The following is a 55,642-nucleotide window of genomic DNA, read 5'->3' as shown; positions in this document are numbered from 1 at the left end:
TGCGCCCAGTGCCAACAGCCGCTCGGCGACGGCCGCGTGGCCGTACTCCGCCGCCACATGCAGCAGCGTGGCGCCGTCAAGCGGCGTGAAGGTGCAGGGCATCTGCGTGCGGTGCCGCAGCAACGCTGGATTGGTCGCCACGGCGGTGGCCAGCGCGTCGGCGTCGTTGAGCAGCACGGGCGCCAGGTGCGGGTCGTCCAGCACGGCGCCACGTTCCAGCAGCAACCGAAGGCAGGTGGCAAACCGGTCCGAACGAAAGTACATCTCGATCAGATGGTTGACCACCGTCTTGCCGCCGATGCTTGAACTCGCATCGAAGCCGGCATCGAGGACGGCCCGGATGTCTTCAACGTCGTGCGTTTCAAAGGCGGTGAGCAGACGCTCGGAGATGCCGGTCATGACTTGCTTTCGGTAAGCAACCGGTGCGCCTTCACGGCGCGGCCTGGGGACTGGGGACTGGGTGTTGGGAAGCGATGCTACGACCGCCGGCCTGCCGGGCCCGCCTTCCTTTGCCAGGGCGAGCTCGCCATACTCCGGCCGGTGCAGGAACTCGAACAAATCCTGGTCCTCTTCGTCGCCGCCGTGGCACTGGCTGCCGCCGCGCGGCGTGCGGGCGCGCCCTACCCGGTGTTCCTGGCCATTGGCGGCGCGCTGCTGGCCCTGGTGCCGGGTGCACCCAGCCCCAGCCTGCCGCCCGAACTGGTGCTGGCCCTGTTCGTCGCGCCGGTTCTCGTCGACGCTGGTTACGACGCCTCATTGCGGGACCTCAGAGACAACTGGGCGCCGCTGGTCAGCCTGGTGATCTTCGCGGTCGGCCTCACGACGGCCGCAGTGGCCATGGTGGCTCACGCCCTCGTGCCGGGCCTGCCATGGGCCGCGGCCGTGGCACTGGGCGCCATCGTCGCGCCGCCCGATGCGGTGGCGGCCACTGCGGTGCTGCGGCCGCTGCGCCCGCCGCAGCGCATCCTGGGCATCCTCGAAGGTGAAAGCCTGCTCAACGATGCCAGCGCCCTGCTGATCTACCGCCTGGCCGTCGGTGCAGTGGCGGCCGGCGGCTTCTCGGTGCAGGCGGTGGCGCCGACCTTCCTGCTGGCCGTGCTGGGCAGCCTGATCGCGGGGCCTGCGCTGGGCTGGCTGGTGCAGCGCATGTTCGAGCATGTGCAGCACATTCCCACGGCCATCATCCTGCAGTTCATTGGCACCATCAGCGTGTGGCAGCTGGCGGAGCATGTCGGGCTGTCGGGCGTGCTGACCACGGTCTGCTTCGCCATGACGCTGGCGCGCATGGCACCGGCGCGCATCCCTGCCCGTGTTCGCATCCCCACCAACGCGGTCTGGGCCACGGTGGTGTTCGCGCTGAACATTTTTGCGTTCATCTTCATCGGGCTGCAGATCCGCCCCATCCTGATGGCGCTGGAGCCGTCGGCGCGAACGCAATACCTGCTGGTGGCCGCCGCGGTGCTGGTCACCGTCATCGTCGTGCGCGTCGCCTGGCACATGTCCTTCAACGCCGCGATCCGCTGGCGCGACCACCGCCACGGCTTCAATCCGCCGCGGCCGATGCTGCGGCCCAGCGTGGGCAGCGGGCTGGTGATCTCCTGGGCGGGCATGCGCGGCATCGTCACGCTGGCGGCGGCACTGGCGCTGCCCGAACGCTTTCCGGCCCGCGACCTGATCGTGCTGACGGCCTTTCTCGTGGTGCTGGGCACGCTGCTGATCCAGGGGCTGACACTGAAGCCTTTGCTGCGCGCGCTCAATCTGAAGGACGGCGACCCGGTGGCGCATGAAGAGCATGCCGCGCGCCAGCGCATGCTGGAGGCCGCCTTTGAGCAACTGCCCGCAGACGGCTCCCCCGCCGTGAGCCTGGTGCGCAAGAACCTGAAGATGCACCTGGGCCGGCCGCTGCATGAAAGCGGCAGCCCGTTCGCTTCATTCGGTGCCGAGTACGACAACAGCTACCGCGCCGCGCTGCAGGCGGCCCGGCAGGTGCTGCTGGCCATGCGCGACGCCGGCGACATCGGCGACGACGCCTTCCACACGCTGGAGAACGATCTGGATTGGCTGGAGGTGTCGGATCCGCTGCGGGCGGCGAATGCCGATGCGACGGAGTAGATGCGACGAAGTAGGGGTGATCGATTGAGGATGCCGTCTTCAACGAACCTGGACTCGACCCGGCACCGCGGCGTAGGATGATTTTTGCCTTGCCGGCCGAGCCACGGCGACAAGTTCATTGTGTTTGGCTTTGACGGAGAGTCATATGGGCTATCACTTGGAAGGTCGTCTGCTCGAGGTTTGCAACTGCAATGTGCTGTGCCCGTGCTGGATCGGCGAGGACCCAGACAACGGCACCTGCGACACCATCGTCGCCTGGCGCATCGACAAGGGCGTGATCGACGGCGTGGACGTCGGCGGCAACACCATCGCAGCCGTGGCCCACGTCCCCGGCAATATCCTCAAAGGCAACTGGACCGCCGCGATCTTTGTCGACGACAAGGCATCGGCGGCGCAGGAGGCAGCCCTGCTCAAGGTCTACACGGGCCAGGCCGGCGGGCCGGTCGCCGATCTCGCTGCCCTCATTGGCACGGTGGTGTCGGTCGAGCGGGCGCCCATCAAGTTCACCGTGCAAGACGGCAAGGGCATCCTCGAGATCGGCAGCAACTACTACGCCGAACTCGAGCCCTACCGCGGCGCGATGGGCGGGCTGACGACCTTGTCCGACACCGTGTTCTCGACGGTGCCGGGCGCGCCGGTGTTTGTCGGCAAGGCCCCGACTTACCGTTCCAAGAACCCGGCACTGGGCATCGACCTCGATCTCAAGAACCACAACGCGCTGCAGAGCACCTTCGTCTTCGACGCATGAGCGCCGCGCAGGGCCGCCCCAAGCAAGCTCGCTCCCGCTTGGCGGGAGTGAGCCCGGACATGGGATGCCCTGTGGGCATCCCATGCCTGGCGAACGCCTGGCCGCGCTGTCGGCCAGGCAAGGCCGCAGGCCGAAGGGTGCACCATTGAGCGCCGCTGGCGGCGCCGTAGCGGCGGGTCCGCCAGCCGGCGATTCCCGTCATCGCCGCGTGTTCCTCGTCGTGCTGAGCGCGTTGGCCGGGCTCGCCTGGCTGGCGCTGTGGGCCTGGGCGGGCAGCCCTTATGGCCGCTACCTCGACCACGGCGACTGGACGGCCTCGGGCCCGGCCGCCTCCGTCTGCCGGGCGATCCCCGGTGGCAACGTCATCGTGCCCGCCCTGCTCTACAGCGCCGCCTGGATCCTGATGACCACGGCCATGATGCTGCCGACCACCCTGCCCCTGTTCAATGCCTTCGACCGGTTGACGGCGCGGCGGGCGGACCACCGCCGGCTGCTCCTGCTGCTGGGCCTGGGCTATATGGCGGTGTGGGGCGGCTTCGGGCTCGTGGCCCATGTGCTGCACGCGGGGCTGCTGGCGCTCGTCAACGGCGTGCCCCTGCTGGCCTGGCATGGCTGGCTGATCGGCACGACCATCATCGCCTTGGCCGGGGTCTTCCAGTTCAGCAGCCTCAAGCACCGCTGCCTGGAGAAGTGCCGCACCCCCTTGAGCTTCGTCATGCAGCATTGGCGCGGCCACGCCGAGGCGCGGCACGCGTTCATGCTGGGCGCCCACCACGGCCTGTTCTGTGTCGGCTGCTGCTGGGCATTGATGCTGCTGATGTTTGCGCTCGGCACCGGCAGCCTCGGCTGGATGCTGTTGCTGGCCGCGGTCATGGCGGTTGAGAAGAATGTCCGTTGGGGCCACCGGCTGAGCACGCCGCTGGGCGTCGCGCTGCTGGGCTGGGCCGCGGTCCTGGTGGGGGTCCATGTCTGAGTCGCGCGCCGGCCTGCCCCTGCTGAAGACCTTGGCCCTGACCACGACGGCGATGCTGGCCTTCGCGGCGAATTCGCTGCTTTGCCGGCTCGCCCTGCGGCAGGATCTCATCGATGCGGCCAGCTTCGGCAGCATCAGGCTGGCCGCCGGGGCGGTCACGCTCGCGGCCATCGTGCGGCTCAGGCCCGGCCAGGCCGCCGCCACGCATTCCGACTGGCTCGCCGCGGCCATGCTGTTCGCCTACGTCGCCTTCTTCTCCTTCGCCTACCTCAGCCTGTCAGCGGGCACGGGCGCCCTGATCCTGTTCGGCGCGGTCCAGGTGACGATGTTCAGCGCCGGGCTGCGCTCGGGCGAGAGGTTCCGGCCCCTGGCCTGGTTCGGCCTCGCTCTGGCCGTGGCGGGGCTGGTCTATCTGGTGTCACCCGGCGTGGCGGCGCCACCGGTCCTCGGCGCGGCCATGATGGCGGCAGCGGGCCTGGCCTGGGGCCTGTACTCGCTGCGCGGCCGCGGCGTGAGCGACCCGTTGGCGGCAACAGCGGGCAACTTCCTGCGCGCCACGCCACTCGCTCTGCTGGTGAGCCTGCTGTTCGCAGCCCAGGCGCGCGCCAGCACCACCGGTATCGCCCTGGCCGTCGCCTCGGGCGCCGTCACGTCCGGCATCGGCTATGTCATCTGGTACGCCGCGCTGCGCGGGCTGTCCGCGCTGCGGGCCGCGACCGTGCAGCTGTCGGTGCCGCTGATTGCCGCATTCGGCGGCGTGGCGCTGCTGTCGGAGGCCGTCACCCCGCGCCTGCTGCTGGCCTCGGCGGCCATCCTCGGCGGCATTGCGCTGGTGCTGGCCAGCAAGTCGCGGCGCTGATCACGGGCAGCGCAGGAAGACGCCCTGCACGGTGCATGAACCGCGCGGTCCGACAAGGGTGGGGCCGACCCGCGTCAGCGTCGAGCCATCGCTGGCCAGGCAGGTGGCGGCATTGCACTGGGTCACGGTGACCGGCGCTTGCGGACGCGGCAAGGCCACGGGCGGCACGGTTGGCATGGGCACCCGGGGCGCCACCACGCCAGGCCGTGCGGGCGCGGTCGGCACCACCCAGCTGTGCTGCGAGGGCGGCGGCGAGGTGGTGAGCCCGCCAAGGCAGGCATCCGCCACGCGCTTGCGCAGCGGCTGCAGACGCACGGCCACCGAGTGCTGGCGCTGCTGATCGGACAAGCTGGTCGATGAAGCGGCAGCGGCCGCCGCGATGGCCTCCTCCGCTTCGTCCAGCGCATTCAGCGCGATGCGGCAGGCCGCTGATCTGGGCAGCTCCTCGGCCTGAGCAGCGCCGACCATCCCGCAAAAGGTGGCGGCGAGCAGAAGGACGGCGAAGCGTGCAGTCATGGCCTGGCAATCTTGCGCCATTCTTCGCAGGGGCGCTGTAGGCCAGTACCGGCGGCTCAGGTCCGACGCAGCCGCGGCCAGGCCAGCAGTGCTACCAGCCCCAGCCCGCCCGCCAGCGCATAGCCGGCCACGCTGGCTGCGTTGGCCGCGCCGTCCACACCCAACAGGTCCAGCGCCGCCACGCCGGTCTTTTGCAGGTTGAGGTAGAGCGCGAACAGAAACAACGCGAGGAAGGTGCGCGAGCCCTGGGTCAGCCGGCCCAGCAGCGTGGCGGCTGCGCTCAAGAAGAGCAGGCCGGCCACGCAGGCCAAGGCTTGCACCGTTGAGATCCGCAGCAAGGCCGGCAAGGCCAGCAGCAGCCCCAGCCCCAAGGCCGCCAGCACCTGGCGCCAGCCGCGCTCCCATGCGCCGCCGGGTACTGCGCTGGCCAGAGCCCATGTGCCGCTCTGCAGATCACGCGAACTCACGTCCGCCACCGCCATGCCCCAGGCGCACAACGTTGCGGCCAGCAGCGCGGGAACGAGGTCCGTCGACACCACCGCGCAGGCCACCGTGCCGGCCCCCATCGCCAGGGCCAACAGCGGCTGGCTGAGCAACACCAGGCTCACGTCCGCCAGCCAGCGGCCGGGCAGGCCTGGCAGGCGGGCGCTGGCGCGCAGCAACAGGCCAAGGGCGGCGGTGAAAGGCCGCAGCAGCGGGCGCAGCAGCCATTGCAGCAACTGCACGATGCGCCAGCGACCGGCGGGGTTGCGCAGCTTCACGCGGTCTGGTGCATAGCGATGGAAGAACATCACGGCGGGCAGCAGCGGCAGCAGGGCCAGCGCCATCGAGCCCAGGCGCAAAGCGATCAACTCAGCGCTCCACAGGCCAGCGGGCATGTGCAGGCGGGGCAGCGTCGCGTCGAAGGGGCTGCCACCGACGCTGATGTGGGTCACGTCCATCAACTGGCTCACGCCGACCAGCAACGGCGACATGCCATTGATGTCGAACACCTGCCAGCCGGTCAGCCGCACGGCGCCCTGCCCCAGCGTGGCCGGGATGAAGGCGAACTGCACCATCCAGAAGACCCAGTAGAGCGCGTCGCCACGCTTGCCCATCAGCGGCGCCCAGGCGTCGGCCAGCACGGCCAGGCTGGCGCACAGCATCAGGCCGGGCGCCAGCCCGAACACCAGCATCTGCAGATAGGGCAAGGGCTGCAACGGGCCTTCGCCGCGCACGAGTTGCAACACCCAGACCGTCAGCATCACGACGGTGCCCAGCGAGAGCAGGAAGCCGAAGGCGCCCAGCCAGCGCGCGCCCAGCAGCTGCGCGTTGCTGACGGGTGTGGCGGCCAGCACGGCAGCCGTGCCGCAGCGCACGTCTTCCTGCGTGCGGCCACGCGCCAGGTAGAAGCCAGCCAGGCCGAACAGCAGCGACGCGATCAGGTTGCTCGCAAAGGCGAGTGCCTGGCTCTCGTAGGCGATGCGCTGCTTGTTCACGACCATCATGGCCATGCCACTTTTCGGGTCCAGCACCATCAACCAGCTCACGGCCACCACGGCCAGCAGGATGACGAGGCTGCTGAGCCGGCGGCTGCGCAAGCGCCATTCGTTCAGCACCAGGGTCTTGTAGAGACTGGTGTTCATGCGGCCTCCCGCGCATCGGCATAACGCTGGACCATCAGCGCCTCTTCCAGGCTGGCGTTCGCCGGCTCGGCCTCGGCAAAGGGGCGCGACGGATGCGCCATGCGCACCTGAATGCGGCTGCCCTGAGGCTGGGCCTGCAGCACCTGCACATGGCCCTTCAGCGCTTCGTAATCGGCTGGCGCGAGCTGGGCCATCCAGACCTTGCCCACGGCGCGAGCGATCACGGCTTCAGGGGTTTCGAAGGCGACAAGGCGGCCCTGACGCATGACGGCCAGGTGCGAGGCCATGTTCTCGACGTCCGACACGATGTGGGTCGACACGATGACCAGGCGCTTGCGCCCGAGGTCGCCCAGCAGGTGACGAAAGCGCAGGCGCTCCTCGGGGTCGAGACCAGCCGTGGGTTCGTCGACGATGAGCACGTCGGGGTCGTTCAGCAGGGCCTGCGCGATGCCCAGGCGCTGGCGCATGCCGCCCGAGAAGCCGATGGCCGGGCGGTGGGCCTGCTCGTGCAGGTTCACCAGCTCCAGCAGGTCGTTCAGCCGCTGCCGGTCGCGCACGCCCTTCAGCGCCGCGAAGTACTGCAGGAACTCGAGTGCCGTCAGATGCGGGTAGACGCCGAAGTCCTGCGGCAGATAGCCCAGGCGCCGGCGCATCAGTTCGGGCTTGGCGACGATGTCCTCACCGTCCAGCAGGATGCGCCCGCTGGTGGGCCGCGTGAGCGTGGCCAGCATCTGCATCAGCGTGCTCTTGCCCGCGCCGTTGTGGCCGATCAGGCCGACGACACCGGGCTTCAATTCCAGTGACACGCCGTCGACGGCATTGAGTTTTCCGAAGCTCTTGGAGACGTTCTGGATCTGCAGCATGGCCACTCCTCATCTTGTGAATGAGCGCAGCCTAGGGATCCAGAGGCCAGCCTCCAACGCGCTTGCGACAGACCGCTCACCGCGCGGTTCAGGCCGGCGAAAGCGCGGCCTGGGCCGGCGTCAATCGACGACGCCAAACAGCGGCCCGAGCTCGCTCCAATGGTCGTTGCGTCCGAGCCTGGGCGCGTAGAGGCTGGACACGGCGCCGTCAAGATACAGCGCCTCCCTGCAGTGCAAATCGTCGCGAAAGAAGCTGGCGAACTCGTGCAGCGTGACGGGCTGCTCGGTGATGACGAACAGGGCTTGTGAACCCAGCACACAGACGCCGTTGCGGATATAGCGCGACGCCGAATTGGCGCTGAAGGCCGGATGGATCTGGCCGTCCTTGAGCAGCAGCGGCCCGGACTGGGTGGCGAACAGGACACCCTCGCGCAGCGCCGGGTAGTCCACCGCGTCGACGACCTGAGCTCCGTGAGCCGTCAGCAGGAAAACACCGTTGGGCTTCAGAAAGAAGTTGCCTTCTCCACTCAATAGATTGAGCGGCGCGAGCTCGCGCCCGTCGATGACCAGCAGCCCGACGGGGCTCGCGTCCGCGTGGTACATGCCGGCGTTCATGCCGAAAGCCAGCGTCTTGCCCTGTCCTCTCAACCAGGCCGACAACTTGTCCAGCCGACGCAGCGGCCGGCCCCGGTCATCCTGCCAGAACAGACGCAGCTTCTGCGTGGCGAGGTCCACGCGCACGACAGTGAAGCGGCCATCGCCTTCAGCGCGGGCAGCCAGGCTGGCCACCACCAGCGCAGACCCCAGCACCAACGCCAGCAGCAGCCGCTTCATCGGCCACGCCCCCGCAGCGGCTTGAGCAGGCCCCGCAAGTCGTTGTGATCCATCTCGTACATCAAGGCCAGCAGCCGTCCGATCTCGCCCTTAGGAAAGCCTTCGCGCGCAAACCAGCCCAGGTAGTTGCCGGACAAGTCCGCGATCAGCGTGCCCTTGTGTTTGCCGAAGGGCATCTCGGTCGTGACGAGCTTCAGCAGGTCTTCCGGATTCATGTCTTGAGCCGGTAGCCCACGCCCGCCTCGGTCACCAGCCACTGCGGCCGGTTGGGATCGGCCTCGAGCTTCTTGCGCAGATTGGCCATGTGCACGCGCACGTAATGCACGTCCTCGGCATGGCCCGGGCCCCAGACCGCCTTGAGCAGGTGCTGGTGGGTCAACACGCGTCCCGGAGCGTTGGCAAGCTCCTGCAGCAGCCGGTATTCGATGGGCGTCAGGTGCAGCTCTTCGCCGGCTTTGGTGACCGTGCGTAACGCGCGGTCCATGGCGACGTCACCAAAGCGCAGCACCGGGTCGGCGTCGTTGCCGCCGCCGCCGTGCCTGCGCAGTTGCACGCGCACGCGGGCCAGCAGTTCGGCCACGCCAAAGGGCTTGACGAGGTAGTCGTCGGCGCCGGCGTCCAGGGCCTGCACCTTGCGGTCCTCGCCCTCACGGGCCGACAGCACCAGGACGGGCGCCTGCGACCAGCCGCGGAACTCGCGGATGAAGTCCAGGCCATCGCCATCGGGCAGGCCCAGGTCCAGCACAACCAGCTCGGGACGGCGCGTGGCCGAGTCGATCAACCCGCGTTGCAACGTCGCCGCCTCGAAGACCTCCAGGCCTTCGCTCTCCAGCGCCATGCGCACGAAGCGCCGGATCTCCGGTTCGTCCTCGATCATCAACACGCGTGCAGCGCTCACTCTGGTTTCTCCGCCGGCGGCTGGCCGAGCGGCAGTTCCACTCGCACACAGGCACCGCCGGTCGCGACATTGTGGGCGCTGATACGGCCGTCATGCGCCTCCACGATGGCCTTGCAGATGGCCAGGCCCAGGCCGACACCGGGCGTGGCGCTCTCGCGGTCGCCGCGCTCGAACTTGTCGAAGAGCTTGTCCTCGAGGCCCGCGGGAAACCCAGGGCCGGCGTCGCTGACGTCGATCTCGACATGCCGCCCCGCCGTGCGCGCCCGGATGCGGATGGCGCCGGCCGCGTACTTGGCCGCGTTCTCCAGCAGGTTGACGAGCACGCGCTCGATCAGCACGGCGTCCAGCTCGACCAGGGGCAGGTCCGCCGGCAGATCCACGACAACCTCGCGGTCGATCAAGGCTTCTTCCAGGCTCGCCAGTGCGCTGCCGACGACCTCTTGCAGCGGCAGCCAATGCCGGTTCAGCTGCACCGTGCCGGATTGAAGCCGCGCCATGTCGAGCAGGTTGCCGACCAGCGCAGTCATGCGCAGCGCCGAGCGACGCATCGCGTCGGCCACCTCGGCCTGAGGCGTGTTCAGCGGCGTGAGCTTGAGCGCATCCGCCAGCCCCACCAGCGCGGCCAGCGGCGTGCGCAGATCGTGGGACACGGCCGTCAGCAGCGAATTTCGCAGCCGCTCGGACTCGATCTGCAACGTGCTCTGCTGGGCCACCTCGATGTAGTGGATGCGCTCCAGCGAAATGGCCAGCAGCGCTGCACAGGTGTCCAGCAGCTCGCGCTCCTCGGGCGACCAGCGGCGGCCCTGCCCTTGGACGGCCAGCACGCCACGCAGCCGCATCGGCGCGGTCAGCGGCAGCATCAGGCAGGGGCTGGCCGGCAGCGTGTCGGTGCCCTGCCCTGCCGGCTGGCCATGGTCGAAGGCCCATTGGGCGACACCCAGGTCCGGCTGCACGCCTGCGCCCGGCAGCGCCACCAGCATCTCGCGGCCGGGCGTGGCCCCTGGCGGCGGCGCCAGCACGGCCGAGGCGGCGCCGAACTCGGCGCGCAGGAAGCGCGTCGCGATCTCGGCAACCTGTTCCACCACCAGCGCGGCACCGAGGTCGCGCGACATCGTGTACAGGCCGCGCACGCGCCGCTCACGCTCCTGGGCCGCGCGGGCCTGGGCCTGCAGCCCGGCCGCGAGCTGGCCGATGACGAGGCCGACGAGCAGCAGCACGGCGAAGGTGACGAGATATTGCGCATCGCCGACGGCAAACGACCCTCTCGGCTCGACGAAGGCGAAGTCGAAGGCAGCCACGCCGAGCAGCGCCGCCAGCGCCGCCGGCCCGCGGCCAAAGCGCAGCGCAACGCCAACAACGTTGAGCAGATAGAGCATGGCGATATTGGTCGGCGCCATGAAACCCAGCAACACGTGGGCCAGGGCCGTCGTCAGCGCGACGCCCGCCAGCGCCGCCGCATGGCCGCGCCAGGCCTGCAGAGGAATCAGGGCACCACGCGTCGCCGCCGCGGGCTGCTCGCGCGCACCGGTGGGCAGCGCCACCTGCAACACGTCCATCTCGTCGGCCAGGCGGCTCAACGCCTCGGCCAGGGACGGCCGGCCAGGCCAGCGCCAGGCCTGCTCGCGCCGGCCCACCACGAGGCGGGCCAGGTTGTGCTCGCGCGCATAGCCCACCAGGGCCGCGGCGACCTCGGGCGCCGACAGTTCGGCGGTGCGGGCACCGAGCGACTGCGCCAGCTCCAGCGTGCGCTGCACGCGCTGGCGGGCGGCGTCGCTCAGGCCCTGGGCCGTCTGCACGTGCACGGCATGCCAGTCCAGCCCGAGCTGCTGCGCCAGCCGGGCGGCGCTGCGCACGACCTTTTCGCTCGCCGCCGCCGGGCCGATGCAGGCCAGCAGCGACTCGCGGTTGGGCCACACCGTCCCGGCGCTGTGCTCGCGCCGGTAGGCCTGCATCTGGTCATCCACGCGGTCCGCCGTGCGGCGCAGGGCCAGCTCGCGCAGGGCCAGCAAATTGCCCTTGCGGAAGAAATTTTTGGCGGCGCGCTCGGCCTGGTTCGGCAAATAGACCTTGCCTTCCTTGAGCCGCTGCAGCAGCTCGTCGGGCGGCAGGTCGACGACGACCACCTCGTCGGCCGCATCGAAGACCTTGTCGGGCAGGGTTTCCCAGACACGGATGCCGGTGATGCCGCCAACGACGTCGTTCAGGCTCTCCAGGTGCTGCACGTTCAGCGTCGTCCAGACCTCGATGCCGGCCTCGCACAGCTCCTGCGCGTCCTGCCAGCGCTTGGCGTGGCGCGAGCCCGGCGCGTTGCTGTGGGCCAGCTCATCCAGCAGGAGCACGCCGCCCGCTTGCTCGCGGCCCCAGGCCAGCGCGGCATCGAGGTCGAACTCGCGCAGGGTCTGGCCGCGGTGGACGATGTCCTTCAGCGCCAGGCGCGGCAGATCGCGCGCGATGGCCTCGGTGTCGGCGCGGCCGTGGGTCTCGACGACGCCGATGCGCACCACCCGGCCTTGGGCGCGAGCCGCATGCGCGGCGGCCAGCATGGCGAAGGTTTTTCCAACACCCGCGTTGGCGCCGAAGAAGATCTTCAGCCGGCCGCGCTGGGCGGCGGCTTCGTCGCGCTGCAACTGGGCCAGCAGCGCGTCGGGGTCGGGGCGGGTGTCGGTCACAACCATCCGAGGCGCTTGAAGCGCCAGTACAGCGCCCCGCTGACGAGGACGATCACGCCCAGCGCCATCGGGTAGCCCAACGTCCATTTCAGCTCGGGCATGTGCTCGAAGTTCATCCCCCAGATGCCCGCCAGGGCCGTGGACGCCGCAAAGATGGCGGCCCAGGCGGCCAGGCGTTTGGTGACGAGGGACTCGTCCAGCGTGACCAGGGTGAGGTTGACCTGGGTCGCCGCGATGATGGTTTCGCGCGCGGCGTCGATGCTGGCCTGGATGCGCAGCAGGTGGTCGTAGACGTCGCGGAAGTAGTCCTGCAGGGCCTTGCAGACGACGGGCACGCGGCCACCGTGCAGCTTGGCCGTCACCTCCAGCAGCGGCGTGACGGCATGGCGCAGCGTGGCCAGGCGCTGCTTCAGCGCGAACAGGCGCTGCACGACGGACTGGCGATCCTGATGGGGCTGGAACATGGTCGCTTCCAGTTGCTCCAATTCGGCCTCGATGGCGTCGATGAGCGGGAAGTAGCGGTCCACGACGGCGTCCATCAGTGCGTAGAAGACGAAACCTGGCCCCTGGCGCAGCAGATGCGGCTCGCGCTCCGCACGCCCGCGCACGCCCAGGAAACCCTGGCTGCTGCGGTGGCGTACCGAGACGATGAAGCGCGCGCCGACGAAGACGTGCACCTCGCCCACCTCCAAGCCGTCGGTGCTGGTCTCCAGCAGATGCATCGCGGCGAACAGCATGTCGCCGTACTCTTCCACTTTGGGCCGCTGATGGCCCTTGCGGGCATCCTCGACGGCCAATGGCGGCAAGTCCAGCTCGTGCTGCAGCAGGTTGAGCTCCTCATCGCTCGGGTCGCGCAGCGCGATCCAGACAAAGCCGCTCGTTCTCTCCAGCGCCTCGGACACCCCCTCCAGGCTGGGCTCGGCCACGATGCGGCCATCCTCGTACACGGCGCTGTTGATCAGCATGGCGGTCTGCCTGGAGTCATCTTGCGGTGATCGTCGCACGCTCCAGCGCGAGGTTCAGGGCCAGCACGTTGACGCGCGGCTCGCCGAGGAAGCCGAGCCGGCGGCCCTCGGTGTGCTGCTCGACCAGCGCCCTCACCTGCTCCGGTGGCAGCCCACGTGCGCGGGCGACGCGGGCGAGCTGGTAGTCGGCGGCGGCCCGGCTGATGTGGGGGTCCAGGCCGCTGGCGGAGGCGGTGACGAGGTCGACCGGCACCGGCGCCAGGTTGCCCGGGTCGGCCGCGCGCAAGGCGTCGATGCGCGCCTTGACCGCATCGACCAGGGCCGGCGCCGTCGGCGCGAGATTGGAGCCGCCGGAGTTGGCCGCGTTGTAGGGCGAGGGCGCGGTGGCCGAGGGGCGGCTCCAGAAATGCCCGGGGTCGGTGAAGGCCTGGCCGATCAGCTCGGAGCCGATCGGCCTGCCGTCCTGGATGAAGAGGCTGCCATTGGCCGCATGGGGAAAGAGCGCCTGCGCCAGGCCGGTGACGGCCAGCGGGTAGGCCAGGCCGGTGACGAGGCTGAGCAGCACGAACAGGGTCAATGCGGGGCGGAGTTGGGTGTTCATGATTCAAGCAAGGTGAAGGGCCACGAGCAGCAGATCGATGGCCTTGATGCCGATGAAGGGGACGATGACGCCGCCCAGGCCGTAGACGAGCAGGTTGCGACGCAGCAGCGCGGCGGCGCCGATGGCGCGGTAGCGCACGCCCTTCAGCGCCAGCGGGATCAGCACGACGATGATCAACGCGTTGAAGATGACCGCCGACAGGATGGCCGAGTTGGGACTGGCCAGGCGCATGACGTTCAGCGCGCCGAGCTGCGGATAGGTCGACACGAAGGCCGCCGGCAGCACGGCGAAGTATTTGGCCAGGTCGTTGGCGATGCTGAAGGTCGTCAGCGACCCACGCGTCATCAGCATCTGCTTGCCCGTCTCGACGATCTCGATGAGCTTGGTCGGGTTGCTGTCCAGGTCGACCATGTTGCCGGCCTCTTTCGCGGCCTGGGTGCCGCTGTTCATCGCGACGGCCACGTCGGCCTGGGCCAGCGCCGGGGCGTCATTGGTGCCGTCGCCGGTCATGGCCACCAGCCTGCCCTGGGCCTGGTGCTCGCGGATCAGCGCCAGCTTGGCCTCGGGCGTGGCCTCGGCGAGGAAGTCGTCCACGCCAGCCTCGGCGGCGATGGCTGCGGCCGTCAGCCGGTTGTCGCCGGTGACCATGACCGTCTTGATGCCCATGCGGCGCATCTGCGCAAAGCGCTCCTTGATGCCGGGCTTGACGATGTCCTTGAGTTCGACGACGCCGAGCACCCGCACGTCATCGACGACAACCAGCGGCGTGCTGCCCCGGCGGGCGGCCTCGTCGACGCTGGCCTGCACGCTGGCCGGCCAGCGGCCGCCCAGGGCTTCAACGTGAGCGCGCACCGCGCTGCCAGCACCCTTGCGGATCCGGCGGGCGCCAAGATCCACGCCGCTCATGCGCGTCTGCGCCGTGAAGGGCACGAACTCGCCCCGTTCCGTGGCCGTGGCCGTGGCCGCGCCGAACTTGCGGTCGGCAAGCGCCACGATGCTGCGGCCCTCGGGCGTCTCGTCGGCCAGCGACGCCAGGCGCGCCACCTCGGCGAGCTGAGCCTCGCTGGCGCCTTCTACCGGCCAGAACGCATCGGCCTGGCGGTTGCCCAACGTGATGGTGCCGGTCTTGTCCAGCAGCAACACGTCGACGTCGCCCGCGGCTTCAACAGCGCGGCCCGAGGTGGCGATGACATTGGCCTGCAGCATGCGGCTCATGCCGGCCACACCGACGGCCGACAGCAGGCCGGCGATGGTGGTCGGAATCAGGCAGACCAACAGCGCCACCAGCACGACGAGGCTGACCGGCTCGCCCGCGCCGGCCACCGCCACGCTGAACTGCGAGAACGGCAGCAGCGTGGTGCAGACACCCAGGAAGACCAGCGTCAGCGCGACCAGCAGGATGGTCAGCGCGATCTCGTTGGGCGTCTTCTTGCGCTTGGCGTTCTCGACCATGGCGATCATGCGGTCGACAAAGGTCTCGCCGGGGTTCACGGCCACGCGGGCCACGACCCAGTCGGACAGCACGCGGGTGCCGCCAGTCAGCGCCGAGAAGTCGCCGCCGCTCTCGCGGATGACGGGTGCGGACTCGCCGGTGATGGCGCTCTCGTCCACCGAGGCGACGCCGTCGATGACCTCGGCATCGGCCGGCACGACATCGCCGGCCTCGATCAGCACGACTTCGCCCTTGCGCAGCGTGCCGGCCTCGCGGGGGTGCCACTTGATCGTGTCACGTGGCGCACCGGGCTTCCAGTCGTCGGTCAACTTGGCCCAGGTTTCCTTTTTCAACCCGCGCAGCGACGCCGCTTGCGCCTTGCTGCGGCCCTCGGCCAGAGCCTCGGCGAAGTTGGCGAACAGCACGGTGAACCACAACCAGACCGTTACCGCGACAACGAAGCCGTTCGGTTGCGCGACGGACAGCGCCGTCGTCAACAGGCTGCCGAGATAGACCACGAACATCACCGGGTTGCGCAATTGCGTGCGCGGGTCCAGCTTGCGGAAGGCGTCGACCAGGGCGGCACGAGTCAGCGCCGGGTCGAGGAGGGAAAAACCAGCGCGAGTCTCAAGAGAGCGACGGGCCGCTCCCGAGCTCTCTTGCCCCCCTCGGGGGGCCTGGCGCACAGCGACAGGTTCGGGGGCACTCATGATTTGCTCCAGAGGATGAGGTGCTCGACGACGGGGCCCAGGGCCAGCGCCGGCACATAGTTCAGAAGACCGACCAGCAGCACGGCGCCGATCAGCAGCACGACGAAGAGGGGGCCATGCGTGGGCAGGGTGCCCTCGCCCGCCGCCAGCCGCTTCTTGCCCGCCAGCGAGCCGGCCATGGCCAGCACCGGCACGATGACGCCGAAGCGGCCTATCCACATCACCAGGGCCAGCAGCCCGTTGTAGAAGGGCGTGTTGGCCGACAGGCCGGCGAAGGCGCTGCCGTTGTTGTTGCCGGCGGACGAGAGCGCGTACAGCGCCTCGCTGAAGCCATGCGCGCCAGGCGCCGCGATGCCGGCCTTGCCGGGCTCCACGATCACGGCGACGGCCGTGCCGATGAGCACCGCCAATGGCGTCAGCAGGATGGCCAGCGAGACCATCTTCATCTCGTGCGCCTCGATCTTCTTGCCGAGGTATTCAGGCGTGCGGCCAATCATCAACCCGGCGACGAAGACGGCCAGGATGGCGAACACCAGCATGCCGTACAGACCCGCGCCGACGCCGCCGAAGACGACCTCGCCGAGCTGCATCAGTACCATGGGCACGGCCCCGCCCAGCGGCGTGAAGCTGTCGTGCATGGCGTTGACGGCGCCGCAGCTGGCGGCCGTCGTGATGACGGCGAACAGCGAAGAGGCGTCGATGCCGAAGCGCACTTCCTTGCCCTCCATGTTGCCGCCCGACTGCGTGGCCGTCTGGGCCGAGTCGACACCCAGCGCTGCGAGATGCGGGTTGCCGGCCTGCTCGGCCGACGTGGCGATGACGACGGCGACAACGAACATCGCCGTCATCGCCCCCAGCAGCGCCCAACCCTGGCGCATGTCGCCAACCTGGCGGCCCAGCACGAAGCACAGCGCCGCCGGGATCAGGAAGATGGACAGCATCTGCAGCGCATTGGTCGCCGCGGTCGGGTTCTCGAAGGGGTGGGCCGAGTTGGCGTTGAAGAAGCCACCGCCGTTGGTGCCCAGCATCTTGATGGCGAGCTGCGAAGCGACCGGACCGAGAGCAATGCGCTGGCTCTGGCCGTGCTTGTCTTCCATGACGGGCTGACCGTCGGCGCCCTTCAGCGGCTGGCCGGCTTCGTCGAGCTTGGGCTCCTGCCATGTCTGAGCCTCAATGGTCGTGACGTCCTGATAAGGCTTGAGCGTCTGCACGACGCCCATGCCGGCGAGAACGATGGCGAAGACGAAGGACAGCGGCAGCAGCACCCACAGCGCGGCGCGGGTCAGGTCGGCCCAGACGTTGCCGATGGCCTGGGCGCTGTGGCGCGCGAAGCCACGCACGAAGGCGATGACGACAGCGATGCCGGTAGCGGCCGACAGGAAGTTCTGCACCGTCAGCGCGAGCATCTGCGTCAGATAGCTCATCGTCGACTCACCGCCATAGCCCTGCCAGTTCGTGTTGGTCACGAAGCTGATGGCAGTGTTGAAGGCCGAGTCTGGCGACACCGCGGCCAGGCCCTGCGGGTTCAGCGGCAGCAGATGCTGCAGGCGCTGCAGCGCATAGACGGCAGCGATGCCGAGGGCATTGAAGACGAGCAGGCCGAGGGCATAGCGCAGCCAGCCTTGCTCGGCGTCGGCATCCACGCCGGCCAGCTTGAGCAGGCCGCGCTCGACGCGGCGCAGCCACCCGACGCGGCCTTCCATGGCCGCGTGAATCCAGCGTGCCAGTGGCCAGGCCAGCACGAGCAGCACGACAAGAAAGACGATGAGCTGGACCCAGGCCGAGGTACTCATGACAAGTCCTCCGGGAACAGCAGCGCCCAGAACAGATAGCCGACAAGCCCGACGACGAGGATGGCGGCGGCGAGTTCGAAGCCACTCATGACTTCCTCCTCGCCAATTTTTCGCAGCCCCAGGCCGCGAGCCCGGTCAACAGCGCGAGAGCCGCGCCCAGAACCAGAAACATGATGTCCATGACACCTCCATAACGATGGAAGTGATTCTGGAAATTGCGCCCTCAAAGCCTCGCCAAGATCGAGGCGGGGGGTATCAAGAAAGCATCAAGATTTGCTTATCGCGAGCTGAGTGATGTCGATGCCGCGCTCCCGCGCAATCGCCTCCAGCACAGGCAGAAGCGGGCCCAGCTTCTCGTCCAGCGCGTCGCGCACCGTGTCGACGACCACCTGCGTGCTTCGCTCGATCTCGATGTGGATGGCGTCGCCCACACCCTTGTCGCCGAAGGTCGTCATGCGCAGCGTCTCGGGAATGAGCCACACCTCGAACCAGCCCGACCCGTCGCGCTCGCGCCGGGCCTCGGCCACGGTGAGGCTGCAGCCGTTGACGCCGATGTAACCCTTGGCAAAGACATAACGCATCCACGGCGCGGGCAGCGCGAAGCGGATGACGTGGTTGTTGTCGGGCTTGCGGATCTCGGCAATGCGGGCGGAGACGTCCACGTGGCCGGACAGCGGATGGCCGCCGATCTCGACGCCTTCCCGGGCCGCGCGCTCGACGTTCAGGCCAGAGCCCACCATCAGGCCGCCCAGCGTGGTGAGGCTGAGCGTCTGCGCCATCACGTCGAAGCTGGCCACGTCGGAGGCTGGGCGCTCGGTGACGGTCAGGCAGACGCCGTCGCAGGAGACGCTGGCGCCAATAGCCAGCTCTGCGTCAAAGCCCTCGGGGAACTTCAGATGCAGGGTGTGCAGGCCCTCGCGGGCTTCGATGGATTCGACGCGGGCGACGCCCTGGACAATGCCTGTGAACATGGAAAACAGGCCTCCAAGGAGGCCTTTTGAACAGCGTTCGGGCCAGCTTACCAGCTGACCTCACGGTCCGGCGTCGAGCCGATCTTGTGGATGGATTGGTCGGCGCCTTCGAACTCCTGTTCCGCATCCAAGCGCAGGCCGGTGATGCGTTTGATGGCGCCATAGACAACGAAACCACCGGCCAGCGCCCAGGCCACGCCACCCAGCGTGCCGATCAACTGAGCGCTGAAGGACACGCCGCCGATGCCGCCCAGCGCCTTCTGCCCAAAGACGCCGCAGGCGATGCCGCCCCAGGCGCCGCACAGGCCGTGCAGCGGCCAGACGCCCAGCACGTCGTCGATCTTCCAGCGGTTCTGCGTCAGGGTGAAGAACTGCACGAACACCCAGCCGGCAATGCCGCCGGTGACCAGGGCGCCGAGCGGATGCATGACGTCCGAGCCGGCGCAGACGGCCACCAGGCCGGCCAGCGGGCCGTTGTAGGCAAAGCCCGGGTCGTTGCGACCCAGCAGCACGGCCACCAACGTACCGCCGGCCATGGCCATCAACGAATTGACGGCGACGAGGCCGGAAAGCTTGTCCAGCGTCTGCGCGCTCATCACGTTGAAGCCGAACCAGCCCACCGTCAGCACCCAGGCGCCCAGGGCCAGAAAGGGAATGCTGGACGGCGGGTGGGCGCTCATCGCGCCGTCCTTGCGGTAGCGGTTCAAGCGCGGGCCGAGCAGCAGCACGGCGGCGAGACCTATCCAGCCGCCCACGGCATGCACAACGACGCTGCCGGCGAAGTCATGGAACTCGGCGCCCGTGGCGGCCTTCAGCCAGGCCTGGATGCCGAAGGCCTGGTTCCAGGCCACGCCTTCGAACACCGGGTAGATGAAGCCAACGATGACGCAGGTGGCGGCCAGTTGCGGGCCGAAGCGGGCCCGCTCGGCAATGCCGCCCGACACGATGGCGGGAATGGCCGCCGCGAAAGTCAGCAGGAAGAAGAACTTGACCAGCTCATAGCCGTTCTTCTGCGCCAACTGCTCGGCGCCGGCGAAGAAGTGGCTGCCGTAGGCGACCAGGTAGCCGACCAGGAAATAGGCCAGCGTGGACACCGCGAAGTCCACCAGGATCTTGACCAGGGCATTGACCTGGTTCTTCTTGCGCACGGTGCCCAGTTCGAGGAAGGCAAAGCCCGCATGCATGGCGAGCACCATGATGGCGCCCAGTAGGATGAAGAGCGCGTCTGCGCCCTGCTTGATCGATGACTCCAACGCTGCCTCCGGCCGGCGGCTCCAGACTTGGGCGACATGCACCAATCCGAACCAAACCGCACCGAAATTGCAAATTCAATGCCCGCTTTTAAGGCGTAAATTTGCGGCCAGAGAGCAGCGCAGGCAATCGTTCAGCTCTTCTTTGGTGCATTCAATGCACTCTTCTCGAACGATTCCGCACCAAATCCGAGCGTCCAGTGGCCGTCCGGCCAGCGCACGACGGGCCGCTTGATGACGCTGGGCTCGGTCAGCATCAGCGCCATGGCCGACGCGTCGTCAGTGACGGCGGCCTTCGCGGCGTCGTCCAGCTTGCGCCAGGTGTTACCGGCGCGGTTGACGATCCTGTCGCGGCCAAAGGCCTTGATCCAGGTCGGCAGCAGCTCGGCCGGTACGCCCTGTTTCTTGAAGTCATGAAAAGCGACTTCCAGGCCTTGTTCGGCCAGCCAGGAGCGCGCCTTCTTGACGGTGTCGCAGTTGGGAATGCCATAGACGGTGATCATGGGCGCCAACTTACCATGGCTCCATGATCGACTGGCTTGACGAAGCTTCCCTCGACTTTCCACCCAGCTCGCGGGCGCTGGGCCCTGGCACCGATGCCCCCGGCCTGCTTGCCGCCGGCGGCACCCTGGACCCCGAGCGCCTGGAAGCGGCCTACCGGCGCGGCATCTTCCCCTGGTACGGCCCCGGCCAGCCGCCGCTGTGGTGGGCGCCCGACCCGCGCATGGTGCTGAAGACGGCCGACTTCAAGCTTTCGCGCTCGCTGCGCAAGACGGTGGCACGCTTTGCCTCCACGCCCGGCTGTGAGATCCGCGTCGACTTTGATCGCGCCACCGTGCTGCGTGCCTGCGCCAGCGCGCCGCGCGAGGGTCAGTCAGGCACCTGGATCGTGCCCGAACTGCAGGCTGCCTATCTCGCCTGGCCGGCCATGCACAGCATCGAGACCTGGATGGAGGGCGAACTCGCCGGCGGCCTGTACGGCGTCAACCTGGGGCGCATGTTCTATGGCGAATCCATGTTCATGCGCCGCACCGACGCCTCCAAGATCGCCCTTTGCGCCCTGATCTGCCTGTGCCGCCAGTTCGGCATCCCCTGGATCGACTGCCAGCAGAACACCCCCCACCTGGCCTCGCTGGGTGCGGCAGAAGTCCCACGGGCAGCCTTCGAGGACCACCTCGCCACCCACGTGGGTGGACCTACGCCCGGCCCCTGGACCTATCATCCGGACTACTGGCACAGGCTTCTGACCTCGACGTGACCCATCCCAAAGAACTGCCGCTCGCGCAGATCCAGTTCTATGCCACGGCCGCCTACCCGTGCAGCTATGTGGCGGGCCGCCAGGCGCGTTCCCAGGTCGCCACGCCCAGCCACCTGATCCACGCCGACGCCTATTCCAACCTGGTTGCCGCGGGTTTTCGCCGCAGCGGGCTCTTCACCTACCGCCCCTACTGCGACCAGTGCCGCGCCTGCATCGCGCTGCGCGTGCCGGTCGCCAGCTTCGAGGCCACCCGCAGCCAGAAGCGGGCCTGGAAGGCGCATCGCCACCTGCAGGCCAAGGTCATGCGCCTGGGCTATTCGCCCGAGCACTACGCGCTGTACCTGCGCTACCAGGCCGGCCGGCACTCTGGCGGCGGCATGGACCATGACAGCGTTGACCAGTACACCCAGTTCCTGCTGCAGTCGCGCATCAACTCCCGCCTCGTAGAGTTCCGCGAAACCATGCCTGACGGCAGCACGCCGCTGCGCATGGTGTCCATCCTGGACATCCTCAACGACGGCCTGTCGGCGGTCTACACCTTCTACGACCCGGACGTGCCGGGCAGCTTCGGCACCTATGGCGTGCTGTGGCAGATCCAGCAGGCCAAGGAGCTCAAGCTCAGCCACCTCTACCTGGGCTACTGGATCGAGGAGAGCCCCAAGATGGCCTACAAGGCCGGATTCAGGCCGCACCAGATCCTCAAAAACGGCGTCTGGGAGGATGCCGTTTGCGAACCAAAACAATGACCTGCAGCGTCGGGAAGTCCTAGGCTGATTTCGCAGGTGCGGCTCCTGGCCCAGGCAGCGGCCCGAATCGCAAGCAGGTCGCTGTCCAAGTCGACGTGATTACCCACAGATTTCAGACGTGACGATGGTGGCGGCTCACTGCTTTGTCTTGCCCGCGCCATGCGGCGCCAAGCTTCAGTCGCCGCCGAACATCTCGCAGATCACGCCACGGAGCCATTGGTTGGCCGGCGCACGATGGGCTTGGGCATGCCAGAAGACGTTGATCGCAATGTCCGGCAGCTTGACTGGATGCGGCAGGTAGCTGAGGTTGAAAGGGCCGGCCAATTGCTGCGCCAACCGCTCCGGCACGGTGGCCACGAGATCGGAATCCTGCAGGATGTGCCCGACGCTGACGAAGTGCGGCACAGAGAGCCGCACCGTGCGGTTGATGCCCGCCCGGCGTATCAGTTCGTCGACCTTGCCATGGCCCGTGCCGGCCGAGACGATGACGAGGTGCTCGGCGTTGCGGAAGTCGTTGAGCGTGAGCTTGCGTTTCTCCACCGCGTGCCCACGCCGGAACAGGCAGACGTAGCGCTGGCTGAAGAGGCGCCGCTGGAAGAAGCCGGCCTTGAGCATGGGCAGCAGGCCGATGGCGAGGTCGACGCGGCCGGCCTCCATGTCGTCCCGGAGGTTCACGGCGGTGTTGCGAACCGTGTTCAAGGTGATGCCGGGGGCTTCCCGGCTGAGGCGCTCCATCAGGCGAGGCAGAAAGACGATCTCGCCGATGTCGGTCATGCCGATGGTCATGGCGCGCTGCACCTGGGCGGGGTCGAACTCCACGCGCTGGTTGATGCCGCTGTGAATCATCGAGAGCGCGTAGCCGATGGGCTCCGCCAGCTGCTCGGCAAACGGCGTGGGCATCATGCCCTTGGGCGTTCGCACGAAAAGCTCGTCACCGAACTGCTTGCGCAGCTTGGCCAGCGTGTTGCTGACGGCCGGCTGCGTGAGCTCCATCAGCTCCGCCACCCTGGACACCCGGCGTTCCGCCATCAAGTGGTGGAACAGCACGAGTTGGTTGAGATCGATGTCTCCGAGCTCCATGCGTCGTCTCCGCCGTCACATCATTCCTGGTGATGTGATCTATTCATCAGATTCTATTGGCTGAGGTCACCGAAGTGGACAACATGCCGCCAATCGCAAACGACTTGGCCGGCAAGCTGCATGGAAGTCCTCATCCAACCACTGAATCGCGTCATCCATGTCGAGCCGGGCGCGAATCTGCTGGAGGCATTGCAGGCGGCCCAGGTGCCGATGTCCTACTCCTGCATGGCCGGCCGTTGCGGCACCTGCCGCTGCAAGCTGCTCGAGGGCGAGGTGCTGGAGGGAGGCAAGGAGCAGCAGCGCCCCTTGGACGGCGCAGACAGCTACGTGCTGGCGTGCCGGACCTATCTGACCGAGCCCTGTGTGATCGAGATCCCGGAGCCGGACGAGATCGTGGTGCACCCGGCGCGCATCCTGAAAGCCACGGTCACGGCAGTCGAGGACATGACGCATGACATCAAGCGCGTGGTCCTGAAGCCGGCCAAGCCGTTGGCGTTCTCGCCAGGGCAATACGCTCAACTGCAGTTCACGCCGGAACATGCCAGGCCCTATTCAATGGCAGGCATTCCGCTCGAGGGCGGCGATCTTGAGTTCCATGTGCGCGTCGTGCCCGACGGGCGCGTCAGCGGCTACATCGCCCGTCAGTTGAAGGTTGGCGACGCCGTGCGCGTCAGCGGGCCGCTGGGGTCGGCCTACCTGCGCCGCAAGCACGACGGGCCGATGCTCTGCATCGCGGGAGGCACGGGTCTGGCACCGGTGCTGTCCATCCTGCGCGGTGCGGTTGCCGAAGGCATGCGCAACCCCATCCATTTGTACTTCGGGGTGCGCTCGCCACGGGACGTCTATGGCCTGTCCTGGCTGCAGGAACTGGCCCGCGATCACGCCGGCCTGAAGCTCAACGTCGTCGTCGCCTCGGGCGGCGATCCCAAGCTGCACCGCTGTGGCCTGGTCACCGATGTCATCGATCAAGACCTCGGCGACCTGCGCGGTTGGCGCGCTTACCTGTGCGGCTCACCACCGATGGTGGAAGCGGCCTCGCTGATGGTGCGCCGCAAGGGCATCGAGCCCGAGCGCATCCATGCCGACGCCTTCTACACCCAAGGAACCTGAGGAGACCCCTTATGCATGCTGCCGCCTTGAGCGCCGAGCAGCGGGCCGCGCGCGCGACCTTCTACGAACGAATCGGCACCCAGAACATGACGCCGCTGTGGGAGGTACTCGGCGCGCTGGTGCCGCCGCAGCCCCGCTCGCCTTTGCAGGCAGCGCTGTGGCGCTATGCGGAGCTGCGCGAGCAGGTGATGGAGGCTGGCCGGCTCATCACCGCCGAGGAAGCCGAGCGCCGCGTGCTGATCCTGGAGAACCCGGCGCTACGGGGCCATTCGTCGATCACGCAGTCGCTGTACGCGGGCCTGCAGCTGATCCTTCCTGGCGAGGTCGCACCCGCGCATCGGCACACCCAGTCGGCATTGCGCCTCGTGCTCGATGGCGAAGGCGCCTACACCGCGGTCGACGGCGAGCGCACGACGATGCGCCGCGGCGACTTCATCATCACCCCGGCCTGGACCTTCCACGACCACGGCAACCTCGGCACCGATCCGGTCGTGTGGCTGGACGGGCTGGACATCCCCATCGTCCGCTTTCTTGACGCCGGCTTCTCCGAGAAGAGCGAGAACGCGAGCCAGCAGCTGCGCCGCCCTGAAGGCGATGCCTTGGCCCGCTATGGCGCCAACATGCTGCCGGTGGACTACCAGCCGCGGCTGGCGGAGCCCACCCGTGTTTTCGTCTACCCGTTCGAGCGCACCCGCGCCGCGCTTCAAGGCGTTTCGCGCGGCGACATCGATGCGCACCTGGGCCACAAGCTGCGCTACGTGAACCCGGCGACGGGGGCCTCGCCCATGCCCACCATCGGCGCCTTTGCGCAATGGCTGCCGGCCGGCTTCGAAACCCATACCTATCGCAGCACCGACAGCACCGTCTACGTCTGCCTGGAAGGCGGCGGCGAGGCGCGCATCGGCGACCTGACGCTGCGCATGCAGGAGAACGACGTCTTCGTCGTGCCGTCCTGGCACGCATTGCAGCTTCGTGCGGACCGCGACAGCCTGCTGTTCAGCTTTTCTGACCGCCCCGTGCAACAGGCGCTAGGCCTGTTTCGCGAACAGCGCCAATGAACCCCTGACCCAAGGACTCCCACATGAAGCTCGCCCTCCAAGCCCCACCGCTGCACACCCTCGCCATCGCCAACAGCGACGAGCGCGTTGCCGTGAATCGCGTCTTCTGCGTCGGCCGCAACTACGCCGCGCATGCCCGCGAGATGGGCAAGGACCCGGACCGCGAAGCGCCGTTCTTCTTCATGAAGCCGGCAAGCGCCGTCGTCGACGCGGCCGCGCCGGTGAGCGTGCCCTATCCGCCGCAGACCAAGAACTACCACCACGAGATCGAACTCGTCGTGGTGCTGGGCAAGGGCGGGCGCAACATCCCGGCCGCACAGGCGCTCGACCATGTCTACGGCTATGCCGTCGGCCTGGACATGACGCGCCGCGACCTGCAGCTCGAAGCCCGCGACAAGGGCCGGCCCTGGGAGTTCGGCAAGTCCTTCTCCCAATCGGCGCCCATCGGTGCGGTCCATCGGGCCGCAGACATCGGGCATCCCGCCGAAGCCGCCATCAGCCTGACCGTCAACGGCCAGGCACGCCAGTCATCCGACATCGCGAAGCTGATCTGGTCCGTGGCCGAGTCGATTGCCGTGCTGTCCGAGTTCGAGGAGCTGCAGCCCGGTGACGTGCTGATGACCGGCACGCCGGAGGGCGTGAACGCCGTGGTGGCGGGTGACGTGATGCTCGGTGCGATCTCCGGCCTCGGGCAGATCGAAGTGCGCGTCACGGCCTGAAGGCTGAGCGCCCAGAACAACAAGGAGACAGGCATGGCCGACACGTCCACCATCTTCCCGACCGAGGCCCGGTGGGAAGGCGAGGGGAGCTCCCGCATCCCCTTCCTGGCCTACACCAGTGAGCAGCTCTACCAACGCGAGCTGGAGCGCTTCTTCTACAAGGGCCACTGGTGCTACGTCGGCCTGGAGGCCGAGGTGCCCAACGTGGGCGACTTCAAGCGCACCGTCATCGGTGAGCGATCGGTCATCATGGCGCGCGACAACGACGGCGCGATCAACGTGATCGAGAACGTCTGCGCGCATCGCGGCATGCGCTTTTGCCGCGAGCGGCACGGCAACCGCAAGGAGTTCGTCTGCCCCTACCACCAGTGGAGCTACACGCTCAAGGGCGACCTGCAGGGCGTGCCGTTCCGGCGCGGCATCAAGCAGGACGGCCAGGTGCACGGCGGCATGCCGGCGGACTTCAAGACCAGCGACCATGCGCTGACCAAGCTCAAGGTTGCCGTGCGCGGCGGCGTGGTGTTCGCCTCGTTCGATCCTGACGTCGAGTCCTTCGAGGACTTCATGGGCCCGACCATCCTGGGCTACTTCGACCGCATGTTCAACGGCCGCAAGCTCAAGATCCTCGGCTACAACCGCCAGCGCATCCCGGGCAACTGGAAGCTGATGCAGGAGAACATCAAGGACCCGTATCACCCGGGCCTGCTGCACACCTGGTTCGTCACCTTCGGGCTCTGGCGCGCCGACAACAAGTCGCAACTCCGCATGGACGACCACCATCGCCATGCGTCCATGATCTCGACGCGCGGCAGCGCCGGCAAGTCGGAGCAGGTGACCCAGGTCTCCAGCTTCAAGGAGACCATGCAGCTGCACGACCCGAGCTTCCTGGACATCGTCCCGGAGCCCTGGTGGGGCGGGCCGACTGCGGTGATGACGACGATCTTCCCGAGCGTCATCCTGCAGCAGCAGGTCAACAGCGTGTCGACCCGCCACATCCAGCCCAGCGGCCACGGCAGCTTCGACTTCGTCTGGACCCATTTCGGCTACGAGGACGACACCGAGGAGATGACCCAGCGGCGCCTGCGCCAATCCAACCTGTTCGGCCCGGCTGGCTTCGTCTCGGCCGATGACGGCGAGGTGATCGAGTTCTCGCAGCAGGCGTTCGAGAGCAAGCCCTTCCACCGCACGCTGGCCGAGCTGGGCGGGCGCGAGGTCGAGGACACGGAGCACATGGTCACCGAGACGCTGATACGCGGCATGTACCGCTACTGGCGCCAGGTGATGGAGGACTGAGCCATGGCCGCATCCATCAACTTCGAGGACTGGCTGGCACTCAGCCAGCTGTACGCCGACTACGCCGCCGCCGTCGACTCCGGCAACTGGGACCTCTGGCCCGAGTTCTTCGTCGACGACTGCGTCTACCGCCTGCAGCCACGCGAAAACCATGAGCGCGGCTTCCCGCTGGCCACGCTGGCCTTCACCAGCAAGGGCATGCTCAAGGACAGGGTCTACGGCATCAAGGAGACGCTGTTCCACGACCCCTACTACCAGCGCCACATCGTCGGTGCGCCCGTGGTGCGCCGCGCTGAAGCCGACTGCATCGAGTCCGAAGCGAACTACGCGGTGCTGCGCACCAAGCTGTCCGAGGCCAGCACCGTGTTCAACGTCGGGCGCTATATCGACGTGGTCGTGCGCACGCCGGGCGGCTTCAAGTTCGCGTCGCGCGAGTGCATCTACGACAGCGAAATGATCCCGAACTCCATCATCTATCCCATCTGAAAGCGACGCCCATGAGCCATGACAACTGGATCGACGCCCTGGGTCGCGATCAGCTGCCTGCCGACGACGTGATCGGCGTCGCGGTCGCGGGCCGCGACATCGCCGTCTACACCGTCGGCGACGAGGTGTACGCCACCGACAACATCTGCACGCATGGCCATGCGCGGCTGTGCGACGGCTTCCTGGACGGCCACGAGATCGAGTGCCCGCTGCACCAGGGCAAGTTCGACGTTCGCGACGGGCGCCCGATGTGCGAGCCGGTCACCGAGGCCCTGCGCAGCTACCCCGTGAAGATCGACGGCCAGCGCGTTTATCTGCAGATCGACTGACCCACTACTACAAGGAGACAAGCATGAGCACGACATCCAAGATGATCATCCTGGGCGCCACTGCGCTGGCCGTTGCTGGCGCAGCGCAAGCGGCCGTCATCGGCCTGGTGGCGCCGCTTTCCGGGCCGCAGGCCCTCGTCGGGCAGGACCAGGTCGACGGCTTCAATCTCGCTGTCGAGCAGCTCGGCGGCAAGCTCGGCGGCCAGCCGCTCACGCTGCTGAAGGAAGACGACCAGCTCAAGCCCGAGATCGGCCAGCAGGCCGTTCGCAAGCTGATCGACAAGGACAAGGTCGATGCCATCGTTGGCCTGTCCTTCTCCAACGTGTTGATGGGCAGCCTGCCCAGGCTGGTCGAGTCGGGCGTGGTGGCCATTGCCACCAACGCCGGCCCCTCGCCGCTGGCCGGCGCGCAGTGCAAGGCCAACATCTTCTCGATGGCCTGGCAGAACGACGGCTCCGCAGAGGCCATGGGCAAGTTCGCCCAGGACAAGGGCATCAAGCGGGTCTACCTGATGGCCCCCAACTACCAGGCCGGCAAGGACATGCTGGCCGGCTTCAAGCGCTACTACAAGGGCCAGGTGGTCGACGAGGTGTTCACCCAGGTCAACCAGCCCGACTACTCGGCCGAGATCGCGCAGCTGCAGGCGGCGGCGCCGGACGCGGTGTTCGTCTTCTACCCCGGCGGCATGGGCATCAACTTCGTCAAGCAGATGAGCCAGGCCGGCCTGATGGGCAAGCTGCCGCTGTACTCGGTGTTCACCGTGGACGGCACCACCCTGCCTTCGCTGCGCGACGCGGCGGTCGGCGCCATCAGCGGCGCCATGTATGACGCGTCGCTGGACAGCCCCGAGAACAAGGCCTTCGTCGCCGCCTTCCAGGCCAAGTACAAGCGCACGCCCAGCCTGTATGCCGCCACCGGCTATGACGCGGCCCAGCTGCTCGATGCAGCCCTGCGCAAGTCAGGCGGCGACCCCAAGAAGCTGGCCGCGGCGGTCAAGGCGGCGGGCAGCGAGTTCAAGTCGGTGCGCGGCCCGTTCCGCTTCGGCAAGAACAACATGCCGGTGCAGAACTACTACGCCTTCGAGACCTGGCGCGACGCGGGCAAGATCGCGACGCGCCTGGTCGGCACGCCGCTGAGCGCTCACGCCGACCCGTACGGGCAGCAATGCCCGCTGCCTTGAGGGGCCGGGCATGAATGCCACGCTGCTGCTGGCGCAGCTGCTCAACGGGCTGCAATACGGGGTGCTGCTCTTCCTGCTCGCTGCCGGCCTGACGCTGGTGTTCGGCATCATGAGCTTCGTCAACCTGGCGCATGGTTCGCTCTACATGCTCGGGGCCTATGCCGGGGCGCTGGCCTATGGCGCCACCGATTCGTTCGCGCTGGCGCTGCTGGCGGCGGCCGGTGGGGCGCTGGTGGTCGGCATTGCGCTTGAGGTGGTGATCGTCTCGCGCCTGTACCGACGCGACCACCTCGACCACGTGCTGGCGACCTTCGGCCTCGTGATGTTCTTCAACGAGCTGGTGCGCATGGTCTGGGGGCCGCAGCCGCTCTTCGTCCAGGTGCCGCAGGTGCTTGACGGCACCGTGAACCTGTTCGGCTTCACCTATCCCGCCTACCGTTTCGCGATCATCGCGGTCGGGTTGGCCGTGGCGGTGGGGTCGCACCTGGTGATCCACAAGACGCGCCTGGGCATGCTGATACGCGCCGGCGCGCAGTACCCGCAGCTGGTGTCCGCGCTCGGCGTCAACATCGGCTTGCTCAACGCGGTGCTGTTCGGGCTGGGCGCCGCGTTGGCCGGGTTAGCGGGTGCCATGGCAGGGCCGGTGCTTTCGGTGCAGTCGGGCATGGGCGAGCCCGTGCTCATCACCACCCTGGTCGTCATCGTCATCGGCGGCATCGGCTCGGTGAAGGGCGCCCTCTACGCGGCCATGATCGTCGGCGTGGTCGACACCTTTGGTCGCGTGCTGCTGCCCTTGCTGCTGCGCCAGATCGCCGAACGTTCCATCGCCGATGCGGCCGGCCCGGCGCTGGCATCGATGAGCGTTTACCTGTTGATGGCCCTGGTGCTGGCGTTGAAGCCGCAGGGGCTGTTCCCGGCTCGACGCGCCTGATCGGAGAGTGACGATGTCCACTGCCTATTCGCGGCCGGCCACGCTGGTTCCGCTGCTTCTGTTCGCGGGTCTGCTGGCCGTGCCTTTCGTTGCCCAGGCAACGGGCCAGCCGTTCTGGACCTCCTTTTTCACACGCATCCTCATCTACGCCATCGCCGCCTCGGCGCTCAACGTGGCGCTGGGTTTCGGCGGGCTGGTCAGCTTCGGCCATGCGCTATTCCTCGGCCTGGGCAGCTATGCCGTGGCGTTGCCCGCGGCGCATGGCATCGACAGCGGCTGGGTGCATCTGTTGATCAGCCTGGGCGTGTGCAGCCTCGTCGCGCTGGCGGTCGGGGCCATCAGCCTGAGGACCTCGGGCATGTCCTTCATCATGATCACGCTGGCCTTCGCGCAGATGGGCTACTTTCTGCTGGTCAGCCTGAAGCAGTACGGCGGCGACGATGGCCTGGCCATCGCGACGACCAGCCGCTTCGGCGCCGGCATCGATCTCGGTGCTTCGCCGGTGCTCTACGGCACGGCCTGGGTGCTGCTGGCGCTGTTGACCCTGTGGGTGGCCAGGCTGCGCCTGTCGCCCTTCGGCATGGCCTTGCGTGGTGCGCGCCAGAACGCACGCCGGGTGCAGGCCATCGGCCTGGCGCCGCGCCGCGTGCAGCTGGCCGCCTTCGTGCTGTCGGGCGCCATCTGCGGGCTCGCCGGCCTGCTGCTGGCGAACATGAACGCCTATGCCTCGCCGAGCACGATGGCCTGGACGGTCTCCGGCGACCTGATCGTCATGGTGGTGCTGGGCGGCATGGGCACGGTGTTCGGCCCCGTGCTGGGCGCGGTGGTCTTCCTGGGCGTGGAGGAGTTGCTCAAGGGCTATACCGAGCACTGGATGATCGTCTTCGGCCCGCTCATCGTGCTGATGGCCTTGCTGGGGCGTGGAGGGCTCACCGGCCTGCTGCAGCGCCTGCACAAGCCGGCCGCTGCCGGCCCTGTCGTTCAGGCCATTCAGAAGGGGCATGCGTGATGGCCGCCTCCGCACTCAGAACAGACCGCCTGGTGATGCGCTACGGCTCGCTGCTGGTGACGGACAGCGTGTCGCTGGACATCCGGCCCGGCGAGTTGCACGCCGTCATCGGGCCCAATGGCGCCGGCAAGACGACGCTGATCAACCAGCTCAGTGGCGAGTTGCGCCCGCTTGAAGGCCGCGTGCATTTCGACGGGCGCGACGTCACCGGGCACAGCATGGACCGCCGGGCGCGTGCCGGGCTGCTGCGCTCCTACCAGATCACGTCGATCTTCGAGGAGTTCACGGTGCTGGAGAACGCGACGCTGGCGGCAATGGCCGTTGCGCGCCAGCCCTGGCGCTTCTGGCGTCCACTGCTCGATGACGTGGCCGCGCGCACCGCTGCCGAGGAGGCCATCGGCCTGTCTGGGCTGTCGGCTCAGCACGGCTCGCCGGCCGGCGAGCTCGCCTACGGCCAGCGCCGCCAGCTGGAGCTGGCAATGGCCTTGGCGGCCCAGCCCTCCCTGCTGCTGCTGGACGAACCGATGGCCGGCATGAGCGCGCAGGAGTCCATCGCCGTCATGGCACTGCTGCAGCAGCTGAAAGGTCGCTACACCATCGTCCTGGTCGAGCACGACATGAACGCCGTGTTCTCGCTGGCGGACCGCATCACCGTGCTGGTCTACGGGCGCGTGATGTTCACCGGGACGCCGGACGAGATCCGCAATCACCCCGAGGTGCGCGCCGTGTACCTGGGCGAGGAGACGGTATGAATGAACGCAAGCCGTATCTGTCCGTTCGCGGCCTGCAGGCGGGCTACGGCCGTGCCCAGGTGCTCTTCGACATGTCCTTCGACGTCCGGCCGGGCGAGGTCGTCACCTTGCTGGGTCGCAATGGCATGGGCAGGTCCACCACCGTCAAATGCCTGTTCGGCATGCTGCCCTGCCTCGCCGGAGACATCACCGTGGCCGGCGAGCGGGCCAATGGCCGGGCGCCCCATCGCATCGCCCGGCAAGGCCTGGCACTGGTGCCCGAGGGCCGGCAGATCTTCACGGAACTGTCGGTCGAGGAGAACCTCGTGGCGACCGCCCGAGGGCCTGCGGCCTCAGGGCCGGCGAAGGCATGGACGCTGGACGGCATCTACGCGCTGTTCCCTCGGCTGAAGGAGCGCCGCACCAACCTTGGCTCGCAGCTTTCGGGCGGCGAGCAACAGATGCTGGCCATTGGTCGGGCGCTGATGACCAACCCGCGCCTGGTGGTGCTGGACGAGGCCACCGAAGGCCTGGCACCGGTCATCCGCGACGAGATCTGGCGAACCATCCGGCAGCTGAAGGCGGAAGGCCTCGCCCTGATCATCATCGACAAGAACATCAACCGACTGCTGGACCTGGCGGACCGCCACTACGTCGTCGAGAAGGGCCGCGTCGTCTGGAGCGGAGATTCCGACGCCATCCGCAGTCAGCCGCACCTGATCCACCAGTATCTGGGAGTCTGAGCATGAAGCTCTACGGTTTCTTCCGCAGCGGCACCTCGCACCGCCTGCGCATCGCCTTGAACCTCAAGGGCATCGCCTACGAACAGGTGCCCATCGATCTGCGCACTGAGCGCCACCTGACCGCCGAATACAAGGCCATCAACCCGCAGCAACTGGTGCCCACCCTCGACACGGGTGATGCCCTGATGACGCAGACGCCGGCCATCATCGAGTGGCTGGAGGAGTGCTTTCCCAAGCCAGCATTTCTGCCCGAAGACGCCCAGGCGCGAACGACGGTTCGAGCGCTCGCGGCCGTCGTTGGCTGCGATATCCACCCGGTCAACAACCGGCGAATTCTGGAAACACTGCGCCGCAGCTTTGGTGCCAACGATGCGGCGGTGAACGAGTGGTGTGGCACCTGGATTGCAGCGGGATTCGACGCGTTCGATGCACTGGTGGCGTCGCACGGCCGCAGTGGACCGTTTTCCTACGGTGACACGCCGACGCTGGCTGACGTCTACTTGGTGCCGCAGATTGAAAGTGCGCGGCGCTTCAAGGTCGACATCAATCGCTGGCCGCGCCTGGCAGGCATCGACCAAGCCTGCGCCGGGCTTGACGCGTTCCGGCTGGCGACTCCGGCGTTGCAGCCGGATGCCGACAGACCCGCGGGGCATTGACCCGATTGGCGACCACGCACGATGGGCCAGGGCCTGGGCTGCACGTTCAGACGAGCACTTCCACGCAGGCCGGGTGGCCCAGGAAGCCTTCGGGGCTGGCGCTGCGGCCATAGGCGCCGCTCTGATAGACGACCGCCAGGTCGCCAATCTCGCCCTTGGCCATGTCCATGCGATCGGCCAGCAGGTCCAGCGGCGTGCACAACGGGCCGACGACGCTGGCCGGCTCGGTCGCTGATTCGTTGCGGCCCTGGGGTTCGACGGACGCCGGGTAGTTCTTGCGCAGCACCTGGCCGAAATTGCCGGACGCCGACAGGTGGTGGTGCAGGCCGCCATCCGCCACCAGGAAGACCTGGCCGCGCGAGACCTTGCGGTCAACGATGCGGCTGACATAGACGCCTGCCTCGCCGACGAAGTAACGACCCAGCTCGATGACGAGCTTGGCCTGCGGCAGGTCGGCCTTGGCGCGGGCCTGCAGCCCGGCAAGGTTGTCGGCGATGGGTGCCAGATCGAGCCGCGATTCGCCTGGGAAATACGGGATGCCGAAACCACCGCCCAGGTTCAGGAACTTGACAGGTGACGGCGCGGCCTCGGCCAGGCGCAGGGCCAGTTCGTAGCTCTTGAGCTGGGCCTCGCAGATGGCCTCAGCCTTGAGGTTCTGCGACCCGGCGAACAGGTGAAAGCCCTCGAAGGCCAGGCCATCACTGCTCAGCCGGCCCACCTCAGCCAGCACCTCGGGCAGAGCCTCAGCGTCGATACCGAACTGCTTGGGGCCGCCGCTCATGCGCATGCCCGAGCCCTTGAGCTCGAAGTCGGGGTTCACGCGCAGCGCGACGCGGGCTGGCAGGCCCAGGCGCTGCGAGGCACGGGCCAGCGGCACCAGTTCGCGCACCGACTCGACATTGACGAGCACGCCGGCCGCGACGGCCTGGCCCAGCTCGATGTCGCGCTTGCCGGGGCCGGCAAAGCTGACCTCGTGCGGGTCGGCACCGGCGTTCAGCGCCACCTGCAGTTCGCCCGCCGAGGCCACGTCGATACCGTCCACCAAGCCGGCCATCAGCTGCACCAGCGCCGGCATCGGGTTGGCCTTCATCGCATAGTGCAGTTCTAGCCCCAAGGGCAGAGCCGCGCGCAACTCGGCGACGCGGGCTTTCAGCAGCCCGCGGTCGTAGGCGTAGAACGGCGTCTGGCCGACTCGCTCGGCGAGCACGGACAGGCGCTGGCCGCCGACCAGCAGTTCGCCGTTGGCATCGCGGGGGAAGAGCACGGGGGCATGCTCAAGGGCACGCTTCTGGGGGATGGGATCGCTCATGCAGCGTGCTGTTCAAGCCAGTCGGTCGAGAGGGTTTTGCGATCGATCTTGCCGTTGGGGTTGCGCGGCAGCGGGCCCGAACGGACATCGACGCCGTGCGGCACCATGTAGGCGGGCATGCGCGCCTTGCAAGCGGCAGTCAGTGCAGCCAGATCCAGCTCGGAAGCGCCTTCCGGCGGTGTTGCGATGACCTGGATGGCCTGGCCGAGGGTGTCGTGATAGACGCCGAAAGCCACGCATTCACCCACCAGGCCGGTGGCGTACAACACTTCCTCGACCTCGGTCGGGCTGACGCGATAGCCTGAAGTCTTCATCATCTCGTCACGGCGGCCGACGAAGTACAGGAAGCCTTCGGCGTCGCGCTTGACTGTGTCACCAGAGAACACCGCGAACTCCGGCAACTGCAGGCCGCCTTCGCGCCCGCCCACGCCGACCGGGAGCGGCTTGTAGCGCTCGGCCGTCTTCTCGGCGTCGTTCCAGTAACCCAGGCCGACGAGCGCACCGCGGTGCACCAGCTCGCCCGGCTCGTCTGGCGCGCATTCGCTGCCATCCTCGCGCAGCACCAGGATCTCGGCGTTGGGGATGGCCTTGCCGATGGAGTCCGGCCGGCGGTCCACCTCGCCCGGCGGCAGATAGGTCGAGCGGAAGGCCTCGGTCAGGCCGTACATCAGAAAGGGCTGGGCGGATGGCGCCTTGGCGCGCAGCAGGTCCAGCGTCGCCCGCGGCATGCGGCCGCCGGTGTTGGCGAAATAGCGCAGGTTGGCGTCGATGGCGGCCGGCCATTCGAGCTGGGTCAGCTGGATGTACAGCGGCGGCACGGCAGTGAGGCCCGTGACCTTCTCGCGCTCCATGGCCTTGAGCACGTCCTTGGGCAGCAGGTAGTTCAGCAGCACGACGCGGGCGCCGCTGTGGAAGGCCGTGGTCAGCTGGCTGAAACCGGCGTCGAAGGACAGCGGCAGCGCGGCCAGCAGGGTGTCACTGGCACGGTTTTCCAGGTAGCTCGCCACGCTCTTGCCGCCCGCCACCATGTTGCGGTGGGACAGCACGACGCCCTTGGGCCGCCCGGTGGAGCCCGAGGTGTAGAGGATGGCCGTCATGTCGGTGTCGATGACGCGATGGCCGGCATGCGCTGGGCTTTGCAGCAGCGCAGCCCAGTCATGCACCGGCACCGGTGCCGAGCCCGCACCGCTGGTCAGCACGACATGGCGCAGCGACGGGCATTGCGTCAGCACGTCGCCCAACTGGGCCAGGCGCTCGGGCGATGTGACGAGCACCCGTACATCACAGTCCTGCAGGATGAAACCGACCTGATCGGGCTTGAGCAAAGGGTTCAGCGGTACGAAAACGCCACCGGCAGCGGGCGCGCCAAAGCTGGCGACGACGGTCTCGAAGCGCTTTTCCAGGTAGATGGCGACCCGTTCGCCACGGGCCAGGCCCAGTTGCATCAGGCCGCTGGCAAAGCCGCGCACGGCGGCATCCAGCTCGCCATAGCTCAGCGTCGCCGCACCATAGGTCAGGGCCGGGGCGTCGGGCGTGCGCTCGGCGGCAACGGCCACCAACTCGTGCAACAGGGTCGATTCGGGCATGAAAAAAGTATCTCACGCGACCCTTGAGCCAAGGGGTGAGCGCCCCGGGAGCAAGGGGGGGAGGACGGCTAAACTGCGCGGCTGCTTTTTGGAAGCTCCCAATGGACAAAGATCAGGTTCTCAGCCATGTGCTGAGGCTTCTCGACGAGGTGCTGAGCCTGAACGGCCGCGCCCAGACCTTCACCCGCGACACCGCCCTGCTCGGCGCCCTGCCCGAGCTGGACTCGATGGCCGTGGTCAGCCTGATCACCGCACTGGAGGAGCAACTCGGTCTCGCCGTCGACGATGACGACATCGACGGCGACACCTTTGCCACCGTGGGCTCGCTGGCGGACTTCGTCGCCGCCCGGCTCTGACCGAATCAAATTCGCGAATGAACGTCGACCTCACGCCTCGCTTGGCGCCCCGGCACCCGGTGCCGGGACCGCACAACAGGCAGGTCGACGCAGAGGCCCAGACGCTGCCCTGCCTGCTTGACCGGCCGGGAGCGCTGCTGACCAGCAGCGGCCGTGCAGCCATTCTGCTTGGCCTGGAGAGCCTGGCGCTCACGCCGGAGCAGCGCGTGCTGGTGCCCAGCTACCACTGCCCCACCATGGTGTCGCCGGTGCTGACGCTGGGGCATCAGCTGGGTTTCTATCCCATCGACGCGGATGGCCGCCCCAACCTGGACTGGCTGGAGCAGCATGCACCCGCCGATACGCGCGTGCTGTGCGTCGCCCATTTCTTCGGCCTGCCGCTGGATCTGCGCGATCTGCGCGCCTGGTGCCAGCGCCGCGGCGTGCTGATGCTGGAGGACTGCGCGCACGCCATGTTCGGCCAGGGTGAAGGAGGCGCCGTGGGCGCGCTGGGCGATGTCGTCATTGCCAGCCTGCCCAAGTTCTTCGCGGCGCAGGACGGCGGCCTGCTACTGGTCCGGCAGCCGGCCCGGCCGTTGGCGGCGCTGACGCCCGTGGGCCTGAAGGGTCAGCTGAAGGCGTCGCTGGACGATCTGGAAATCAGTGCGCGCCATGGCCGCCTGGGGCACTGGCGCCTCTGGGCGAGCCCGCTGCTGGCTCTCAAGCAGCTGCTGCGCGGTGGCAGCGCGCCGGCGCCCAGTGCAGCGCCTCAAGCTGCCCAATTTGATCCAGCGGGCGACTATGCACGCATCGACGTGGCGCTGTGCCATCGCGCACCGACGCGCGCTGCCAGGCGCGCGGCGTTGTTGACGTCCCGCGGTCGCGTCGTCGCCAGGCGGCAGCAGCACTACCGCGCGCTGGCTGAGGCGCTGGCCAACCAGGCGGGCATGCATCCCCTGTTCCCGGCCTTGCCCGAGGGCAGCGCACCCTACGTCTTCCCGTTGTGGGTGGACGAGCCGGACGCCGTCTACCAGGCCTTGAGAGCGCTCGGCGTGCCCGTATCGCGCTGGGACTGGCTGTGGCCAGGAGTGCCGGATCTGGCCGGTGATCAAGGAAAAACCTGGTCCCGCCACGTACTGCAGTTGCATTGCCATCAAGACATGAGCGACCAGGACCGACACTGGGTGATCGACTCTCTCCTCACCTACCGCAAGAGTTGATTGCCTTGAAAACAACTTCAAAGATGGACTGGAAACTCGTTCCGGCAAAGCAGTTGGCCGCCCTGGCCACACAGTGGGATGCACTGCAGGCGAAGGCGTTGCCGCATGCCTTCCTGCGCAGCGATTTCCTGCTGTGCTTGCTGGACCAGTTCGGCCAGGGTAGAGAGCTGCTCGCCTATCGCGAGGACGGCACGGGCTGGACGGCGGCGCTGCTGATCCAGCCCCAGGGCCAGGGTCGCTGGAACAGCTTCCAGCCGTCCCAGCTGCCGCTGGGACCCGTGCTGCTGCCGGAGGACGAAAGCCTGGAGGCGTCTCTGCAGTCCCTGCTGCGGGCGCTGCCCGGCCTGGCCTTGACCGTCGGGCTGACGCAACTGGACTCGCTGGCCCACGTCGGGCCTTTCAACAGCGCGCGGCTGCGCCACCAGCACTACATCGACACGGCCTGGGTCGACGTCGAGACCGGTTTCGAGGCCTACTGGGAGGGCCGCGGCAAGAACCTGCGCCAGAACACCCGCAAGCAGCTGAAGAAGGTCGAGGCCACCGGTGTGACGCCGCGGCTGGAGATGATCGACACGCCCGGACCGGTCGCACTGGCCATCGAACAGTACGGCACGCTGGAAAGCAGCGGCTGGAAGGCCGAGCTCGGCACCGCCATTTCCGTGGACGGCATCCAGGGGCACTTCTACCGCCAGGCGTTGGAAAACGCAGCAGCAGCCGGGCGGGCCCGGATCTACCGCTACTGGTTCGGCGACGAAGTCGTCGCGATGGACTTGTGCGTGCACCAGGACGACTGCCTGGTGATCCTGAAGACAGCCTATCAGCAGGCCCACCAGGCGGTGTCCCCGTCGACGCTGATGCGCGCTGAGGAGTTCAAAGCTCTTTTCGACGAAGGCCGCTTCAAGCGCATCGAGTTCTTTGGCCGCGTGATGGAGTGGCATACGCGCTGGACCGACAACAGCCGCCAGCTTTTCCACCTGACCGCCTACCGGTGGGCCTGGCTCAAGGCGCTGCAGGACTGGCTCAACCGCAGCAAGACCCGCGCAGCTTGAAAGCCTCAATCGACGCCTTCTTCCTGCCAGCCGGCGGCGAGCAGCGGCTGTGCCTGTTCCATGCGCCGGCAGGTACACCACGCAGCCGGGTGCTCTATCTGCATCCCTTCGCCGAGGAGATGAACAAGTCGCGCCGCATGGCCACCCTGGCCTGCCGCGCGCTGGCCCAGGCAGGCCACGCGGTCTTGCAGATCGACCTGCGCGGCTGCGGTGACTCCTCCGCCGACTTTGGCGATGCGGGCTGGGCCGATTGGCAGGCCGATGTGCGTCTGGGCCTGGAATGCCTGGATGCCCGCGTGCCTGACTCGGTTCAGGCACCGCTGTGGATCTGGGGCCTGCGCGCCGGCTGCCTGCTTGCCGCCGCCGACTGGGGCCGGCCAGTGAACTACCTGTTCTGGCAGCCGATGACGAATGGCAAGCTGGCACTGCAGCAGTTCCTGCGCCTGAGGCTGGCCGCCGAGATGGCCAACGGTGCGAACAAGGGCCAGATGGACCAGATGAAAACCGAACTGGCCGCGGGCCGCCCGGTCGAGGTCGCCGGCTACCGGCTGGGCGCGCCACTCGCCCTCGGGCTGGAAGCCGCCAAGCTCGCGCCCGCCGGCACGCCCGGCCGCGTCGAATGGCTGGAGCTCAGCACCCGCGAGGACGCCGTGCTGACGCCCGTCAGCGAACAGGCCATCAAGGCCTGGCAGGACGCCGGCTGGTCGGTTCGCCCGCAGATCGTGCAGGGGCCGGGCTTCTGGGCCACCAGCGAGATCGAGCTGGCGCCCGCGCTGATCGCCTGCACCCTGGAGGCCTTGTCATGAAGGAATCGCTGCTGAACTTCGACTGCGAGGGCGAGCGCCTCATCGGCATCCTGGCCGAACCGGCGAACACCGCACCCGCCGAGGTGGGCGTGGTCATCGTCGTCGGCGGCCCCCAGTACCGCGTCGGAAGCCATCGCCAGTTCACGCTGCTGGCCCGGCATCTGGCGAACCACGGCGTTGCCGCTCTGCGCTTCGACTACCGCAGCATGGGGGACAGCCCCGGGGAGACGCGCGACTTCCTGAGCGTCGACGCCGACATCGCCGCGGCCATCGCCGCGCTGCTGGCGGCCCGCCCGGCACTCAAGCGTGTGGTGCTCTGGGGCCTGTGCGACGCGGCCTCAGCCGCCCTGCTCTACCTGGAATCGACCGGCGACCCGCGCGTCGCCGGCGTGGCCCTGCTCAATCCCTGGGCCCGCTCCGCCGCGACGCTGGCGCAGACCCATGTCAAGCACTACTACTGGCGCCGGCTGCGCGAGAAGGGCTTCTGGCTCAAGCTGCTGCGCGGTGGCGTGGGCCTGACGGCGTTGCGCACCCTGGGCGGCAACCTGCGCCTGGCCCGCGGCGCCGGCAAGGCCAAGACCGACTCGCGCAGCTTCCAGGATCGCATGGCCGCCGGCCTGCGCGCCTTCAACGGACCGGTGCTGCTGATCCTCAGTGGCGATGACTACACTGCCCGGGAGTTCGTTGGTTTTGCCCGGTCCTCGGCGGCTTGGCAGGGTCTGCTCGTGCGCCCGACGCTGGATCTGCACGACATGCCCACGGCCGATCACACGTTTTCGGCGATACAGGACCAGGACTCCCAATGTCGCATCTGTTTGGACTGGTTGAGGACGCGATGCCTAGCAATCTGAACCCCATGAACTGCGCCGGCCGAGCACTGCTGGCCCTGACCGTTGCGCTGGCCACGCTGCCGGTTTCCGCGCAGATGCAGCGCCCGGCGCTGGCGCCGCCTGGCTGTGGCGAAACGCACAACACCTATGGACCCTTCGATTACCGCACGGCCCACCAATCGCAGCGCTACATCGTCGAGATTGCGCATTTCACGCATGGCGTAGAGACGTTGACCCGAGGTGCTACCGGCCCATTCGGCAACGACATCGGATACACGCTGGCGGTATTTCCCAACCATCCACGCGCCATCCAGTCCGTCGAACGCCTGGCGGAAAAGGAGAAATCGGATCCCGCCAAAGGCACCGACATGACCGTCGAGTGCTATTACGCCCGCGGCATGGCTTTCGTACCGAACGACCTGGTGTTCCGGATGTTCTACGTGAGCTATCTGATCCGGCGCAATCGCATGGACGACGCGCGCAAGTCTCTCGACTACGTGGTGGAGCAGGCCGGCGACAACCCGCTGACGCAATTCAACGCGGGCTTGCTGTATTTCGACATGAAGGACTACGACAAGGCATTGGCCCAGGCGCACCGCGCCATGGCCATGGGCATGACAAGGCCGGAGCTGCGCGACCGACTGAATTCGGTCGGCCGCTGGAAGGATCCCGAGCCGACCGAGGGCCCCGACGCCGCCGCGTCCGCTGCGTCTGCCACTCAGGCCGCCTCGACTCCCTCGCAGACCTCCCGCTGAGCCTCATGCCGCGCGTCAACATCGTCATCCCTGCCTACAACGCCGAGGCCTTCATTGCCGACACCGTCCGCTCGGCACTGGGCCAGACCTTCCCCGATCTGCAGGTGACCGTCATCGACGACGGCTCCAAGGATGCAACGGCCGCGAATGCCGCCCTGGACGACGCCCGCGTGCGCGTCATCTCGCAGGAAAACCGCGGCATGTCGCGCTCGCGCAATCGCGGCATGGCCGAAACGGATTCGGAATTCGTCGCGCTGCTGGATGCCGACGACCTCTGGCACCCGGAAAAGCTGCGCCTGCAACTGCAGGCCTTGCAGGCCAGGCCGGATCACGACTTCTGCTATTCGGCATTCGACGTCTGGCATGGCGAGCCCCGGCCCGACTATTTCAGGCAAACCCGGCAGGGCACCATCGATGAGTCGCGGTCCGGCTGGATCTACCCCGTGCTGGTGCTCGACAACTACGCCCTGCCCTCCTCGGTCATCTGGCGGCGCAGCGCCTGGGATCGCATGGGCGGCTTCCTGACGGACAACCAGCAGACTGACGACTGGGAATACCTGGTGCGCGCCAGCACCCAGCACCGCTTCATACGCCTGGCCGAGTCCTACGTGCTGTACCGCCAGCATCCCGTCTCGCTGTCGCGCCGCATCCCGGCCACCAACACCACCGAGCTGATGCGCGCCGAGCTGATCCGGCGCTTCGGCATGAGTTCGCCAGCCGGGCACGACGTGGACCCCGTCGCGCTGCGGCGCTTCCAGCACAAGGGCTGGTGCAATTTCGCCGACGCGCACACCGCCAAGGGCGATCTGTCGCTGGGCCTGAAGACCTTTGCCGGCCTGCTGCGCAGCGGCCCCGATCGCGGCCACACGCTGACCAAGATGGGCAAATCGCTGTTCCGCCGCTGGGTGCCGAATGACTGAACGCCTGCGGGTCGGCATCAGCGCTACCAGCCTCAACACCGCGCATCTGCGCGGCATGGGCAAATACCTGCTCGAGATGTGCAGCCAGGCCCGGCCCGAGGACGGCGTGGCCTGGACCCTGTTCGCGCAGGACGCGCGCCGCCCTATGCACCTGCCGCGCGAGCAACAGGTGCAGGCCGACATCTTCGACTTCCCCGGCGACCGCTTCTCGCTGTGGGAGCAGGTCGGCATGCCGCGCCGCACGGGTCAGCACCACCTGGACGTGCTGCACTGGGCCGAGAACACCATGGCCTGGTGGCAGCCCTGCCCGGCCGTCGTCACCATCCACGACACCATCCCCTGGGAGATGGAGACCGACACGCGCTGGCAGCACTGGTATTGGCACCGGCTGATGCCGGCGGCCTTCCGGCGATGCGCGGCCGTCGTGACGATCAGCGAGTCGTCCAAGCGCGACATCCTGGCGCGCTGGCCCGAGCTCGAGGCCAAGCTGACCGTCATCCCGCACGGCATTGAAGAGGCCTATTTCGAGCCCCCCATCAGCACGTTGCCGGCCACGCTGACGGCGGCCCTGGCCGGCGCGCGCTTCGCCGTCTATCTCGGTGGGCCGATGCAACGCAAGCGCTTCGACTGGGCCCTGCAGACGCTGGCCGCCCAGCCCGATGCGACGCTGAAACTCGTCGCCTGCGGCTTTGGCGCCGACGCTCGCGAGGCCGCGCGCAAGGCCCTGCCCCACGAGCTGCAGGGCCGGGTCGTATTTGCCGAGTTCCTGTCCGACGCCGAACTGCAGGCCCTCTACCGCGACGCCGTCGCCGTGCTCTACCCAACGCTCTACGAGGGCTTCGGCTTCCCGGCCGTCGAGGCCCAGGCCGCCGGCACGCCCGTCATCTTCAGCCCGCTGGGCAGCCTGGCCGAACTGGTCGGGCCGTTGACGACGCTGGTGCCGGCCGAGGACCTGGCGGCCTGGGCCGCCGCGCTGAACGACGCCGCGACGCTGCCTCCCGAGGCACGTGCCGACAAGGCGGCCCGTGCCGCCGCCTGGGCCCAGGGCTTTCGCTGGGGCGAGAGCTGGCGCCGCCATCTGGAGGTTTACCGCCGCGTGGCCGCCCAGCGATGAAGCGGCTGGCCGTCATCGTCTGCACCTGGAACCGGGCCGCCCTGCTCGCGACCACGCTGGCCTCGCTCGGCGCCATGCACGCGCCGGCCGACACGGCCGTCGAAGTGCTGGTGGTGGACAACAACTCGACCGACGACACGCAGGCGCGACTCCAGGCCCTGCAACCGGGCTGGCCGCTGGGCCGCCTGCATGTGCTGTTCGAGCCCCGCCAGGGCAAGCAGTTCGCGCTGAACGCCGGCATCCGCCGCGCCCGCGAACTGGGCTGCAATGTGCTGGCCTTCACCGACGACGACATCCTCTTCCCCGTGGACTGGCTGGAGAACATCGCCGCCGTCTTCGGCGCCGGCGGCCCGGCCCTGGCCGGCGGACGCACGGAGTTGCAATGGCCCCCCGGTGGCCGGCCCGCCTGGTATCACGACAGCATGGCCGCGGTGGTCGGCGGCGCCGACCTCGGGCCTGAGCGCATCGCGCCGACCCCGCCGGAGTACGCACCGGCCGGCGCGAACCTGGTGGCGCGCGCAGCGCTGTTCGATCGCGTCGGCCTGTTCTCGGAACTGCACTTCCGGCACATGGACCTCGAATTCGGCCAGCGCTGCCAGGCGCGCGGCGAGGCGGTGACCTATGAGCCGTCCCTGTGCATCACTGCGCCCGTCGACGCGGCCGTGCTGACGCGCCGCTATTTCCGCCGCTGGGCCTTCAAGGCGGGCCTGTCGTCCTGGTGGCCGCCCGGCAGCCACGAGTTCGCCGGTGTGCCGCTGTGGCAATACCTGCAGCTGCTGCAGGATGGCCTGGGCTGGCTGCTCGGGCCGTTGCGGCGCGAACCCGTGGCCGAGCGTTTTGCGCGCGAACTGCGCCTGCTGCGCTGCTGGGGGCGCGTGGACAGCCGCTGGCGGTCGCACTGGTCTCCGGCGACCTACTCTGCCTGGGTGGAACGCCACTCGCAGAAGAAGCAGGGCCTGTATTGATGAACACGGTCCGCCGCTCGCTCGGCTTCGCCTTCCTGGAACGCTATCTGCTGATCGGCCTGCAGCTGCTGTCGTTCACGCTGCTGGCACGCCTGCTGACGCCGCAACAGATCGGCCTGTACTCGGTGTCGATGGCGCTGATCAGCATGGCCCAGGTCGTGCGCGACTTCGGCCTTGCCAACTACCTGATCCAGCGCAAGGACTTGGGCCCTGAGGATGTCGGCAGCGCCTTGGGCACCTCGTTGCTGCTCGGCGGCGGCCTGTTTGCCGGCATCCACGCCGTGGCGCCGTGGATCGGCGAGTTCTATGGCGACGCGAGCCTGACGCACATTGTGCGAATCATCTCCATCAACTTCCTGATCCTGCCCTTCAACTCGATCTCGATCGCGCTGCTGCGGCGCGACATGCGTTTCGACGTGCTGATGCGCGTCAACGTCGCCGCCGCGGTCGTCGGCACCTTCACGACGCTGGGCCTGGCCTGGGCCGGCGTGGGCGCGGCCAGCCTGGCCTGGGGCGACGTTGGGGCCAGCCTCATTACCGCGCTGGGTGTCAGCCTGGCCGGCGCCTGGGGGCGCCTGGCCCGGCCACAGCTGCACCGCTGGCGCGAGATCCTGCGCTTCGGCGGCCCGGTCACGGCAGCCAATGTCGTCACCTCGGTGTCCATGGACATCAACGACCTGGCCGTGGGCAAGCTGCTGGACTTCGGCCAGGTAGCCATCGCGAGCCGCGCGCAAGGCCTGATGAACCTCTTCCACCGCGACATCATGGGCACGGTGCGTTCGGTCGCCTACCCGGCCTTCGCTCAGGCCCACCGCGACGATGAGCGGCTGGAGCAGCGCTTCGTGCAGAGCCTTGGGGCTGTCAGCGCCGTCGCCTGGCCGTTTTACGGCTTCGTCGGCCTGTTCGCGCTCGAGGTGCTGCGGCTGATGTTCGGCTCGCAATGGGATGCGTCGGCGCCCCTGGTGCCCATCTATTGCGCCGCCGGCGCGGTCAGCGTGCTGAACAGCCTGATCCCGACGCTGATGTTGGCCGCTGGCCATTCAAAGCTGGTGGCGCTGGCTGACCTCATCATCCAGCCGGTCAAGGCCCTGCTGCTGATCGCCGTCATCTGGCATTGGCGGGCGCTGGAGCCGCTGGCGCTGGGCGTGCTGGCGATGGCCGTGGTGGCCGTGCCCTATTTCTATGCCTTCAAGCAACGCTGCCTGCCCAGCGACTTCGGCGCCATTGCACGCGAGCTGGCGCGCAATGCGCTGCTGGCCCTGGCCTGCCTGCTGCCCGCCGCCCTGGTGGCGGCCTGGCTGCGCCCGGCCGGCCAACCGCTCGCCTTCCACGCCTTGCTGGCCTGCGCCGGCCTGACCGTGCTGATCTGGCTGGTCGGACTGAAACTGCTTGGCCATCCGCTGTACGCGGAAATCCGCGCTTTCCTCGATCGACGCCGTGCCGCGGCAGCCGCCTCATGAAGGTCTTCGTCGTCATCGTCACCTTCAACGGCGCCGCATGGATTGCCGGCGCGCTGCAGTCCCTGCGCGACAGCAACCATCCCGGCACGGCCGTCGTCGTCGACAACGCGTCCACCGACACCACCCGCGACCTGGTGCGCCGGGACTTCCCCGAAGCCGTCCTCATCGAAAGCGCCACCAACCTCGGCTTCGGCCGCGGCAACAACCTGGGCATCGCCCACGCCCTGCGCGCCGGCGCCGACGCGATCTTCCTGCTGAACCAGGACGCCTACGTCACGCCCGAAGCCATAGCCCAGCTCGTGGCCTTCCTGGAGGCCGAGCCGGGCTTCGACATCGTCAGCCCCCTGCACTGCAGCCCCGACCTGGGCCGCGTCGACCCGAACACCCAGAGCGCCTATCTACAGCGCCATGCGCCGGGCTATCTGTCCGACGCCTGCCTCGGCCGCGTGCAGCCGCACTACCCCACCCGCGGCATCAATGCGGCGGCCTGGATGCTGCGCGCCGGGGTGTTCAGCCGTGTCGGCGGTTTCGACCCGCTGTTCTTCATGTACGGCGAAGACGACGACCTCATCGAGCGCTTCGCCCATCACGGCCTGCGCACGGCGCTGCTGCCGGCCGCGCGCATCGTGCATCTGCGCGCCAAGGCTGCCCGTGCGCCGCAGAGCTGGGGCAGCCAGGTCGCCAGCCGCGGTGAGCGCAAGCGCTCGGAGCTGTTGCTGGACTTCAAGCGCCCCGGCGGCAGCCTGCCCGGCCAGTTGCTGCGGCTGCTGGCCGCTGGCGTCGTGCAGCCGCTGGCTGAGCTGCTTGCCAACCACGACCTGAAGGCCTTCCTCGGCAGCCTGCTGGCCAGCCTGCGTGTGCTGGCGGAGCTGGGCCGCATCCGCCACCATGCCCGTCTCTGCGCCAGGACGGGCGCACATTTCCTGGATCTCGACACCCCATGAACCCCGGCCTGGACTGGCAACTCCACACGCTGACCCCGGTGCAAGGCCTCGGCCCCCACCGGGAGGCCTGGGATCGCCTCAACGGGCAGCTCATGGGCGGCCACGGCATGCTCGATGGCTTGTTCGTCGATGCCCTGCTGCGCCATTTCGCGGCGCAAGGCGTGCTGCTCGCCATCGCCAGCCGCGAAGGCGAGGCCGTCGCCATGCTGCTCATCAACCCCCAGACGCGCGGCCTGGGTGTCTGGTCCAGCTTCCTGCCCTCGCAGACGCAGATCGGCCCCAGCCTGATCCCGGCCGGGTTGGAGCTGCGCGGCCTGCTCGTTGCGCTGCCCGGCTATGCGAGCGAGCTGGACCTGTTGTGCAACGACCCGCACTTCGGCGACCTGCGCGAGCTGCCCAGGCTTCCCGTGCAGAGCCAGCCGCATGCGCTGACGATGAGCGTCAGCCTGAAGGGCAGCTTCGATGACTACTGGGCTCAACGACCGCGCAAGCTCATCCAGAACATGCGCCGCTACCTGCGCCGGCTGCAATCCGAGCCAGGTGGAGAACGGTTGACCGTCACCAGCGCACCCGAGTCGATCGAGGCTGCGGTGCAACGCTACGCGGGGCTGGAGTCCAGCGGCTGGAAAGGCCGCGAAGGCACGGCCGTCAGCAGCGACAACCCGCAGGGGCCCTTCTACGCCGAAGTCATGCGCGAGTTCGCCGCCCGCGGCGAGTCGCTGGTCTACGAACTCTGGTTGGGCGAAGAACTGCTGGCCTCGCGCATGCTGCTGCTGAGCGGTGGCATGGCCGTCATGCTGAAGACGGCCTTCCACGAGCAGTTCGAGCGCTTTGCGCCCGGCCGCATCCTGCTGCTGCGCACGCTGGAGGACTTGTTCACGCGTGCACCAGGCGGCGGCGTCGAGTTCTACACGAACGCCGAATCCGACCTGCTGGCATGGTCCACGTCGCAGCGCTGGATCAACCATGTGAGCGTCTATCGCCACCGCGGCCTGCCGGCCCTCTATGGCCTGCTCAGGCGCGGCAGCCGCGGCTGGCACGGTCGTGCCAGCCAACCGGTGGACACCGACATCATGGTGAGCCGCAGCGGCGCCAGCGTCGACACCTACATCCACGTGCGCGAGCTGCCGGCGGATGCACTTGCCCTGATGCACAAGGCCGAGCAGCGCCATGTCGAGCTGGGTGCAGACTGGTACGCCAACCTGATCGACACCGTCTATGCAAGCGAACCGCAGGCCCAGGTGCGCATCCACGTGCTGCGCCGCCAGGGGCGCGTGCTGGCCGTGCTGCCCACCGTCGCGCAGAGCGGGGCACTGGGCCGTGAAATCAGCGCGCTGTCCAACTTCTACACAGCCATCTACGCGCTGGCGATGGAAGACGACGTCGAGGCCGAGGATCTGCTGCCGCTGACACGCGCCTTGCGACGGACGGGCGGCGGCGCGGCCGCCTATCGTTTCTCGCCGATGGACCCGGATTCGCGAGAGTTCGCGCTGCTCAAGAGGGCTTTGACTCTTGCCGGCCTCAGCACGCATGCCTACTTCTCGTTTGGCAACTGGTATGAGCCGGTGCGCCAGAACTGGGCCGACTATCTAAAGGGTCGCAGCGGCCAGTTGCGCAGCACGATCAAGCGCATGGGCAAGAAGTTCGCAAGTGAAGGCGGTCGGCTGGAGGTCGTGCGCGACGGCGACGCGCTCGAAGGCGCACTGGCCGCCTATCGCGATGTCTACGCCCACAGCTGGAAGGTGCCCGAGCCCTACCCCGACTTCATGCCAGGCCTGATCCGCCTGTGCGCGCGCCGCGGCTGGCTGCGCCTGGGCCTGGCCTGGCTTCACGACAAACCGGTGGCGGCCCAGATCTGGATCATCGCCAACGGCCGTGCCAACATCTACAAGTTGGCCTACGACCAGGCTTACAAGGCGCTGGCTCCGGGCACGCTGCTGACCGCCCTGCTGATGGAGCAGGCGCTCGACCTGGAGCGCGTCCAGGAGGTGGACTATCTGATCGGCGACGCCCCGTACAAGGCCGAATGGATGAGCCAGCGCCGCGAACGCCTCGGGCTGGTCGCCTACGACCCCTTGACGCTGCGCGGCCTGGTCGGCCTGGTGCGCCAGACCGTCGGCAATGCCTGGCGGCGCCTGCACGCACTGCGAAGCACTGCCCATCCCAACGACAATCCCGCGTCCTGACCCCAAGATCCGCATGCAAGCCCAAGCCCTGCCGCCCGACACGCCGTTCGCCTCCGGCTCCCCCCGCTTCAGCGCGCGCGCCGGAGATGCGTTGGCCGCTTGGCGCCAAGCCTATGCCGCGCGCGGCGCCGCCTGCGCGACCGACGTGGGCGGCGAATTCGCCGTCGCGCTCGACCTCCCCGGTGGGGGCAGCTACCTCGCCATCGATCGCTTCGCCGTGCACAGCCTGTGCTACGCCGTGCGGGACGGCCGCCTGCACTTCGCGACGCGGGCCGACGAACTGGCCCGCCAGCTCGGCATCCGCGAGCTGGATACCCAGGCCCTCTTCAACTACCTCTTCCATCACTGCATCCCGTCCCCGCGCACCATCTACGCCGGCATCCACCGCCTGCCGCCGGCCCACTACGCGCTGTTCGAGAACGGCCAGCTGACCGTCGCACCCTACTGGGTCGCGCGCTTCGACGAGCAGGCCCGGCCCAGCTTCGACGCGCTGAAGGAGGAGTTCCACGGCATCCTGCGCGCGGCGGTCAAGGACAGGCTGAGCGCCGACGGCAAGACCGCCTGCTTCCTGAGCGGCGGCACCGACAGCTCCACAGTCGCCGGCCTGCTGCGCGAGGCCACGGGCCAGGCGCCGGCCAGCTATTCCATCGGCTTCGAGGCCGAGGGCTATGACGAGATGGAATACGCGCGCATCGCCGCCAAGGCTTTTGGCGCCGACCATCACGAGTACTACGTGACACCGGCCGATCTGGTGGCGGCCATCCCCGACGTCGCCGCCCATTACGACCAGCCGTTCGGCAATTCCTCCGCAGTGCCCGCCTTCTACTGCGCGCGCAAGGCGCATGACGATGGCTACCACCGCATGCTGGCCGGCGACGGCGGCGACGAGCTCTTTGGCGGCAACACCCGCTATGCCAAGGAGCGCGTCTTCCATGTCTACAGCCAGATTCCGTCGCCGCTGCGCACCGGCGTGCTGAACCCGCTGTTCGTCAACCCGGTCACCGGCAACATCCCGCTGCTCAAGAAGGGCACCAGCTACATCCGCCAGGCCCGCGTGCCCATGCCCGACCGCATGCAGAGCTACAACCTGCTGGACCGACTGGGCATGAGCGAGGTGCTGACGCCAGCCTTCCTGGCCGCCGTGGACACCGGCGCACCGCGCGACCACCAGCGCGCCACCTGGGCCGCCGGCCCGCACGAGGCCAGCCTCGTCAACCAGATGCTGGCCTTCGACTGGCGCTACACGCTGGCCGAGAACGACCTGCCCAAGGTCGTCGGCACGACAGCCCTGGCTGGTGTGGACGTCGGCTTCCCGCTGCTGGACACGCGGCTGCTGGATTTCTCGCTGAAGCTGCCGACCAGCTACAAGCTCAAGGGCCTGAAGCTGCGCTGGTTCTTCAAGGAGGCGCTGCGCGGCTTCCTGCCCGACGAGATCCTGACCAAGAAGAAGCATGGCTTCGGCCTGCCCTTCGGCCCCTGGGCCGTCAAGGACGCGGCGCTGAACGCACTGGCCGCGGAATCACTGCGCGGCGTGGCGGCACGCGGCATCGTGCGCACCGAGTTCGTCGAAAGCCTGCTGACCCAGCGGCTCAAGGAGCATGCCGGCTACTACGGCGAGATGGTCTGGATCCTGATGATGCTGGAGCAGTGGCTGCGCCGGCACGCGCCAGACTACCGGCTCGCCTGAACGACGGGCTGCAAGCCCTCCTGCCGATCAAGCGGTTGCTGACCTATCCACTTTGACGGTTGGGTGCCCTCTTCGGGTCGGGGCATCCATCCCATCACCTGCAACGGCCCGGCCATCCTGACTATTGAGATGCGGTCCAGGCCTCCACTTCGGCAATGCGCGAGAGATAGTAGGCCGAGCTGTTCACCAGCACGCGGATGCGCTGTGTGGTGATGGGCGCGAAGACGAACTGCCGCCACACCTTGTTGTTGTTGATGACGCTGCCGCCCGGCACATCCACCCACCCGGCACCGTTCCAGTACTGGACTTCGAAGTGCAGGATACCGAAGTTGCTGAACGTCATCGCCAGCGTCGGCACTGAGGGCGAGTAGGCGTTGTCCTGCAGCGTGAACACATCGATTTCGCTGATCGTCTGCATGCCGTTGAAGTCGATCTGCACCCAGTCCGGGTAGACGCCCGAAGTGCCATCCGCCCACGCGCCGCCCGCTCCCCAGTTCAGCCCCAGCCGATCGCCGTCGATGACCGCGCTGGCGGGAAATCTGGAGTCAAAAGTGCTGGACGCTGTGGCGACGCCGCCGTTGGCGGCTGCAGCAACATTGACCGCCTGTCCCCCTGTTGCCGCCGTGATCACCACCGCCTGCGTCTTGCTGTGGGTCAGGCCTCCAGCGTCGGTCACCGTCAACGTCACCGTGTAGCTGCCTGCCGCGCTGTAGCTCTTCGTGACCGACACCCCGCTGGCGCTCGTGCCGTCCCCGAACGTCCACGCGTAGCTGGCGATCGGGCCTTCCGCATCGGTGCTGCCGGCGCCGGAGAAGCTCAGGCTCGCGCCCACCTGCCCACTCGTCGGGCCGCTGATGTTGGCCACCGGCGCCTGGTTGGCCAGCGCCGTGATCACCACCGCCTGCGTCTTGCTGTGGGTCAGGCCTCCAGCGTCGGTCACCGTCAACGTCACCGTGTAGCTGCCTGCCGCGCTGTAGCTCTTCGTGGCCGACACGCCGCTGGCGCTCGTGCCGTCGCCGAACGTCCACGCGTAGYTGGCGATGGGGCCTTCCGCATCGGTGCTGCCGGCRCCGGAGAAGCTCAGGYTCGCGCCCACCTGCCCACTCGTCGGGCCGCTGATGTTGGCCACCGGCGCCTGGTTGGTCGGCGCCGTGATCACCACCGCCTGCGTCTTGCTGTTGGTCAGGCCTCCAGCGTCGGTCACCGTCAACGTCACCGTGTAGCTGCCTGCCGCGCTGTAGCTCTTCGTGACCGACACCCCGCTGGCGCTCGTGCCGTCCCCGAACGTCCACGCGTAGCTGGCGATCGGGCCTTCCGCATCGGTGCTGCCCGCGCCGGAGAAGCTCAGGTTCGCGCCCACCTGCCCACTCGTCGGGCCGCTGATGTTGGCCACCGGCGCCTGGTTGGCCATGCTGCCCGGCGTCCACGCCTCCACCTCGACAATGCGAGAGAGATAGTAGGCCGAGCTGTTCACCAGCACGCGGATGCGCTGTGTGGTGATGGGCGCGAAGACGAACTGCCGCCACACCTTGTTGTTGTTGATGACGCTGCCGCCCGGCACACCCACCCACCCGGCACCGTTCCAGTACTGGACTTCGAAGTGCAGGATACCGAAGTTGCTGAACGTCATCGCCAGCGTCGGCACTGAGGGCGAGTAGGCGTTGTCCTGCAGCGTGAACACATCGATTTCGCTGATCGTCTGCATGCCGTTGAAGTCGATCTGCACCCAGTCCGGGTAGACGCCCGAAGTGCCATCCGCCCACGCGCCGCCAGCTCCCCAATTCAGCCCCAGCCGATCGCCGTCGATGACCGCGCTGGCGGGAAATCTGGAATCAAAAGTGCTGGACGCTGTGGCGACGCCGCCGTTGGCGGCTGCAGCAACATTGACCGCCTGTCCTCCCGTTGCCGCCGTGATCACCACCGCCTGCGTCTTGCTGTGGGTCAGGCCTCCAGCGTCGGTCACCGTCAACGTCACCGTATACGTGCCCGCCGCGCCGTAGCTCTTCGTGGCCGACACRCCGCTGGCGCTCGTGCCGTCCCCGAACGTCCACGCGTAGCTGGCGATGGGGCCTTCCGCATCCGTGCTCCCGGCGCCGGAGAAGCTCAGGTTCGCGCCCACCTGCCCACTCGTCGGGCCGCTGATGTTGGCCACCGGCGCCTGGTTGGCCGGCGCCGTGATCACCACCGCCTGCGTCTTGCTGTGGGTCAGGCCTCCAGCGTCGGTCACCGTCAGCGTCACCGTGTAGCTGCCTGCCGCGCTGTAGCTCTTCGTGGCCGACACCCCGCTGGCGCTCGTGCCGTCTCCGAACGTCCACGCGTAGCTGGCGATGGGGCCTTCCGCATCGGTGCTGCCGGCGCCGGAGAAGCTCAGGTTCGCGCCCACCTGCCCACTCGTCGGGCCGCTGATGTTGGCCACCGGCGCCTGGTTGGCCATGCCTCCCGGCGTCCAGGCCTCCACTTCGACGATGCGCGAGAAGTTGTTCATCGCACCTGCTATCAGGACTCGAATACTGGTCGTACTAACCGGTGCAAATACAAATTGCCGCCACACCTTGTCATTTCCGGTGACATTGCCGCCTTCTACAGTCACCCATCCGCCGCCATCCCAATACTGGACGTCGTACTGAGTGATTCCATATTTTGCGAAGGTCATCGCCAGCGTAGGCGCCGACGGCGATTCCTTATCATCCTGCAGTGTGAATACGTCAATTTCGCTGATCGTCTGCATGCCGTTGAAGTCGACCTGCACCCAGTCGGGATAGACACGCGACGTGGCATCGTTCCACCCCCCTCCGGCGCCCCAATTCAAACCCTTTCTATCACCGTCATTGATTGATTTAACCGGGTAATGGCCGTCATACACGCTGGAGGCAGATGCAATACCGCCATTGGCAGCCAACGCCACATTCGTGGCAACACCTGGAGGCGCTCCAACCGAAAACAAAGCGGTCTTCACAGAACTCAATCCATGATTATCCACCACCGTCAAGGCGACTTTATACGTGCCGATGTACTGGTATGTCTTGGCGACGCTGACTCCGACTCCGGTCGTGCCATCGCCGAAATCCCAAACATAAGAAGCAATGGAACCACCAGGGGCGCTGCTCAACGCAGCGGAAAACTGCGCAACCGCCCCTGCAGTTCCAACACCTGGCTGTATTTCAAAATTCGCGCTTGGCGGCGGGTAAGCCCCTTGTGAAACCACAACTTGCTGCGTAGCAGTAGATGTCGCACCCACGGAGTCGGTAACCGTCAACTGGACGGTGTAGGTTCCAGCGTTTGCATAAACCTTCCTAGCTGAAACTCCAACCGCGGTCGTGCCGTCGCCGAAGTCCCACCCATAACTTGCAATGTTGGCTTCAGCATCTGTACTCGCAGAACCGGAAAAGGTAGTGAAGATTCCGGCCTGCAAATTAACCGAGGGCACGGAAATGACCGCCACGGGGGGCGTGTTCGGCTGAAGGCAAAGCTCCCAGATGCCGAACAGCGCCGAGCCCCTGGAGTGGCCGTACACCGAGTAGCCACACCCCGTGGAAGGTGCAAACGTAGTCAGCGCAAGAGACACGTTCCCCGGGTTTGTTGTCGGCACGTGCACCTCGGTCCACAAGAGGGTTCTCGTGTCGAAAGTCCACAGATCGTCCAATGCCGAACCGGAAGGCGAAACGCCACCAAACAGAACGACAACTCCATTTTTCGAGTCGAAATACATCTGCGCGTAGCTGCGTTCGCTCGGGCCAACGGCTCCGGTTACTTCCCTCCAACTGTTGGTTGCAGGGTCGTACAGCCACGTGTCGTTTAAATAGGCATTGTTGATGCACCGCACCGACTGTCGATCAAAGCATACCCCTCCAAACAGCACGAATTGGCGACTGAAGGAGTCGTAGACAAACTGGTTCTCTATCTGGCCGCGGGGCTCAGGCGAAGTCCCTTGGCCAGCAGGGATCGCAAGCGTAAATTCTCTGGTCGAAAAATTCAGTTTATACAATGAATTATCATTGCTGGCACTTCCGAACATATAGGCATTGGCGCCATCTCCAGCGAACCCTGGGCTATGACGCTCTGTGGGCGCCAATCCGGTATAGCCCCAGTGACGCTCCATCAGCCTGATGTATTGCCCAGTACTCAGGGAGTATGCCCAAGCACCGCTTCCGAAGTCCGCGTATACGGAATAGGCCGCACCGGCGCCGATCCCGATATCGCGGTCCAACGTCAGCGTCTTGAGCGCCGCATCATAGGACAGGACCACGGCAGTCGGGCTACCGCCGTTTTGCACGAGCCAATCCTTGTAGAAGTCATTCGTCGTGGCTGGCAGCGTCGGATCTACCAACTTCGTGCCCGTCGTACCGGCACCAGCAGACCGCGTAAAACCCTGCTGGCTGGCACATCTGTAGCCACTGCCACCATTCCAAAGCCAGAAATAGTTATTTATGGGATCAAATACCACGCCGCTTTCGTCTGAGCCATTGGGTTTATTGAACGAAGTATTGCCCGCGCAGCTGTTATTGGGATCGAGCAGCGTCCATGACTTGGCAAGAGGATCAAAAGCCCAAACATCGTTGAGATAGGCTCCGCCGCCGGCCCCTCCCCAAAAAACCGCCTGATTGAGCGAGTCCACCCACGTCATGGCGCTCCACTCGCGCCATGGGGGCGCATTGGTCGTGGAAATCTGACGCCATGTAGCAATAAATTCCGCAGCGCGCGCGTCGTTCGCCGCAAGTCCCAAGGAACAGATGCAAGCGCCGAGCAAGACCGCGAGGAGCCGGTTGAGAAGGACGCGCATAGGAACCGAAATCGAGATGTGTAAAGAATCCATCAATACCTCAACGTGAAGCGGAGGTTCACGGAGCCCTCTTCCCTTGCGAGCGCGCATAGCGGACTCGCCTCGTCATCAAATGACCACTTTTACATCACACATGGACACTGGCGTCGACATTCCGCAACCCAAACCCTCGGCTCGGGGGTGCAGCAGGCACGTGTTGCGCATCGCCGTCGGCACACTCGCCGCCTGACCTTGGCCTGCACACCGTCATCGGAGAAGACCAGGCCCAGCCGCAGTTGCGGTCGTCTTGACCTCCAGCAACCGCAGCACGGCGGGGGCGACTATTGCGGCGCCAGTCATGCTGAGGTGGTTGTCGTCGAAGTACAGGCTGGCATCCCCCTCCAACACCTTACAACGCGGGCCGCCGCACAGCAGCTGGTCCAGCCCGACGCGTTCGGCTTGCCCATCAGCGGTCAGCCGCTGCACCAGGGCCAGCGACGCGGCCTGCCGGATGCGGTAGTCGGCCGCCATCTGGCCCTGCGCGGCCAGCTCGTCTCCGCGTCGCCAG

General features: G+C 67.5%; 52 protein-coding genes and 1 pseudogene (2 of these 53 running past the window's edge). 32 read left to right on the top strand and 21 right to left on the bottom strand.

The features are described from left to right. A protein-coding gene (locus AC1DW0_RS02870) for an ankyrin repeat domain-containing protein (RefSeq protein ID WP_477944853.1) crosses the window boundary here: on the bottom strand, positions 1–399 show its 5' portion. 345 nt of this gene lie to the left of the window's left edge; only the first 399 of its 744 coding nucleotides appear in the window; the start codon lies at positions 397–399; its stop codon lies beyond the left edge, outside the window. Positions 400–540: 141 nt separating this feature from the next. On the opposite strand from AC1DW0_RS02870, the gene AC1DW0_RS02865 reads away from it, so the two are divergent. The 4 genes from AC1DW0_RS02865 (at position 541) to AC1DW0_RS02850 (ending at position 4,692) form a co-directional block, all read left to right on the top strand. Beyond that, a complete protein-coding gene (locus AC1DW0_RS02865; RefSeq protein ID WP_477944851.1) occupies positions 541–2,112 on the top strand; it encodes a cation:proton antiporter in 1,572 nt (523 codons plus the stop codon). Between the two features lie 145 nt (positions 2,113–2,257). Next, positions 2,258–2,860, top strand: a complete 603-nt coding sequence (locus AC1DW0_RS02860; RefSeq protein WP_477944849.1) for a DUF1326 domain-containing protein — start codon at positions 2,258–2,260, stop codon at positions 2,858–2,860. Positions 2,861–3,005: 145 nt separating this feature from the next. After that, positions 3,006–3,833: a DUF2182 domain-containing protein gene (locus tag AC1DW0_RS02855; protein WP_477944847.1), complete on the top strand. Its 828-nt coding sequence runs from the start codon at positions 3,006–3,008 to the stop codon at positions 3,831–3,833. After that, positions 3,826–4,692 carry a DMT family transporter gene (locus tag AC1DW0_RS02850; protein ID WP_056195971.1) on the top strand — a complete coding sequence of 289 codons (867 nt, stop codon included), beginning with the start codon at positions 3,826–3,828 and terminating at the stop codon, positions 4,690–4,692. The genes AC1DW0_RS02855 and AC1DW0_RS02850 overlap by 8 nt, the downstream gene beginning before the upstream one ends. Here the strand turns inward: AC1DW0_RS02850 and AC1DW0_RS02845 are convergent, their stop codons facing one another. The 15 genes from AC1DW0_RS02845 to AC1DW0_RS02775 all read right to left on the bottom strand — a co-directional run bounded on the left by AC1DW0_RS02845 (position 4,693) and on the right by AC1DW0_RS02775 (position 20,322). Then, a complete protein-coding gene (locus tag AC1DW0_RS02845) occupies positions 4,693–5,208 on the bottom strand; it encodes a hypothetical protein (protein ID WP_056195968.1) in 516 nt (171 codons plus the stop codon). Positions 5,209–5,264: 56 nt separating this feature from the next. Beyond that, entirely contained in the window at positions 5,265–6,833 is a 1,569-nt protein-coding gene (locus AC1DW0_RS02840; RefSeq protein WP_457355009.1) for a hypothetical protein, read from the bottom strand. After that, positions 6,830–7,696, bottom strand: coding sequence for an ABC transporter ATP-binding protein (locus AC1DW0_RS02835; protein WP_457355011.1), 867 nt, complete (start codon positions 7,694–7,696; stop codon positions 6,830–6,832). Before AC1DW0_RS02835 ends, AC1DW0_RS02840 begins: the two co-directional genes overlap by 4 nt. Positions 7,697–7,816: 120 nt before the next feature. Then, on the bottom strand, positions 7,817–8,530 hold the full coding sequence (locus tag AC1DW0_RS02830; RefSeq protein ID WP_457355013.1) for a phosphodiester glycosidase family protein: 714 nt from the start codon (positions 8,528–8,530) through the stop codon (positions 7,817–7,819). Next, a complete protein-coding gene (locus AC1DW0_RS02825; RefSeq protein ID WP_056195958.1) occupies positions 8,527–8,745 on the bottom strand; it encodes a DUF3820 family protein in 219 nt (72 codons plus the stop codon). Before AC1DW0_RS02825 ends, AC1DW0_RS02830 begins: the two co-directional genes overlap by 4 nt. Next, complete coding sequence (locus tag AC1DW0_RS02820; protein WP_056197196.1) at positions 8,742–9,407, bottom strand: response regulator; 666 nt, start codon at positions 9,405–9,407, stop codon at positions 8,742–8,744. Before AC1DW0_RS02820 ends, AC1DW0_RS02825 begins: the two co-directional genes overlap by 4 nt. Positions 9,408–9,424: 17 nt before the next feature. Next, positions 9,425–12,103: a DUF4118 domain-containing protein gene (locus tag AC1DW0_RS02815; RefSeq protein ID WP_200955259.1), complete on the bottom strand. Its 2,679-nt coding sequence runs from the start codon at positions 12,101–12,103 to the stop codon at positions 9,425–9,427. Further along, entirely contained in the window at positions 12,094–13,062 is a 969-nt protein-coding gene (gene corA / locus AC1DW0_RS02810) for a magnesium/cobalt transporter CorA (protein WP_457324986.1), read from the bottom strand. Before corA ends, AC1DW0_RS02815 begins: the two co-directional genes overlap by 10 nt. Positions 13,063–13,078: 16 nt before the next feature. Then, positions 13,079–13,663 (bottom strand): potassium-transporting ATPase subunit KdpC, encoded by a 585-nt coding sequence (gene kdpC, locus AC1DW0_RS02805; protein ID WP_477944843.1) that lies wholly within the window; start codon positions 13,661–13,663, stop codon positions 13,079–13,081. A 3-nt stretch (positions 13,664–13,666) separates the two neighbouring features. Then, positions 13,667–15,805: a potassium-transporting ATPase subunit KdpB gene (gene kdpB, locus AC1DW0_RS02800; RefSeq protein WP_457393142.1), complete on the bottom strand. Its 2,139-nt coding sequence runs from the start codon at positions 15,803–15,805 to the stop codon at positions 13,667–13,669. Then, complete coding sequence (gene kdpA / locus AC1DW0_RS02795) at positions 15,802–17,598, bottom strand: potassium-transporting ATPase subunit KdpA (protein WP_457355019.1); 1,797 nt, start codon at positions 17,596–17,598, stop codon at positions 15,802–15,804. The genes kdpB and kdpA overlap by 4 nt, the downstream gene beginning before the upstream one ends. After that, the gene (gene kdpF / locus AC1DW0_RS02790) at positions 17,595–17,687 is read right to left on the bottom strand and encodes a K(+)-transporting ATPase subunit F (RefSeq protein ID WP_082532572.1); all 93 of its coding nucleotides are present in this window, start codon (positions 17,685–17,687) and stop codon (positions 17,595–17,597) included. Before kdpF ends, kdpA begins: the two co-directional genes overlap by 4 nt. Before the next feature lie 177 nt (positions 17,688–17,864). Then, complete coding sequence (locus AC1DW0_RS02785; RefSeq protein ID WP_477944840.1) at positions 17,865–18,569, bottom strand: riboflavin synthase subunit alpha; 705 nt, start codon at positions 18,567–18,569, stop codon at positions 17,865–17,867. Between the two features lie 47 nt (positions 18,570–18,616). After that, positions 18,617–19,822 carry an ammonium transporter gene (locus tag AC1DW0_RS02780; protein ID WP_477944838.1) on the bottom strand — a complete coding sequence of 402 codons (1,206 nt, stop codon included), beginning with the start codon at positions 19,820–19,822 and terminating at the stop codon, positions 18,617–18,619. A 131-nt stretch (positions 19,823–19,953) separates the two neighbouring features. Further along, positions 19,954–20,322, bottom strand: coding sequence for an ArsC family reductase (locus tag AC1DW0_RS02775; protein WP_056195941.1), 369 nt, complete (start codon positions 20,320–20,322; stop codon positions 19,954–19,956). 23 nt (positions 20,323–20,345) lie between these two features. Here AC1DW0_RS02775 and AC1DW0_RS02770 point away from each other — a divergent pair, with 23 nt between their 5' ends. Then, the gene (locus tag AC1DW0_RS02770; RefSeq protein WP_056195939.1) at positions 20,346–21,077 is read left to right on the top strand and encodes a leucyl/phenylalanyl-tRNA--protein transferase; all 732 of its coding nucleotides are present in this window, start codon (positions 20,346–20,348) and stop codon (positions 21,075–21,077) included. Further along, a complete protein-coding gene (locus AC1DW0_RS02765; protein WP_056195936.1) occupies positions 21,074–21,823 on the top strand; it encodes an arginyltransferase in 750 nt (249 codons plus the stop codon). The genes AC1DW0_RS02770 and AC1DW0_RS02765 overlap by 4 nt, the downstream gene beginning before the upstream one ends. A 174-nt stretch (positions 21,824–21,997) precedes the next feature. On the opposite strand, the gene AC1DW0_RS02760 is transcribed toward AC1DW0_RS02765, so the two are convergent. Next, the gene (locus AC1DW0_RS02760) at positions 21,998–22,903 is read right to left on the bottom strand and encodes a LysR family transcriptional regulator (protein WP_056195933.1); all 906 of its coding nucleotides are present in this window, start codon (positions 22,901–22,903) and stop codon (positions 21,998–22,000) included. A gap of 120 nt (positions 22,904–23,023) precedes the next feature. Here AC1DW0_RS02760 and AC1DW0_RS02755 point away from each other — a divergent pair, with 120 nt between their 5' ends. The 13 genes and pseudogenes from AC1DW0_RS02755 to maiA all read left to right on the top strand — a co-directional run bounded on the left by AC1DW0_RS02755 (position 23,024) and on the right by maiA (position 33,149). After that, complete coding sequence (locus AC1DW0_RS02755) at positions 23,024–24,013, top strand: 2Fe-2S iron-sulfur cluster-binding protein (protein WP_056195931.1); 990 nt, start codon at positions 23,024–23,026, stop codon at positions 24,011–24,013. Positions 24,014–24,024: 11 nt separating this feature from the next. Further along, on the top strand, positions 24,025–25,071 hold the full coding sequence (gene gtdA, locus AC1DW0_RS02750) for a gentisate 1,2-dioxygenase (protein WP_056195926.1): 1,047 nt from the start codon (positions 24,025–24,027) through the stop codon (positions 25,069–25,071). 23 nt (positions 25,072–25,094) lie between these two features. Then, positions 25,095–25,790 carry a fumarylacetoacetate hydrolase family protein gene (locus AC1DW0_RS02745; RefSeq protein ID WP_457355027.1) on the top strand — a complete coding sequence of 232 codons (696 nt, stop codon included), beginning with the start codon at positions 25,095–25,097 and terminating at the stop codon, positions 25,788–25,790. 33 nt (positions 25,791–25,823) lie between these two features. Continuing rightward, positions 25,824–27,083 (top strand): aromatic ring-hydroxylating dioxygenase subunit alpha, encoded by a 1,260-nt coding sequence (locus AC1DW0_RS02740; protein ID WP_056195921.1) that lies wholly within the window; start codon positions 25,824–25,826, stop codon positions 27,081–27,083. Between the two features lie 3 nt (positions 27,084–27,086). After that, positions 27,087–27,569, top strand: coding sequence for an aromatic-ring-hydroxylating dioxygenase subunit beta (locus tag AC1DW0_RS02735; RefSeq protein WP_200955258.1), 483 nt, complete (start codon positions 27,087–27,089; stop codon positions 27,567–27,569). Between the two features lie 11 nt (positions 27,570–27,580). After that, on the top strand, positions 27,581–27,898 hold the full coding sequence (locus tag AC1DW0_RS02730; RefSeq protein WP_056195918.1) for a non-heme iron oxygenase ferredoxin subunit: 318 nt from the start codon (positions 27,581–27,583) through the stop codon (positions 27,896–27,898). Positions 27,899–27,921: 23 nt separating this feature from the next. Beyond that, positions 27,922–29,079: an ABC transporter substrate-binding protein gene (locus AC1DW0_RS02725; protein WP_056195916.1), complete on the top strand. Its 1,158-nt coding sequence runs from the start codon at positions 27,922–27,924 to the stop codon at positions 29,077–29,079. 10 nt (positions 29,080–29,089) lie between these two features. Beyond that, positions 29,090–30,010, top strand: a complete 921-nt coding sequence (locus AC1DW0_RS02720) for a branched-chain amino acid ABC transporter permease (RefSeq protein ID WP_056195913.1) — start codon at positions 29,090–29,092, stop codon at positions 30,008–30,010. A gap of 13 nt (positions 30,011–30,023) precedes the next feature. Beyond that, a complete protein-coding gene (locus AC1DW0_RS02715) occupies positions 30,024–31,019 on the top strand; it encodes a branched-chain amino acid ABC transporter permease (protein ID WP_056195912.1) in 996 nt (331 codons plus the stop codon). A 71-nt stretch (positions 31,020–31,090) separates the two neighbouring features. Beyond that, positions 31,091–31,489, top strand: a pseudogene (locus AC1DW0_RS02710) (ATP-binding cassette domain-containing protein); the annotation flags it as partial. Positions 31,490–31,498: 9 nt separating this feature from the next. Beyond that, positions 31,499–31,771 carry an ABC transporter ATP-binding protein C-terminal domain-containing protein gene (locus AC1DW0_RS02705; protein WP_477944918.1) on the top strand — a complete coding sequence of 91 codons (273 nt, stop codon included), beginning with the start codon at positions 31,499–31,501 and terminating at the stop codon, positions 31,769–31,771. Continuing rightward, positions 31,768–32,493, top strand: a complete 726-nt coding sequence (locus AC1DW0_RS02700; protein WP_056195907.1) for an ABC transporter ATP-binding protein — start codon at positions 31,768–31,770, stop codon at positions 32,491–32,493. The genes AC1DW0_RS02705 and AC1DW0_RS02700 overlap by 4 nt, the downstream gene beginning before the upstream one ends. A 2-nt stretch (positions 32,494–32,495) precedes the next feature. Then, complete coding sequence (maiA, locus tag AC1DW0_RS02695; RefSeq protein WP_056195904.1) at positions 32,496–33,149, top strand: maleylacetoacetate isomerase; 654 nt, start codon at positions 32,496–32,498, stop codon at positions 33,147–33,149. A gap of 46 nt (positions 33,150–33,195) precedes the next feature. On the opposite strand, the gene AC1DW0_RS02690 is transcribed toward maiA, so the two are convergent. Further along, entirely contained in the window at positions 33,196–34,458 is a 1,263-nt protein-coding gene (locus AC1DW0_RS02690) for a pyridoxal-dependent decarboxylase, exosortase A system-associated (protein WP_056195901.1), read from the bottom strand. Next, the gene (locus AC1DW0_RS02685; RefSeq protein ID WP_056195898.1) at positions 34,455–36,044 is read right to left on the bottom strand and encodes an acyl-CoA ligase (AMP-forming), exosortase A system-associated; all 1,590 of its coding nucleotides are present in this window, start codon (positions 36,042–36,044) and stop codon (positions 34,455–34,457) included. Before AC1DW0_RS02685 ends, AC1DW0_RS02690 begins: the two co-directional genes overlap by 4 nt. Positions 36,045–36,145: 101 nt before the next feature. Here AC1DW0_RS02685 and AC1DW0_RS02680 point away from each other — a divergent pair, with 101 nt between their 5' ends. From AC1DW0_RS02680 to AC1DW0_RS02620, 13 genes are read left to right on the top strand one after another with little or no spacing between them, the layout of a single operon-like run. Beyond that, positions 36,146–36,400, top strand: a complete 255-nt coding sequence (locus tag AC1DW0_RS02680) for an acyl carrier protein (protein ID WP_056195895.1) — start codon at positions 36,146–36,148, stop codon at positions 36,398–36,400. Positions 36,401–36,417: 17 nt separating this feature from the next. Beyond that, positions 36,418–37,599: a DegT/DnrJ/EryC1/StrS family aminotransferase gene (locus tag AC1DW0_RS02675; protein WP_477944829.1), complete on the top strand. Its 1,182-nt coding sequence runs from the start codon at positions 36,418–36,420 to the stop codon at positions 37,597–37,599. A 5-nt stretch (positions 37,600–37,604) separates the two neighbouring features. Next, complete coding sequence (locus AC1DW0_RS02670) at positions 37,605–38,648, top strand: GNAT family N-acetyltransferase (protein WP_477944827.1); 1,044 nt, start codon at positions 37,605–37,607, stop codon at positions 38,646–38,648. Continuing rightward, positions 38,645–39,454: a hydrolase 2, exosortase A system-associated gene (locus AC1DW0_RS02665; protein WP_477944825.1), complete on the top strand. Its 810-nt coding sequence runs from the start codon at positions 38,645–38,647 to the stop codon at positions 39,452–39,454. Before AC1DW0_RS02670 ends, AC1DW0_RS02665 begins: the two co-directional genes overlap by 4 nt. After that, complete coding sequence (locus tag AC1DW0_RS02660; protein ID WP_477944823.1) at positions 39,451–40,305, top strand: hydrolase 1, exosortase A system-associated; 855 nt, start codon at positions 39,451–39,453, stop codon at positions 40,303–40,305. The genes AC1DW0_RS02665 and AC1DW0_RS02660 overlap by 4 nt, the downstream gene beginning before the upstream one ends. Before the next feature lie 5 nt (positions 40,306–40,310). Continuing rightward, positions 40,311–41,039 carry a tetratricopeptide repeat protein gene (locus tag AC1DW0_RS02655; RefSeq protein ID WP_056195881.1) on the top strand — a complete coding sequence of 243 codons (729 nt, stop codon included), beginning with the start codon at positions 40,311–40,313 and terminating at the stop codon, positions 41,037–41,039. A 5-nt stretch (positions 41,040–41,044) separates the two neighbouring features. Next, complete coding sequence (locus AC1DW0_RS02650; RefSeq protein ID WP_056195878.1) at positions 41,045–41,959, top strand: glycosyltransferase family 2 protein; 915 nt, start codon at positions 41,045–41,047, stop codon at positions 41,957–41,959. After that, on the top strand, positions 41,952–43,073 hold the full coding sequence (locus AC1DW0_RS02645) for a glycosyltransferase (RefSeq protein ID WP_056195876.1): 1,122 nt from the start codon (positions 41,952–41,954) through the stop codon (positions 43,071–43,073). Before AC1DW0_RS02650 ends, AC1DW0_RS02645 begins: the two co-directional genes overlap by 8 nt. After that, positions 43,070–44,038, top strand: coding sequence for a glycosyltransferase family 2 protein (locus AC1DW0_RS02640; protein WP_477944820.1), 969 nt, complete (start codon positions 43,070–43,072; stop codon positions 44,036–44,038). The genes AC1DW0_RS02645 and AC1DW0_RS02640 overlap by 4 nt, the downstream gene beginning before the upstream one ends. Further along, the gene (locus AC1DW0_RS02635; protein WP_056195861.1) at positions 44,038–45,498 is read left to right on the top strand and encodes a lipopolysaccharide biosynthesis protein; all 1,461 of its coding nucleotides are present in this window, start codon (positions 44,038–44,040) and stop codon (positions 45,496–45,498) included. Before AC1DW0_RS02640 ends, AC1DW0_RS02635 begins: the two co-directional genes overlap by 1 nt. Continuing rightward, positions 45,495–46,442, top strand: a complete 948-nt coding sequence (locus tag AC1DW0_RS02630) for a glycosyltransferase family 2 protein (RefSeq protein ID WP_477944818.1) — start codon at positions 45,495–45,497, stop codon at positions 46,440–46,442. The genes AC1DW0_RS02635 and AC1DW0_RS02630 overlap by 4 nt, the downstream gene beginning before the upstream one ends. Further along, on the top strand, positions 46,439–48,628 hold the full coding sequence (locus AC1DW0_RS02625; RefSeq protein ID WP_457355048.1) for a GNAT family N-acetyltransferase: 2,190 nt from the start codon (positions 46,439–46,441) through the stop codon (positions 48,626–48,628). Before AC1DW0_RS02630 ends, AC1DW0_RS02625 begins: the two co-directional genes overlap by 4 nt. 13 nt (positions 48,629–48,641) lie before the next feature. Beyond that, positions 48,642–50,315, top strand: a complete 1,674-nt coding sequence (locus AC1DW0_RS02620; protein ID WP_457355050.1) for an asparagine synthetase B family protein — start codon at positions 48,642–48,644, stop codon at positions 50,313–50,315. Positions 50,316–50,436: 121 nt separating this feature from the next. Here AC1DW0_RS02620 and AC1DW0_RS02615 read toward each other — a convergent pair whose 3' ends face one another. Both AC1DW0_RS02615 and AC1DW0_RS02610 read right to left on the bottom strand, forming a co-directional pair. Continuing rightward, positions 50,437–55,128 (bottom strand): PKD domain-containing protein, encoded by a 4,692-nt coding sequence (locus AC1DW0_RS02615; RefSeq protein ID WP_477944815.1) that lies wholly within the window; start codon positions 55,126–55,128, stop codon positions 50,437–50,439. 213 nt (positions 55,129–55,341) lie between these two features. Further along, positions 55,342–55,642, bottom strand: the 3' end of a protein-coding gene (locus tag AC1DW0_RS02610; RefSeq protein ID WP_477944814.1) for an acyltransferase family protein. The gene runs 1,631 nt beyond the window's last position; only the last 301 of its 1,932 coding nucleotides appear in the window; its start codon lies off the right edge, out of view; the stop codon is at positions 55,342–55,344.

The sequence above is a fragment of the Roseateles sp. P4_D2 genome, assembly GCF_056401875.1.
The sequence above is the reverse complement of the archived record's forward strand: the minus strand, read 5'-3'. Positions and strand labels throughout refer to the sequence as shown.

What these genes read in the sequence shown, in the direction of transcription:
- AC1DW0_RS02860 (WP_477944849.1), top strand. Translation starts at nt 2,258, where the DNA reads ATGGGCTATCACTTGGAAGGTCGTCTGCTCGAGGTTTGCAACTGCAAT.
- AC1DW0_RS02850 (WP_056195971.1), top strand. Translation starts at nt 3,826, where the DNA reads ATGTCTGAGTCGCGCGCCGGCCTGCCCCTGCTGAAGACCTTGGCCCTG.
- AC1DW0_RS02845 (WP_056195968.1), bottom strand. Translation starts at nt 5,208, where the DNA reads ATGACTGCACGCTTCGCCGTCCTTCTGCTCGCCGCCACCTTTTGCGGG.
- AC1DW0_RS02840 (WP_457355009.1), bottom strand. Translation starts at nt 6,833, where the DNA reads ATGAACACCAGTCTCTACAAGACCCTGGTGCTGAACGAATGGCGCTTG.
- AC1DW0_RS02835 (WP_457355011.1), bottom strand. Translation starts at nt 7,696, where the DNA reads ATGCTGCAGATCCAGAACGTCTCCAAGAGCTTCGGAAAACTCAATGCC.
- AC1DW0_RS02830 (WP_457355013.1), bottom strand. Translation starts at nt 8,530, where the DNA reads ATGAAGCGGCTGCTGCTGGCGTTGGTGCTGGGGTCTGCGCTGGTGGTG.
- AC1DW0_RS02825 (WP_056195958.1), bottom strand. Translation starts at nt 8,745, where the DNA reads ATGAATCCGGAAGACCTGCTGAAGCTCGTCACGACCGAGATGCCCTTC.
- AC1DW0_RS02820 (WP_056197196.1), bottom strand. Translation starts at nt 9,407, where the DNA reads ATGATCGAGGACGAACCGGAGATCCGGCGCTTCGTGCGCATGGCGCTG.
- AC1DW0_RS02815 (WP_200955259.1), bottom strand. Translation starts at nt 12,103, where the DNA reads ATGGTTGTGACCGACACCCGCCCCGACCCCGACGCGCTGCTGGCCCAG.
- corA (WP_457324986.1), bottom strand. Translation starts at nt 13,062, where the DNA reads ATGCTGATCAACAGCGCCGTGTACGAGGATGGCCGCATCGTGGCCGAG.
- kdpC (WP_477944843.1), bottom strand. Translation starts at nt 13,663, where the DNA reads ATGAACACCCAACTCCGCCCCGCATTGACCCTGTTCGTGCTGCTCAGC.
- kdpB (WP_457393142.1), bottom strand. Translation starts at nt 15,805, where the DNA reads ATGAGTGCCCCCGAACCTGTCGCTGTGCGCCAGGCCCCCCGAGGGGGG.
- kdpA (WP_457355019.1), bottom strand. Translation starts at nt 17,598, where the DNA reads ATGAGTACCTCGGCCTGGGTCCAGCTCATCGTCTTTCTTGTCGTGCTG.
- kdpF (WP_082532572.1), bottom strand. Translation starts at nt 17,687, where the DNA reads ATGAGTGGCTTCGAACTCGCCGCCGCCATCCTCGTCGTCGGGCTTGTC.
- AC1DW0_RS02785 (WP_477944840.1), bottom strand. Translation starts at nt 18,569, where the DNA reads ATGTTCACAGGCATTGTCCAGGGCGTCGCCCGCGTCGAATCCATCGAA.
- AC1DW0_RS02775 (WP_056195941.1), bottom strand. Translation starts at nt 20,322, where the DNA reads ATGATCACCGTCTATGGCATTCCCAACTGCGACACCGTCAAGAAGGCG.
- AC1DW0_RS02770 (WP_056195939.1), top strand. Translation starts at nt 20,346, where the DNA reads ATGATCGACTGGCTTGACGAAGCTTCCCTCGACTTTCCACCCAGCTCG.
- AC1DW0_RS02760 (WP_056195933.1), bottom strand. Translation starts at nt 22,903, where the DNA reads ATGGAGCTCGGAGACATCGATCTCAACCAACTCGTGCTGTTCCACCAC.
- AC1DW0_RS02755 (WP_056195931.1), top strand. Translation starts at nt 23,024, where the DNA reads ATGGAAGTCCTCATCCAACCACTGAATCGCGTCATCCATGTCGAGCCG.
- gtdA (WP_056195926.1), top strand. Translation starts at nt 24,025, where the DNA reads ATGCATGCTGCCGCCTTGAGCGCCGAGCAGCGGGCCGCGCGCGCGACC.
- AC1DW0_RS02745 (WP_457355027.1), top strand. Translation starts at nt 25,095, where the DNA reads ATGAAGCTCGCCCTCCAAGCCCCACCGCTGCACACCCTCGCCATCGCC.
- AC1DW0_RS02740 (WP_056195921.1), top strand. Translation starts at nt 25,824, where the DNA reads ATGGCCGACACGTCCACCATCTTCCCGACCGAGGCCCGGTGGGAAGGC.
- AC1DW0_RS02735 (WP_200955258.1), top strand. Translation starts at nt 27,087, where the DNA reads ATGGCCGCATCCATCAACTTCGAGGACTGGCTGGCACTCAGCCAGCTG.
- AC1DW0_RS02730 (WP_056195918.1), top strand. Translation starts at nt 27,581, where the DNA reads ATGAGCCATGACAACTGGATCGACGCCCTGGGTCGCGATCAGCTGCCT.
- AC1DW0_RS02725 (WP_056195916.1), top strand. Translation starts at nt 27,922, where the DNA reads ATGAGCACGACATCCAAGATGATCATCCTGGGCGCCACTGCGCTGGCC.
- AC1DW0_RS02720 (WP_056195913.1), top strand. Translation starts at nt 29,090, where the DNA reads ATGAATGCCACGCTGCTGCTGGCGCAGCTGCTCAACGGGCTGCAATAC.
- AC1DW0_RS02715 (WP_056195912.1), top strand. Translation starts at nt 30,024, where the DNA reads ATGTCCACTGCCTATTCGCGGCCGGCCACGCTGGTTCCGCTGCTTCTG.
- AC1DW0_RS02705 (WP_477944918.1), top strand. Translation starts at nt 31,499, where the DNA reads ATGGCCTTGGCGGCCCAGCCCTCCCTGCTGCTGCTGGACGAACCGATG.
- AC1DW0_RS02700 (WP_056195907.1), top strand. Translation starts at nt 31,768, where the DNA reads ATGAATGAACGCAAGCCGTATCTGTCCGTTCGCGGCCTGCAGGCGGGC.
- maiA (WP_056195904.1), top strand. Translation starts at nt 32,496, where the DNA reads ATGAAGCTCTACGGTTTCTTCCGCAGCGGCACCTCGCACCGCCTGCGC.
- AC1DW0_RS02690 (WP_056195901.1), bottom strand. Translation starts at nt 34,458, where the DNA reads ATGAGCGATCCCATCCCCCAGAAGCGTGCCCTTGAGCATGCCCCCGTG.
- AC1DW0_RS02685 (WP_056195898.1), bottom strand. Translation starts at nt 36,044, where the DNA reads ATGCCCGAATCGACCCTGTTGCACGAGTTGGTGGCCGTTGCCGCCGAG.
- AC1DW0_RS02680 (WP_056195895.1), top strand. Translation starts at nt 36,146, where the DNA reads ATGGACAAAGATCAGGTTCTCAGCCATGTGCTGAGGCTTCTCGACGAG.
- AC1DW0_RS02675 (WP_477944829.1), top strand. Translation starts at nt 36,418, where the DNA reads ATGAACGTCGACCTCACGCCTCGCTTGGCGCCCCGGCACCCGGTGCCG.
- AC1DW0_RS02660 (WP_477944823.1), top strand. Translation starts at nt 39,451, where the DNA reads ATGAAGGAATCGCTGCTGAACTTCGACTGCGAGGGCGAGCGCCTCATC.
- AC1DW0_RS02655 (WP_056195881.1), top strand. Translation starts at nt 40,311, where the DNA reads ATGAACTGCGCCGGCCGAGCACTGCTGGCCCTGACCGTTGCGCTGGCC.
- AC1DW0_RS02650 (WP_056195878.1), top strand. Translation starts at nt 41,045, where the DNA reads ATGCCGCGCGTCAACATCGTCATCCCTGCCTACAACGCCGAGGCCTTC.
- AC1DW0_RS02645 (WP_056195876.1), top strand. Translation starts at nt 41,952, where the DNA reads ATGACTGAACGCCTGCGGGTCGGCATCAGCGCTACCAGCCTCAACACC.
- AC1DW0_RS02640 (WP_477944820.1), top strand. Translation starts at nt 43,070, where the DNA reads ATGAAGCGGCTGGCCGTCATCGTCTGCACCTGGAACCGGGCCGCCCTG.
- AC1DW0_RS02635 (WP_056195861.1), top strand. Translation starts at nt 44,038, where the DNA reads ATGAACACGGTCCGCCGCTCGCTCGGCTTCGCCTTCCTGGAACGCTAT.
- AC1DW0_RS02630 (WP_477944818.1), top strand. Translation starts at nt 45,495, where the DNA reads ATGAAGGTCTTCGTCGTCATCGTCACCTTCAACGGCGCCGCATGGATT.
- AC1DW0_RS02625 (WP_457355048.1), top strand. Translation starts at nt 46,439, where the DNA reads ATGAACCCCGGCCTGGACTGGCAACTCCACACGCTGACCCCGGTGCAA.
- AC1DW0_RS02620 (WP_457355050.1), top strand. Translation starts at nt 48,642, where the DNA reads ATGCAAGCCCAAGCCCTGCCGCCCGACACGCCGTTCGCCTCCGGCTCC.